This window comes from Undibacterium sp. Di24W (genome assembly GCF_049340325.1).
GTDB lineage: Bacteria > Pseudomonadota > Gammaproteobacteria > Burkholderiales > Burkholderiaceae_D > Undibacterium.
In genome coordinates this window covers 57,672-115,342 of record NZ_JBMPOP010000009.1, presented here as the reverse complement: position 1 = coordinate 115,342, position 57,671 = coordinate 57,672, and the positions used below count along the sequence as shown (strand labels likewise).

General features: G+C 46.8%; 44 protein-coding genes (2 of these 44 cut by a window edge). 30 read left to right on the top strand and 14 right to left on the bottom strand.

Features of this window, described 5'->3' with window-relative positions:
* A protein-coding gene (locus tag ACO0KZ_RS17985) for an amino acid permease (RefSeq protein WP_422997751.1) crosses the window boundary here: on the top strand, positions 1-42 show its final stretch. It extends 1,353 nt beyond the left edge of the window; 42 of the gene's 1,395 nt are visible here — the last part of the coding sequence; its start codon lies beyond the left edge, outside the window; its stop codon occupies positions 40-42.
* Positions 43-56: 14 nt separating this feature from the next.
* On the opposite strand, the gene ACO0KZ_RS17980 is transcribed toward ACO0KZ_RS17985, so the two are convergent.
* Positions 57-1,094 (bottom strand): oxidoreductase, encoded by a 1,038-nt coding sequence (locus ACO0KZ_RS17980; RefSeq protein ID WP_422997749.1) that lies wholly within the window; start codon positions 1,092-1,094, stop codon positions 57-59.
* Positions 1,095-1,536: 442 nt separating this feature from the next.
* On the opposite strand from ACO0KZ_RS17980, the gene ACO0KZ_RS17975 reads away from it, so the two are divergent.
* Positions 1,537-2,445, top strand: a complete 909-nt coding sequence (locus tag ACO0KZ_RS17975) for a C13 family peptidase (RefSeq protein WP_422997747.1) — start codon at positions 1,537-1,539, stop codon at positions 2,443-2,445.
* A gap of 78 nt (positions 2,446-2,523) precedes the next feature.
* Here the strand turns inward: ACO0KZ_RS17975 and ACO0KZ_RS17970 are convergent, their stop codons facing one another.
* From ACO0KZ_RS17970 to ACO0KZ_RS17960, 3 genes are all read right to left on the bottom strand, one after another.
* On the bottom strand, positions 2,524-3,324 hold the full coding sequence (locus tag ACO0KZ_RS17970) for a rhodanese-like domain-containing protein (protein WP_422997745.1): 801 nt from the start codon (positions 3,322-3,324) through the stop codon (positions 2,524-2,526).
* Positions 3,325-3,598: 274 nt separating this feature from the next.
* Complete coding sequence (locus ACO0KZ_RS17965) at positions 3,599-4,342, bottom strand: MBL fold metallo-hydrolase (RefSeq protein WP_422997743.1); 744 nt, start codon at positions 4,340-4,342, stop codon at positions 3,599-3,601.
* Positions 4,339-4,935, bottom strand: a complete 597-nt coding sequence (locus tag ACO0KZ_RS17960; RefSeq protein WP_422997741.1) for a methyl-accepting chemotaxis protein — start codon at positions 4,933-4,935, stop codon at positions 4,339-4,341. The genes ACO0KZ_RS17965 and ACO0KZ_RS17960 overlap by 4 nt, the downstream gene beginning before the upstream one ends.
* 481 nt (positions 4,936-5,416) lie before the next feature.
* Between ACO0KZ_RS17960 and ACO0KZ_RS17955 the strand changes: the two genes are divergently transcribed.
* Positions 5,417-5,806 (top strand): DUF2845 domain-containing protein, encoded by a 390-nt coding sequence (locus ACO0KZ_RS17955; RefSeq protein ID WP_422997739.1) that lies wholly within the window; start codon positions 5,417-5,419, stop codon positions 5,804-5,806.
* A gap of 53 nt (positions 5,807-5,859) precedes the next feature.
* On the opposite strand, the gene ACO0KZ_RS17950 is transcribed toward ACO0KZ_RS17955, so the two are convergent.
* The 3 genes from ACO0KZ_RS17950 to ACO0KZ_RS17940 form a co-directional block, all read right to left on the bottom strand.
* On the bottom strand, positions 5,860-7,752 hold the full coding sequence (locus ACO0KZ_RS17950; RefSeq protein WP_422997737.1) for a potassium transporter Kup: 1,893 nt from the start codon (positions 7,750-7,752) through the stop codon (positions 5,860-5,862).
* A gap of 86 nt (positions 7,753-7,838) precedes the next feature.
* A complete protein-coding gene (locus ACO0KZ_RS17945; protein ID WP_422997735.1) occupies positions 7,839-8,534 on the bottom strand; it encodes a response regulator in 696 nt (231 codons plus the stop codon).
* Positions 8,531-10,084, bottom strand: a complete 1,554-nt coding sequence (locus ACO0KZ_RS17940; protein ID WP_422997733.1) for an ATP-binding protein — start codon at positions 10,082-10,084, stop codon at positions 8,531-8,533. Before ACO0KZ_RS17940 ends, ACO0KZ_RS17945 begins: the two co-directional genes overlap by 4 nt.
* A gap of 134 nt (positions 10,085-10,218) precedes the next feature.
* Here ACO0KZ_RS17940 and ACO0KZ_RS17935 point away from each other — a divergent pair, with 134 nt between their 5' ends.
* The 9 genes from ACO0KZ_RS17935 to ACO0KZ_RS17895 all read left to right on the top strand — a co-directional run bounded on the left by ACO0KZ_RS17935 (position 10,219) and on the right by ACO0KZ_RS17895 (position 20,682).
* Positions 10,219-10,356: a hypothetical protein gene (locus ACO0KZ_RS17935; protein WP_422997731.1), complete on the top strand. Its 138-nt coding sequence runs from the start codon at positions 10,219-10,221 to the stop codon at positions 10,354-10,356.
* Positions 10,356-10,445 (top strand): K(+)-transporting ATPase subunit F, encoded by a 90-nt coding sequence (gene kdpF, locus ACO0KZ_RS17930; RefSeq protein ID WP_186922325.1) that lies wholly within the window; start codon positions 10,356-10,358, stop codon positions 10,443-10,445. The genes ACO0KZ_RS17935 and kdpF overlap by 1 nt, the downstream gene beginning before the upstream one ends.
* Positions 10,445-12,271, top strand: coding sequence for a potassium-transporting ATPase subunit KdpA (gene kdpA, locus ACO0KZ_RS17925; protein WP_422997729.1), 1,827 nt, complete (start codon positions 10,445-10,447; stop codon positions 12,269-12,271). The genes kdpF and kdpA overlap by 1 nt, the downstream gene beginning before the upstream one ends.
* A 9-nt stretch (positions 12,272-12,280) precedes the next feature.
* Entirely contained in the window at positions 12,281-14,440 is a 2,160-nt protein-coding gene (kdpB, locus tag ACO0KZ_RS17920; protein WP_422997727.1) for a potassium-transporting ATPase subunit KdpB, read from the top strand.
* A 31-nt stretch (positions 14,441-14,471) separates the two neighbouring features.
* The gene (gene kdpC, locus ACO0KZ_RS17915) at positions 14,472-15,062 is read left to right on the top strand and encodes a potassium-transporting ATPase subunit KdpC (protein WP_422997725.1); all 591 of its coding nucleotides are present in this window, start codon (positions 14,472-14,474) and stop codon (positions 15,060-15,062) included.
* Between the two features lie 30 nt (positions 15,063-15,092).
* Positions 15,093-17,858: a two-component system sensor histidine kinase KdpD gene (gene kdpD, locus ACO0KZ_RS17910; RefSeq protein ID WP_422997723.1), complete on the top strand. Its 2,766-nt coding sequence runs from the start codon at positions 15,093-15,095 to the stop codon at positions 17,856-17,858.
* Positions 17,855-18,583: a two-component system response regulator KdpE gene (gene kdpE, locus ACO0KZ_RS17905; protein ID WP_422997721.1), complete on the top strand. Its 729-nt coding sequence runs from the start codon at positions 17,855-17,857 to the stop codon at positions 18,581-18,583. The genes kdpD and kdpE overlap by 4 nt, the downstream gene beginning before the upstream one ends.
* Positions 18,584-18,908: 325 nt before the next feature.
* Positions 18,909-19,655: a TorF family putative porin gene (locus tag ACO0KZ_RS17900; protein ID WP_422997719.1), complete on the top strand. Its 747-nt coding sequence runs from the start codon at positions 18,909-18,911 to the stop codon at positions 19,653-19,655.
* A 310-nt stretch (positions 19,656-19,965) separates the two neighbouring features.
* Positions 19,966-20,682: an autotransporter outer membrane beta-barrel domain-containing protein gene (locus ACO0KZ_RS17895; RefSeq protein WP_422997717.1), complete on the top strand. Its 717-nt coding sequence runs from the start codon at positions 19,966-19,968 to the stop codon at positions 20,680-20,682.
* 32 nt (positions 20,683-20,714) lie between these two features.
* On the opposite strand, the gene corA is transcribed toward ACO0KZ_RS17895, so the two are convergent.
* Positions 20,715-21,680, bottom strand: a complete 966-nt coding sequence (corA, locus tag ACO0KZ_RS17890) for a magnesium/cobalt transporter CorA (RefSeq protein WP_422997715.1) — start codon at positions 21,678-21,680, stop codon at positions 20,715-20,717.
* Between the two features lie 644 nt (positions 21,681-22,324).
* Between corA and ACO0KZ_RS17885 the strand changes: the two genes are divergently transcribed.
* The 6 genes from ACO0KZ_RS17885 to ACO0KZ_RS17860 all read left to right on the top strand — a co-directional run bounded on the left by ACO0KZ_RS17885 (position 22,325) and on the right by ACO0KZ_RS17860 (position 33,303).
* On the top strand, positions 22,325-23,905 hold the full coding sequence (locus tag ACO0KZ_RS17885; protein WP_422997713.1) for an AbgT family transporter: 1,581 nt from the start codon (positions 22,325-22,327) through the stop codon (positions 23,903-23,905).
* A 189-nt stretch (positions 23,906-24,094) separates the two neighbouring features.
* On the top strand, positions 24,095-25,102 hold the full coding sequence (locus ACO0KZ_RS17880) for an extracellular solute-binding protein (RefSeq protein WP_422997711.1): 1,008 nt from the start codon (positions 24,095-24,097) through the stop codon (positions 25,100-25,102).
* Between the two features lie 134 nt (positions 25,103-25,236).
* Entirely contained in the window at positions 25,237-26,841 is a 1,605-nt protein-coding gene (locus tag ACO0KZ_RS17875; protein ID WP_422997709.1) for an ABC transporter permease, read from the top strand.
* On the top strand, positions 26,838-27,884 hold the full coding sequence (locus tag ACO0KZ_RS17870) for an ABC transporter ATP-binding protein (RefSeq protein ID WP_422997707.1): 1,047 nt from the start codon (positions 26,838-26,840) through the stop codon (positions 27,882-27,884). The genes ACO0KZ_RS17875 and ACO0KZ_RS17870 overlap by 4 nt, the downstream gene beginning before the upstream one ends.
* A 411-nt stretch (positions 27,885-28,295) precedes the next feature.
* Entirely contained in the window at positions 28,296-31,946 is a 3,651-nt protein-coding gene (locus tag ACO0KZ_RS17865) for a response regulator (protein ID WP_422997705.1), read from the top strand.
* A gap of 172 nt (positions 31,947-32,118) precedes the next feature.
* A complete protein-coding gene (locus ACO0KZ_RS17860; protein ID WP_422997703.1) occupies positions 32,119-33,303 on the top strand; it encodes a pyridoxal phosphate-dependent aminotransferase in 1,185 nt (394 codons plus the stop codon).
* A 59-nt stretch (positions 33,304-33,362) separates the two neighbouring features.
* Here ACO0KZ_RS17860 and ACO0KZ_RS17855 read toward each other — a convergent pair whose 3' ends face one another.
* Complete coding sequence (locus ACO0KZ_RS17855) at positions 33,363-34,661, bottom strand: dipeptidase (protein WP_422997701.1); 1,299 nt, start codon at positions 34,659-34,661, stop codon at positions 33,363-33,365.
* A 168-nt stretch (positions 34,662-34,829) separates the two neighbouring features.
* On the opposite strand from ACO0KZ_RS17855, the gene ACO0KZ_RS17850 reads away from it, so the two are divergent.
* Positions 34,830-35,804, top strand: coding sequence for an alpha/beta hydrolase (locus tag ACO0KZ_RS17850; protein ID WP_422997699.1), 975 nt, complete (start codon positions 34,830-34,832; stop codon positions 35,802-35,804).
* Positions 35,805-35,882: 78 nt separating this feature from the next.
* Here the strand turns inward: ACO0KZ_RS17850 and ACO0KZ_RS17845 are convergent, their stop codons facing one another.
* Complete coding sequence (locus tag ACO0KZ_RS17845) at positions 35,883-36,431, bottom strand: cytochrome b (protein WP_422997697.1); 549 nt, start codon at positions 36,429-36,431, stop codon at positions 35,883-35,885.
* 187 nt (positions 36,432-36,618) lie between these two features.
* On the opposite strand from ACO0KZ_RS17845, the gene ACO0KZ_RS17840 reads away from it, so the two are divergent.
* The 5 genes from ACO0KZ_RS17840 to ACO0KZ_RS17820 all read left to right on the top strand — a co-directional run bounded on the left by ACO0KZ_RS17840 (position 36,619) and on the right by ACO0KZ_RS17820 (position 40,573).
* Positions 36,619-37,350, top strand: coding sequence for a YceH family protein (locus ACO0KZ_RS17840; protein WP_422997695.1), 732 nt, complete (start codon positions 36,619-36,621; stop codon positions 37,348-37,350).
* A gap of 166 nt (positions 37,351-37,516) precedes the next feature.
* Complete coding sequence (locus tag ACO0KZ_RS17835) at positions 37,517-38,746, top strand: sensor histidine kinase (protein ID WP_422997693.1); 1,230 nt, start codon at positions 37,517-37,519, stop codon at positions 38,744-38,746.
* A gap of 19 nt (positions 38,747-38,765) precedes the next feature.
* On the top strand, positions 38,766-39,533 hold the full coding sequence (locus ACO0KZ_RS17830) for a LytR/AlgR family response regulator transcription factor (protein ID WP_422997691.1): 768 nt from the start codon (positions 38,766-38,768) through the stop codon (positions 39,531-39,533).
* Positions 39,534-39,742: 209 nt separating this feature from the next.
* Positions 39,743-40,084, top strand: a complete 342-nt coding sequence (locus ACO0KZ_RS17825; protein ID WP_422997689.1) for a hypothetical protein — start codon at positions 39,743-39,745, stop codon at positions 40,082-40,084.
* A gap of 12 nt (positions 40,085-40,096) precedes the next feature.
* Entirely contained in the window at positions 40,097-40,573 is a 477-nt protein-coding gene (locus tag ACO0KZ_RS17820; RefSeq protein ID WP_422997687.1) for a hypothetical protein, read from the top strand.
* Positions 40,574-41,335: 762 nt separating this feature from the next.
* Here the strand turns inward: ACO0KZ_RS17820 and ACO0KZ_RS17815 are convergent.
* On the bottom strand, positions 41,336-45,427 hold the full coding sequence (locus ACO0KZ_RS17815) for a DEAD/DEAH box helicase (RefSeq protein ID WP_422997685.1): 4,092 nt from the start codon (positions 45,425-45,427) through the stop codon (positions 41,336-41,338).
* 130 nt (positions 45,428-45,557) lie between these two features.
* Positions 45,558-49,637 (bottom strand): sensor histidine kinase, encoded by a 4,080-nt coding sequence (locus ACO0KZ_RS17810; protein WP_422997683.1) that lies wholly within the window; start codon positions 49,635-49,637, stop codon positions 45,558-45,560.
* Between the two features lie 321 nt (positions 49,638-49,958).
* Here ACO0KZ_RS17810 and ACO0KZ_RS17805 point away from each other — a divergent pair, with 321 nt between their 5' ends.
* From ACO0KZ_RS17805 to ACO0KZ_RS17780, 6 genes are all read left to right on the top strand, one after another.
* A complete protein-coding gene (locus tag ACO0KZ_RS17805) occupies positions 49,959-51,680 on the top strand; it encodes a response regulator (RefSeq protein ID WP_422997681.1) in 1,722 nt (573 codons plus the stop codon).
* A 141-nt stretch (positions 51,681-51,821) separates the two neighbouring features.
* Positions 51,822-52,262, top strand: coding sequence for a pyrophosphatase (locus tag ACO0KZ_RS17800; RefSeq protein ID WP_422997679.1), 441 nt, complete (start codon positions 51,822-51,824; stop codon positions 52,260-52,262).
* Between the two features lie 129 nt (positions 52,263-52,391).
* Positions 52,392-54,581 carry an ATP-binding protein gene (locus tag ACO0KZ_RS17795; protein WP_422997677.1) on the top strand — a complete coding sequence of 730 codons (2,190 nt, stop codon included), beginning with the start codon at positions 52,392-52,394 and terminating at the stop codon, positions 54,579-54,581.
* Between the two features lie 87 nt (positions 54,582-54,668).
* Positions 54,669-55,304: a LysE family translocator gene (locus tag ACO0KZ_RS17790; RefSeq protein ID WP_422997675.1), complete on the top strand. Its 636-nt coding sequence runs from the start codon at positions 54,669-54,671 to the stop codon at positions 55,302-55,304.
* 75 nt (positions 55,305-55,379) lie between these two features.
* Entirely contained in the window at positions 55,380-55,889 is a 510-nt protein-coding gene (locus tag ACO0KZ_RS17785) for a hypothetical protein (RefSeq protein WP_422997673.1), read from the top strand.
* Positions 55,890-55,934: 45 nt separating this feature from the next.
* On the top strand, positions 55,935-56,288 hold the full coding sequence (locus ACO0KZ_RS17780) for a hypothetical protein (protein ID WP_422997671.1): 354 nt from the start codon (positions 55,935-55,937) through the stop codon (positions 56,286-56,288).
* 76 nt (positions 56,289-56,364) lie between these two features.
* Here ACO0KZ_RS17780 and ACO0KZ_RS17775 read toward each other — a convergent pair whose 3' ends face one another.
* Positions 56,365-56,700, bottom strand: a complete 336-nt coding sequence (locus ACO0KZ_RS17775; protein ID WP_422997669.1) for a zinc ribbon domain-containing protein YjdM — start codon at positions 56,698-56,700, stop codon at positions 56,365-56,367.
* A gap of 192 nt (positions 56,701-56,892) precedes the next feature.
* Positions 56,893-57,671: the 3' portion of a pre-peptidase C-terminal domain-containing protein gene (locus tag ACO0KZ_RS17770; protein WP_422997667.1), read on the bottom strand. The gene runs 1,093 nt beyond the window's last position; the window shows 779 of its 1,872 coding nt (coding positions 1,094-1,872); its start codon lies off the right edge, out of view; its stop codon occupies positions 56,893-56,895.

Genomic DNA, 57,671 nt, shown 5'->3' with positions numbered 1-57,671 from the left:
GTGCTGAGTGCCTTGTACTTTGTTTGGTATCGCAAGCGTTGACACTTACTCCCTGTTTAGCATTTCACCATGCGGCCTTCGCGAGCACTGAGCATGCCAGCCTCTAACAATTGCATCACTTGCAGAGCCTCTGTCGCAGGAACTGGATTGGGGCCGCTGTGCAAAATCGCATCACGTACGGCTGCGTAATAACGTGTGTAGTCGCCACGTTCATTGACTACTTGTGAATGCTGCATCCATGTGCCGCGCATGACATCGAGTCTGCCCATGGTTTCATCGACACCCCAGTCTTTGTCACCTGGACGCAGGCCAGCTTTCAGCGCGTCTTCTTGTGGATCGATGCCTTCTTTGGTGTAGCTGCCTTTAGTTCCGTGAATAATAAAGCGGGGGCCTTCGTGCGCTACCAACATACTGGCATGCAGTATCACACGTAATTCGCCGTAACTGAGTACCGCATGAAACCAATCATCCGCTAATGCACCATCGCGTTGCAAGGCGCGGTCGAGGTAGATAGTCTGCGGCGTTCCAAACAAGCAGATTGCTTGATCGAGTAAATGTGGGCCTAAGTCATACCATAGACCACTACCAAGGCCGTTACCCTCGCGCCAACGTTGCCTGACTTCGGGACGGAAACGATCAAAGTGCGATTCAAAATGCGTGATACGCCCTAGCTGACCCGATGCCACTAGTTTCTTTACCGTCAAAAAATCCGCGACCCAACGCCGATTATGAAATACCGATAATAATTTTTGCGCCGCATCGGCACGCGCGATCAAATCACGCGCCTCCGCAGTGTCCAGCGTAAAGGGTTTATCCACTACCACATGTTTGCCAGCAGTCAAAGCTTGCGCAGCCAAAGTATGATGGGTGTCGTTAGGGGTAGGAATCACCACCAAATCAATATCGGCACGCGCGATGAGCTCTTCCGGCGTGTCAAATACCTGAAGTTGCGGCCAGTCAGCGTGCACTTTAGCGGGGTTGCTACTGGAGATAGCGACCAACTCCAATCCCGGCACCGCATCGATCAATGGCGCATGAAAGGTTGCCGTGGCGTAGCCATAACCGAGAATGCCGACTTTAAGCTTAGATGTCATGGTGTGAACTCGTGATGGTAAATGCGATTGATAAATTGCGTGATTGATTGTAGCAACTAAGTTTGGTAACTAAGTTTGGTAATTGAGCCTAATGCCGCTTCGCCCAAACCTGATCGCGCTCAACAAATCGAGATACTGAGGAATTAGCTTGAGCGAGCGTGTACTTGATGGGAGGCATTGACGTATTTCATTAAAAATTGCTTTCTTTTCCTGTCTTTGACATCACCGATTATGGGTTCATCAGAAAAATAGATTTCCGAGCGGAGAATCATAAACGGAAACGGTTTTATCTGTATCGTATATACAGCAAGATAAATGCAATATTTTCATTTAAGTTATAATATTGGAAATTTTAAGAGCCTAGATTAAATGCATTTATAAAAAGTTCGAATCACTCATATGAACTAAGCCATTGTCATCCAAATACTTTCAAATTCCTGCTATGCAATTTATTCGACCTTCTTTCATTTTTCCTTTGATTTGTTTGGTGTTCAGTGGCTGCCTCCAAACCGCGCCAGTGGCTAAGGCGCCAATAGGCTTAACTCCTGAAAACCCGATTGCGCAACAGAGCTCGATAGCCTTAGCGCAGGAGCAGCGAGAAAAAATACTGGCGCAGGCGGTAAGTATGACTGAACCTAGGCTTTGGTTTGCTGGGTTTGGTTTTCATTCTGGTTCTGAAGCGTTTCGTGGCGATGTTTTATTGACCGAGAGTCGCTTGCGTGAAAATTATCCGCAAACTCTATCCTTTGTATTTGACAATGCCTTGCAGACGGAGAAAATCAAAACGCCGTTCGCACATTTGGGTAGTTTGAATGACACGGTAAAGACCATTGCTAGCCAGGTTAAGAAAGGCGACATTGTGACCATTATGTTGTCGACTCACGGTTATACCAAATTGTTGGCAACACAGATTGGTGGACGTGACTACGCTAGTATTTTGGATTATCACTTGGCGACTGCGTTGGCGCCATTAAAAGATACTCCGACCATTTTGATTATCTCTGCTTGTTATTCTGGTTCATTGATCCCTGCTTTGCAGAATGAAAATCGGATCATTCTGACTGCAGCGGCGGAGAAAAAAGTCTCTTACGGTTGTCAGCCATTGGCGAAGAACACTTTCTTTGTCGATGCCTTGTATGGTATCAAACATGATGGAAAATTGTCTTTGGTCGCGGAGTTTGAATTGACTAAAAAGCGTATTGCAGCGCGTGAGATCGAAATGAAACTCCATCCTTCAGAGCCGCAAATTTTTATTGGTGAAAAAATGAAAGCACTGGCAGCGAAGCCACAAAATGCTTGGTTCGTGGCGGACAAGATAATTAATGCTAGTACCGCTGCCAGAACGGAATAGAAGTTTACTTTTCAGAGATAAAAAATGGGCACCTGTAACGCGTGCCCATTTCTATATCTACGCCAGGAACGGTATTGTTTATAAGCCTTGGAAAGTAACGAAAGGTACGGTATTTATCAAGGGTAATTTGGCGACAGCCCAAGCCTGTATTCCACCGCGATACCAATACAAATTGGTATAACCTAAAGTCTGAAGGCGCATTACTGTATTCACACTCAGCCAGCATTCTACTGATGTGCAAAATACCGCGATCGGTTGTGCCTTGTCGGGGGCGATTTTTTGCATCATCCTGTCGATTGCCTGCGAGATTTTTTTATCGCGAGCCTCATCGCTATAAGCGACGCCGGCGTAATCAAATAAATAGGCGTTTGGTAAACTGGGATCAGGAGTCTCGCTGATATAGCGCGCGTCAATCAGCAGCAAATTGCCGCTTTTAATTTTCTCAACCAGCGCATCAGTCTGTAGGGTGTTGATCCCATTCAAGTGCAAGGGGGTTGGGAAATGTACGCCGTCCTCTACCGAACGCAGTTGTGTAGGCGTGGGAATATGCCAATCCATGCTTTCTATGATTTTGTACTGATTACCTTCGGCCTTGAGCTTGGCTAGTGCATTGCGCGAGGCATTCGCATAGTTTTGGTATTGCGGGTTAAACATCTCATCATTTAGATGACTAATACGGCATGGCATAGCCGCCCGATTCTGACAGTTTTTCAGTGCAATGCGCAAAGCAGTATCGTTTGAACTTTGTTTGCCACTAAAGCCATAAGCGCCATTGCTAGAAACAGCGAATGCCTTTTTTCCTTCGGTCTTCTGGTATTGCTCAAATGCCTTTTTTGCAGTGTCACTGAATTCAATTTTTTCTACCGGAACTATCGGCATTTGCGAACAGGCACTAAGGAGGAACGCGGCCGGTAAAAATTTGAGAAGGAAATGAAGAGCATGTTTCATAGGGTAGACGGAAAGATGAGGAAAGCAAAGTTTATCATAAGTCATGTTTTTAATTTAATCTACTTCGCTTGCATTACTTATTTTCTTCTTCGGTCTTTTTTTGCAATCCTTAAATCTGCAGCCGTGTTTCGTGTTGCTGCCGCTGCGCGAGAACGTCTATCTCATTAAGGCAGCAGGAGTTGAACCCTACTTCGTCGGAGCTAAGCTAACGGCGTAACCCCGAGCCGACTTGTAATTCCGAAAACCAGTTGATAAAGCGCATAACATCTGCACCTTGATAAATCGCACCGTGTTGTGGACACAGCATGTCGATTTCCAGATCTTGGACTCGACGGCACCAATCTAGTTTGGCCTCATTCGAGCCCATCCAGCGACGATGAAATCCTTCGGCATGGCGGATGTGGCGATCAAAATCTTTGACGAATAAGTCGTCTTCGCCTGGTGGCAAAAGGGCGGCGCCAATATCGCCAGAGAACAAAATTTTTGCAGCCGGATCGTACAAATTGAAGTTGCCAGAAGAATGCAGATAATGCGCTGGCACGGCTCGCAAACGCAGACGTCCCAATTGAATATCCAAGCCCTCATCTGGTATGGACATAAAGGTCGTCGCATTGCCGCCAAAGTGGGGGATGAACGAGCGCCACAACCAACTCAGATAGCACTGTAAGTTGGGATTGAAATCTAACCATAAAGCGAGCGATGAAATGACGTCAGGGTCTTGATGCGAGGAGAACAAAGCTTGAATATTTCTCGCATCGAATTCGGTATTGATAGCAGAGAAAACCTCTGGAAATATCTCCATCCCACCAGGGTCGGTCAAGATGGCTTTATCACCTTGGATTACCAAATATTCATTGGTGTCGATTAGGTAATCTGGTTTTTCAGGATCGCGCGTGATGACAGCCCATTGATGATCGCCTTGTTCGAAAATGGTTTGATATTTTTTCATGAGGATCTGGTCGATTTGGTTAATTGTTTCAGATGAAAAATCGCTTGATTCATAATCTCTTCAATCCGCCCCGCGACTTGCTGCATATCCGCTAGCATACTGCCGCCATAAGCAGCCTCGATACGCGCATTGTGTGACAGCATGGCGCCTGAGCTGCATAGATTTAGTGAGCGACAAATTTCATTTTCTAAGGTTTGCCATTCATGGTCAGTGGCATCCTTTAGCGCTTGGTAGGCGCTTTGCTTGTGTGTGTAGGCATACTCAAACTGATGAGCGCCATTGGCATTTTTTTGCATGGCAGCGGTGATTGAGCGCAGGTTCTTTTCTAACTTACGTAAGTCGGCAATACGGCGAACCAGTTGAAAGATCATCAAACTGAGTTTGTCCATGCTCTCTTCCATTTTCTGGCTAAACATCCTGAGCTCCATGGCGACCACCTTAAAGCCCGCAGATTGAGCGCCTGCGCGCTTCGCTACCAAAATCGCATTCATTGCGACTAAGTTAATTTGATGGGAGGTATCGACCACTTGTTTCAAGCCTTGGTTAATCGCGACCGACTTACTCAGGTCTGAGCTTGCATGCATGTCGTTCATAGGCGCTGACTCCGGGAGCTGCAGTTAAAAGTGAATTTTCACAAACCTTTTACAATTATTGTGCACCAAAAGCATTGTCTTAAATCAAGTCTGAATGATGTGTTGCATTTAAGCATCGAAATTGCCGCGATCTGGTTCAACAAGGATAGCACTTGTATTGAGCAACATTACTTTGTCTAATGCAGAAATTGAGGATAGATTTTTTTAAGTATTTTTGTGATTGAAACTCTTTGACTTTCACTTTAAATGCAGCTCCTAAGGAAACTGAATTGAATATGTCTCGGGCACTTTTTCTAACTTTAAGGCCAACGAGAAATTTATTGGCATTGTTACCTTATCTTCTGCTTGTTTATATGAAGAAGCGACTTGTATGCTCATTAAAAAAACAGAGTGGTCAACCATATCAATTCTCATATCGTTAAAAAGCTCTTCCTGCGTGATTCTGTTTGTGTTAAGCCTTGCTTACTTTGATACCTTCCTTATGAAAAATTATTTATACGCTTTCGTTTGCACGCTAAGTATGGGCTTTTTCTGCATGCCAAATACGGCGCAGGCACTAGGCTTCCGTTGTAACTCCTATGTGATCGATGTCGGCATGCATAAAGCGGAGGTCATGAATAAGTGCGGTAACCCGGCGACGCGGGATCAACGGGTGGAGCGACGTCGAATTGGGGGGCGTCAATCGATTGGTAATCAAGCCCTGCCGCCAGTGACTATGCAAGGTAATCGCAATTCTGTTGAATCCGAGCGCGAGATTGAAATCCAAATTGAAGAGTGGGTGTATAACTTTGGTTCGCAACGCTTTATGCAGTTGCTGACATTTGAAGATGGGCGTTTAAAGCAAATTCAAGATTTGGGTTACGGCCAATAAAAAACGAGCACCCGGCTTTGCCAAGGTGCTCGTCGTTTTTTGTACGGACTTGATTAGATTTGTACTCGGGTCCCCAATTCAATCACACAATTATTCGGCAAGTGAAAAAAGTCCGCGACGCTACGTGAATTGCGCGACATCAAAGCAAACAAAAGTTCGCGCCAGTGCGCCATACCTGTACCTTTGGTCGGCACTACGATCTCGCGGCTCAAGAAATACGAGGTTTCGAACAGGTTGATAGGCAAACCATGTTGTTCGCAGCGCTCTAAAGCCTTCGGTAAGTCGGGTTCGTTTTTAAAGCCGTAATTGACTTTGACTTTCCAAAAACCAGGTACCAATGCCTCTACTTGTACTCGCTCGTTATCGGCGATCCAAGGTACATCATGAAATACGACGGTTAAGATCAGATTGCGTTCATGCAGTACCTGATTGTGTTTTAGATTGTGCATCAAGGCCTGTGGCACGGTGTCAGGATTGGCCACCGCATAGATTGCGGTGCGGGCGGCGCGATGCATACTGTCTTCTGAAAGAGCTGTGATGAACGGTAATAGCTCAGGATCATCTTGTTGGATATGCGTGATTAATAATTCGCGACCACGACGCCAAGTCGACATGATAGTGAAAATTAGAGCGCCTAACACGAGAGGGAACCAGCCACCTTCGACGATTTTGAATGAACATGACACTACTAATAAGGTATCTAAGGCCATGAATATGCCGGTCGCGCCGAGGGCGAGTGGCAAAGGATAATGCCAGCCGTGACGTACGACGAAAAAGGTAAGTAAGGTGGTGATAAACATGGTGACCGTGACCGCAATTCCATACGCACCCGCCATCGCGGACGAGCTGCCAAAGCCGACGACAGTCAACAGAACACCGGCCAATAAAATCCAATTCACACTAGGAATATAAATTTGGCCAATTTCTTTGACCGAAGTGAAATGCACTTGCATGCGAGGCAGCAAGCCAAGTTGCATCGCTTGTTTGGTCATCGAATACGCGCCAGAAATCACAGCTTGCGATGCAATCACCGTAGCAATCGTTGCCAGGATTACGGCGGGCATCAATAATTGATCGGGAAATAATTGAAAGAAAGGATTGTCGATTGCCGTTGCATCGCGCATCAATAGTGCGCCTTGGCCCATATAGTTCAAAGCCAAAGCAGGTAAGACTAAACCGGTCCAGGCAAGACGAATGGGCTTTTTGCCGAAGTGTCCCATATCCGCATACAAGGCCTCAGCACCGGTAAAAGCCAAGACTACCGCACCGACCACGATGAAGACATGTGCACCTTGTGCCCAGAGAAATTGAATTGCATACAATGGATTGAGCGCGGCAAGAATGGCGGGCTGCTGTACGATTTGCAGTATGCCAAAGACCGACAATGCTGCGAACCATAGCACAATCACGGGTCCAAATAGCTTACCGACGACTGAGGTGCCATAACGCTGCATCGCGAATAGGGCCATTAACACGCCTATCGAAATCGGTAAAATGTAGGGTTTGAAATTGGGTGAGATAACTTCTAAACCTTCGACCGCACTCAAGACAGATATGGCAGGTGTAATAACACTATCGCCATAGAACAAAGCTGCACCAAGCACACCGATCAAGAGTAAGCTGACTCGGCGCAAGTGCGTGCTGCCAGCGGCTTTGCTGGCTAACGCTGTTAATGCCATGATGCCACCTTCGCCGCGGTTATCGGCACGCAAAATCAGTGTCACGTATTTCAAAGTGACGACCGTCATGAGACCCCAAAAAATGACAGAGACCACGCCGATTATATGCAGTGTGTCTAGCGGCACGCCAGTATGGGCGCTGAAAATTTCTTTCATGGTGTACAGCGGACTGGTGCCGATGTCGCCATATACCACGCCTAATGCGCCCAAGGTGAGTGCGGCGACGCTATCGCGCTGCGTGTCTTGATTATCTGATACGTGACTCATAAAAACCTGACAAAAATTGAACAGGTTTCGATTGTCTTTGTTACTGTGTTAGGAAGGCATAAGGATACAAAATTGATGCTAATAGGCTAATTTTCATCGCTTATCGCCAATCGATAACCAACTCCGGTTTCCGTCAACAGATAACGTGGTTCGGCCGGGTGATCTTCTAACTTAGCGCGGAGTTGCGCCATGTACAGGCGCAGATAATGAGTATGTTCAATATATTCTGATCCCCAGACATCGTTGAGTAACTGTCTGTGTGTGACCAAATAGCCTGCGCTGCGTACCAGTCGCGCAAGTAAATTGAATTCTGTCGGTGTCAGGTGGATGATTTGTCCACGTAGAGTGACCATATGTTTGGCCAAATCGACGAATAAATCCAGATGCGTATATTCGGTGATCGCAGCCGCCAGGCGGGTGCCTCGATGGCGCAGTGCGACGCGCATGCGAGCTAAAAGCTCTGGTACGCTGAATGGTTTCACTAGAAAATCATCGGCGCCCGCATCGAGCAAGCGGATTTTTTGTTCTTCTTGATGACGCGCTGAGATAATCAAAATGGGTAAATTGTGCTGTGCTCGTAGCATGCGCACCAATTGTTCGCCGTCACCATCAGGCAGACCTAGGTCGAGTAAAAGTACGTCGGGCAAAGCATGTTGTAACATCGCGCTTGCTTCGCTGATCGACGTGGCGGTCTGCACCTCGAAGCCTTCTACGCTGAGACTTGCGCGTATCAGCGAGCGGATTTCTTTATCGTCTTCGACGATGAGGGCGCGTATCGTCATGGGATCGTTACTCTAAGTTCGGTGTTGAATGAAGGTACTGCGGGAATCGGTAAGGTGAGCAAAAAACAGCTGCCGCCTTGATCCCTATTGTTGACCACCAAGTTGCCGTCATGGGCCCTTGCTATCGCGCGACAAACGGCTAAACCTAAACCGGCACTACGTTGATTGGATTGATCATGTTGCGCTAAACGTGAGTAGGCGATAAAAATACTGTCATGCTCGGCATCAGGAATGCCGGGACCGCGATCTTTAATCGCTACTTGCATGAATGTAGCTTGCGTTTTATGTTGAACGGTCACGTCTAGCTCTACTAGTTCATCACTATATTTCAAAGCATTATCGAGTAAGTTGCTAAGCAACTGGGCGATGAGTACCGGGTCTAGACGTAATAGAGGTAAGTCTTTCGCTAATGTCGCTTGAATCCGTGATTCGTTATTTCCCTGTTTGATTCTCGCTAAGACCGCGCCGACGATCTCTTCTATCGACTCCCAATCACGTCGCAGACTGTTTTCTGCATGGGTAAGGCGCACTAACTGCAAAGTGTTTTCGGTGACACTGGTCAGATAGTTAGCTTCGTCAACGATATTTTTTAGTAAGCTATCTTGCTGATCAGGTGCCAGCTTGTCGCGCTGGCTTTGTAAAGCACTTGCCGCACCTACCATCACCGCCAAAGGCGTGCGTAAATCATGCGAGATTGCCGATAAAAAAGTACTCTGAAGTTGCTGTTTGTGAGCTTCGTTTTGGGCAGTTTGCAAATTCAGGTTTAGTTGTAAACGCTCGAATGCCTGCGTTAAAAGTGAACATAAGGCCTTGGCATGTTCTTGTCCATCTTCGTCATTCGGTAGTACCGTTTGTATCAATACCGCGCCCCTAATTTGACCAGCACTACCCAAAGGAACATACCAATCATCCAAATCGCCCCAGCGCAAACTACCCGCGCCGAGAAATTGCATCTCTTTCATACAGCATCGCAGTCCATCGATTTGTTGCCTGCTTAAATCAAGTCGAGTGTCCAGATTCAGGTTCTGATCCGCAACTACCAAGCATGCTCTACCTTGAAAGGCGCGCTCAAATGCCGCTTGTCCCAACTGCTGAATGGCTGTAGTGGTTTCTGTGATGGCGAGGCTTATCGCCAACTCTTGTAATTGCCGCGCACGTGTTTCGTTTAAGTGAGCCAGTACGGTTTCTTGTTTCAGACGTGTGGTCAATTGATTAATGACCAGCGCCAAGACGAGCATCGTACCTAGCGCAATTAAATGCTCAGATTGTTCGACGTGAAAAGTCCAAGTTGGCGGTACAAAGAAAAAATTCAGTAGTAAGACAGACGCCACAGCTCCGACGATGGATTGCAGTCTGTCCAACTGATAGGCCGCGATCGTCACGACCAGCACAAAGAGCATCGCCTGGCTGGTGAAGCTGACAAAAGTGCTTAGCAAGGACGAAAGCAGGGTCGCGATGGATAACAACAAGAGCAGGAAGAACCATGCCCGTAGTGCGTAAAGATGTCGCAAAAGTTTGCTCAAAATCGTAGTCATACGAAAGCCTAACATAGTGCTCATTAGAAAAGTGTTAGGAAACGCCGCAATTTTTACACTTTGTTTACACCACGCACCTGTCTTTTAACAAGATTCTTATACGGTTTTTACTATGCTTCTATCTGCAGAAAATGCTTATGGAGGATGGGATGGATAACTTGATTGAAAACTTGATCGATATTGTATATGTAGGAGGAATCTTGGGATTTTTTCTACTGGTGGTGGCCTTAGCGTCAGTGTGCCATCAGATGGATAACAAGCAGCAAAACAAGCAGGAGAGCAAATAATGAATAGCTTTTATGTTATCGGCAGCGTGGTCGCGGCGGCATTGCTAGTGTATTTGGTATATGCATTGTTAAATGCAGAGGAGCTGTGATGACTAATCAATCTTTACTCTTAATGTTGGTCTTTTTTGTGGTCTTGTTGGTCTTAGCTTATCCATTGGGTAAGTTAATTAGCCAAATCGCGGATGAAAAAGCCAAGGTCTCCGGTTTAAATTGGTTGGGCTTCTTAGAGCGAGGCCTATACAAACTGGCTGGTGTCAAGAGCGATCAGGAAATGGGCTGGAAGGGCTATGCCATCGCTTTATTGATGTTCAATGCTTTTGGTACCTTGATGGTCTATGCGGTGCAGCGCTTGCAATTCTGGTTGCCCTTGAATCCTCAGGGTATGCCGAATGTCAGTGCGGATTCTTCTTTTAATACCGCCGTAAGTTTTGTTAGCAATACTAATTGGCAAGCTTACGTCGGCGAAGCGACCATGAGCTATCTGACTCAGATGTTGGTGCTCGCCGGACAGAATTTCTTTTCCGCAGCGACTGGGATTGCGGTGGTGTTTGCTTTGATCCGCGGTTTCTCGCTTCATTCCTCTAAATCCATCGGTAATTTCTGGGTTGATATGACACGCTCGACGGTGTATTTATTATTGCCGCTGTCGGTGATTTTCGCGACTTTCCTAATTAGTCAGGGCGTGATTCAAAATTTCTCTTCGTACAAAGAAGTACAGTTGATAGAGCCTGTGACTTACAGTCAGCCTATTAACGGTCCTGATGGACAAGCATTGAAAGACGATAAAGGCGCACCGGTGATGGAAACTCTGACGACCAAGATGCAAACCTTGGCGATGGGACCTGTCGCATCGCAAGAAGCGATCAAAATGTTGGGTACCAATGGTGGTGGTTTCTTCAATATGAACTCCGCACATCCGTTTGAGAATCCAACGGGGTTAGCCAATTTCTTCCAGATGATTGCGATCTTTCTGATTCCGGCTGGTTTGTGTTTCGCTTTTGGGCGCATGGTCGGTGACCAACGTCAAGGCATCGCGGTGCTCGCTACGATGAGTATCTTATTCGTGGTGATGACCTTAGGTGTAATGGCAGCTGAACAGCAAGCCCATCCTGCCTACGCTGCTCTGAATATCGATCAAGCGCAGAGCGCCTTGCAAGCTGGCGGCAATATGGAAGGCAAAGAAAGTCGCTTCGGTATCAGTGCTTCGACCTTGTTTGTAGCGGTGACCACCGCTGCATCGTGTGGTGCAGTGAATTCTATGCATGATTCTTTGATGCCGCTCGGTGGCTTGGTGCCGCTGGCGTTCATGCAATTTGGTGAAGTGGTGTTTGGTGGCGTTGGCTCTGGTTTATATGGCATGTTGATCTTCGCGATTCTAGCGGTGTTTATCGCCGGTTTGATGATAGGTCGTACGCCAGAGTACTTGGGTAAAAAAATTCAGGCTTACGAAATGAAAATGACTTCCATCGCGATCTTGGTGACGCCGATTTTGGTGTTGGCTGGTACGGCAATCGCTGTTATGAGCGAAGCTGGACGTGCGGGTATCTTGAATCCCGGCGCGCATGGTTTTTCGGAAGTGTTGTATGCCTTTACTTCAGCTGCGAATAACAATGGTAGTGCCTTTGCAGGATTGTCTTCCAACACGCCGTTCTACAACATTATGTTGGCGATTGCGATGTGGTTTGGACGCTTTGCCGTCATCGTCCCTGTGCTCGCCATTGCTGGTTCATTAGCGGCGAAAAAACGTCTGGAAGTGAACGCCGGAACGATGCCTACCCATGGTCCTATGTTTATCGCTTTGTTGGCGGGCACCGTGGTTTTAATCAGTGTGTTGAACTATGTACCCGCTTTGGCTTTGGGGCCTGTGGTCGAACATTTACAAATGTTTAGTCCAGCAAGCCACGCTAAGCCCTAGGAGAATCTGATGTCTAAAACGAATTTACAAAAAAACCTAGCCGGTGCTAAAACCGAACAAGTCTCTAGTGTGGATACTGCCAGTACGAAAAATCGTCTGGCGCTGTTTGATGCGAAGTTGATCAAGCCCGCCATCATCGATGCTTTTCGGAAATTAACGCCACGTACGCAACTGCGTAGTCCTGTTATGTTTGTGGTGTACGTTGGCAGTATCATCACCACTATGTTGTATGTGCAAGCCTTGCTCGGTAAAGGTGAAGCTGATGCTGGATTTATTCTAGCGATCTCTATCTGGTTGTGGTTCACCGTCTTGTTTGCAAACTTTGCCGAAGCACTGGCCGAAGGTCGCAGCAAGGCACAAGCTGCTTCATTGAAAGGTTTGAAGCAATCCGTGATCGCCAAGAAGTTGGCAACGCCAAAACACGGCACCACTTGGTTGCCGGCGTATGTACAAGATCTGCGCAAAGGCGATGTGTTTTTGGTCGAAGCCAATGACGTGATCGCGATTGACGGTGAAGTCATAGAAGGTGTGGCAACCGTGGATGAGAGTGCTATTACCGGTGAATCTGCGCCAGTGATTCGTGAATCGGGGGGGGACTTTTCATCGGTCACTGGTGGTACCCGTGTACTGTCTGACTGGTTGGTAGTACGTGTGACTTCCAATCCGGGCGAAGCCTTTATTGATCGTATGATCGCCATGGTCGAAGGCGCTAAACGTCAAAAAACACCGAACGAAGTTGCATTGACGATCTTGCTGATCGCCTTGACGATTATTTTTTTAATCGTGACTGTCACGCTGTTACCGTTTTCATTGTTTAGCGTGAGTGCCGCGACGGCTTTAGGTTTGAGTTCTGCACCTGTGTCCATCACTGTCTTGATTGCTTTGTTAGTTTGTTTGATCCCAACCACCATCGGTGGCCTGTTGTCCGCGATTGGTGTCGCAGGGATGAGTCGTATGATGCAAGCGAATGTGATTGCGACTTCCGGTCGTGCAGTGGAAGCTGCTGGTGACGTGGATGTCTTGTTGCTGGATAAAACCGGTACTATCACTTTGGGTAATCGTCAGGCATCAGAATTTTTCCCAGCGCCCGGCGTGACAGCAGTGCAATTGGCCGATGTTGCGCAATTGGCTTCTCTCGCTGATGAAACCCCTGAAGGCCGCAGTATTGTGGTGTTAGCAAAACAGCGTTTCAATATACGTGAACGCGATATGGCCTCTTTGCAAGCACACTTTGTGCATTTCACAGCACAAACGCGTATGAGTGGTGTCGATATCGGTGCAGGTGTGGTTCGCGTGGTTCGTAAAGGCGCGGCTGACGCGGTGCGTAAGTTTCAGGAAGCAGCAGGACGCGCTTTCCCTGCCGAAGTCACTAAGACAGTGGATGACATTTCTCGTCGTGGTAGTACACCACTGGTGGTGGTAGATGACGGCAAGGTCATGGGTACGATAGAACTCAAAGATATCATCAAAGGTGGTATCAAAGAACGCTTTGCCGAGTTACGTCGCATGGGTATCAAAACTGTGATGATCACGGGTGACAATAAATTGACCGCCGCAGCCATTGCGGCCGAAGCTGGTGTTGATGATTTCTTAGCTGAAGCAACGCCTGAAGATAAATTGAAATTGATACGCAGCTATCAAGCTGAAGGTCGCTTAGTGGCAATGACCGGTGACGGCACCAATGACGCGCCTGCTTTGGCACAAGCTGACGTGGCAGTGGCGATGAATTCGGGTACTCAAGCCGCGAAGGAAGCCGGCAATATGGTGGATCTGGATTCGAATCCAACCAAGTTATTGGAGATTGTCGAAATCGGTAAGCAAATGTTGATGACGCGTGGTTCTTTGACTACCTTCTCGATTGCCAATGATATTGCTAAGTATTTTGCGATTATTCCAGCAGCATTTGTGGCGACTTATCCGCAGCTGAAATCGCTAGACATCATGCAATTGACCAGCCCGAATTCCGCAATCATGTCGGCGGTGATCTTTAATGCTTTGATTATTGTGTTCTTGATTCCTTTAGCATTAAAAGGCGTGAAGTATCGTGCCGTCGGTGCGTCTTTGTTACTGCGTCGCAATCTCTTGATCTATGGTCTGGGCGGTATTGTTTTGCCATTCGTTGGGATTAAATTGATCGATATGATTTTGACTTTCTTGAATTTGGCTTAACCAATTCATTTGCATAAATATAGGAAACATCATGAGTACAAATAATTCTATCCTGTCCACTTTGCGTCCAGCAGTGATGCTGTTTGTGGGACTGACGGTAGTAGTAGGAATTGCTTATCCACTAGCCATGACAGGTATCGCGAAGGTCGCTTTTAGCGATCAGGCAGAAGGTAGTTTGATCGTCAAAGATGGTAAAGTGGTCGGCTCTAGTTTAATCGGGCAGTCCTTTAGCTCACCGCAGTTTTTCTGGGGACGCCCTTCCGCGACAGGCCCGATGGCGAACAATGCTGTCAATTCTAGTGGTTCGAATTTAGGCCCGACCAATGCGGCGCAGTTGGATAATGTGAAAGCCCGCGTCGAGGCATTGAAAGCCACAGACCCTAGCAATACAGCGGCGATTCCGGTTGACTTGGTGACCGCCTCAGCCAGTGGCTTAGACCCAGAAATTAGCTTGGCAGCTGCGTATTATCAAGTCCCAAGAATTGCGCGTGAGCGTAAAATGACGGAAACTCAGGTACGCGCATTGATCGAACAATTCGCCCAGAAGCCTGTCATGGGCTTGTTTGGCGAACCTCGTGTGAATGTTTTGCAGTTGAATCTAGCACTCCCGCAAGCTAAGTAATTTAGTGTAATCGACAACACACATATTTTTATGGGAAACAACACCGACCAACGCCCCGATCCTGATGTCCTGCTCGCTCATGTGCAGGCACAGGAAAGGCGTGCAACACGTGGCAAATTACGCATCTATTTTGGCGCCTCCGCTGGGGTCGGCAAAACCTATGCGATGCTGTCTGCTGCGCATAAATTACTGAAAAATGGCGAACAGGTCTTGGTCGGTGTGGTCGAAACCCATGGGCGTGATGAGACTGCTGCACTGTTGGATGGACTAGAAGTCTTGCCTTTGAAAGCCATTAGCTATCGTGACAAGACTTTGCATGAATTTGATATCGATGCGGCTCTAGAACGCAAGCCTGTTTTGATCTTGATGGATGAACTCGCACATTCAAATGCGCCAGGTTCGCGTCACCCGAAGCGCTGGCAAGATGTGGATGAATTGTTAAATGCTGGCATTGACGTGTTTACGACGGTGAATGTTCAGCATCTGGAAAGCCTGAACGATGTGGTGGGTGGTATCACAGGCATTCGTGTTGCTGAGACTTTGCCAGATACTATATTCGATGAAGCTGATGAAGTGGTGTTGGTGGATATTCCGGCCGATGAATTACTCGCGCGCTTAAAATCGGGTCGTGTTTACAAAATCCAGCAAGCCGAGCGTGCCGCGAAAAATTTTTTCCGCAAAGGCAATTTAATCGCTTTACGCGAACTAGCTTTACGCCGTACTGCCGATAGAGTGGAAGATGATGTCCAAGCCTATCGCATAGAAAAATCGATTAATGCAGTGTGGAAAACCGATGCCGCTTTGTTGGTCTGTATAGGACCACAAGCCAACGCCGATCATGTGGTGCGTAGTGCGGCGCGTCTGTCCAAGCAAATGAACGCGGAATGGCAAGCCATCTATATTGAGACCCCCGGTCTACAAAAATTACCAGCGCCAGCACGCGAACGTATTTTAAAGAACTTGAAACTGGCGCAAGATTTAGGCGCCAAGACGGCCGTATTGACGGGCAATGATATCGCGCAAGCCATCGTCGATTATGCCAACCAGTATAATTTCTCACGCATCGTGATTGGCCGGCGTAAAGCGGTGTTCAACTGGCGTACCACGTTGGCGCAGCAGTTGGCGGCACGTGCCCATAATCTGGATTTGATCGAGATAGGTGGTGAATCGAATCAAGTTGAAGTCGATCAAGATACGCGCACTGCAGATGTCAAGCCAATACCGCTAGAAAACGGCAATCCAGGCAAACGACGCGCATTGCGCTATGCGTATGCGGCACTCGCCAGCGTCGTCACTGCGGTGGTGGCAACGCCTTTACTGGTGGTATTTAATCTCGTCAATATTGCGATGCTATTCCTACTGACGGTGGTATTGGTCGCAGTAAGATTCGGACGTGGTCCTTCAGTCCTGGCGACGGTGGTGGGTGTATTGGCGTTTGACTTTTTCTTTGTGCCACCGCGCTTTTCTTTTGCTGTTAGCGATCTGCAATATGTCATGACTTTTGGCGTCATGCTGGCGGTCGGGTTGATTACTGGGCATTTAACCGCCGGCCTCCGTTATCAAGCCAAAGTCGCCTCACATAGAGAAGCACGTTCGCTGGCTCTGTATGAATTTGCGCGTGATTTGTCAGGTTTTTTGCAAAGCGAGCAGATCACCGAGGCAACGCAAGCTGTAATACAAAGCGCTTTTCGTGCCAAAGCTACCTTGCTATTGCCCGATGATGAAGGACGCTTGCAATTGCCAGAATCCGCAGCGAGTGGTCTAGATATGGGTATTGCGCAGTGGGCGTTTGATAAAGTGGAAGCGGCCGGTATCAGCACTGATACTTTACCTTCGAGTCCGTACTTTTATTTACCTTTGGTTGCACCTATGCGTACGCGTGGATTGCTGGCGATTGAACCGGAAAGTCGCAGTTGGATCTTGATTCCCGAACAGCGTCAACAATTGGATACCTTTGCCGCATTGGCTGCGATCGCCTTAGAGCGTGTGCACTATATTGAGATCGCACAAGGCGCTTTATTGCACATGGAGTCGGAACGATTACGTAATTCTCTCTTGGCCGCTTTATCGCATGATTTACGTACGCCATTGACCTCGATTGTTGGCATTTCCGAAGCATTGAGCACATCGAAACCGGAACTCAGTCAAAAACAACAAGACATGACGCAAGCGCTCTATGCAGAAGCTTTACGCATGAGTGCCCTGGTTGCCAATTTACTCGATATGGCACGCATACAGAGTGGCGAAGTTAAGTTAGATTTACAGTGGCAGCCGTTCGAAGAAGTGGTGGGCAGTGCGATACGCATCAGTTCACCGCAGTTGAGAGCGCATCAGGTGCAAACGAAACTGGCTGATGATTTACCACTAGTGAATTTTGATGCGGTGTTGATTGAGCGTGTCCTCTGTAATTTGTTAGAAAATGCAGCGAAGTATACGCTAGAAGGTTCGCGCATCACACTGAGCGTGGATCTGTTGGATAGCAATTTACAAGTGATGGTCTATGATAATGGACCGGGTTTGCCAGTCGGCAAAGAAGAAGCGATTTTTGAAAAATTCACTCGTGGTGAGCGTGAATCATCCAAGCCAGGTGTAGGCTTAGGCTTAGCAATTTGCCGCGCGATAGTGGAAGCGCACCATGGCCACATACGGGCGGCGAAATCACCCGATGGTGGTGCCTGTATTTTATTTACTTTGCCATTAGGCGTGCCACCACAAATGCCTGACTTTGAATTGATGAATACTTTGCATACCGAGCGACCATTAGCCATGATCGTCGAAAAACAGGAACAACAATGAGTCATACTGCGAAAGATCCTAGCGTTGGTGCGGCGAGTGCGCCGAGTGCACTCTTGGTCGAAGATGAGCCCCAGATCCGTCGTTTTGTGCGCGCCGCCCTAGAGGAAGAAGGCTGGCAGGTGAATGAATCGAACACCTTGCAACGTGGATTGATTGATGCGGGCACCAGACAACCCGATCTGGTGATACTTGACTTGGGTTTGCCGGATGGCGATGGCATTGATTTCATTAAAGATGTACGACGCTGGTCTAGCGTGCCGATTATCGTCTTATCAGCACGAGTCAGTGAAGTTGAAAAAATCCGCGCACTCGATGCCGGTGCCGATGATTATCTGACCAAACCGTTCGGGATTGGCGAACTACAAGCCAGAGTCAGAGCAACCTTGAGACGGCAGCGTCAACCAGGCGTTGACCTGAGTGGCATCGTACAGTTTGGTGATGTGAAGATCGATATGAAAGCGAGATTGGTGACCAAAGCGGATGAAGTCGTGCATTTGACACCAACAGAATTCAGATTGCTGAAGGTATTGGTTAATAGCGCTGGGCGAGTGGTGACCAATCCTCAATTGCTCAAGGAGGTCTGGGGGCCATCTCATGGCGAAAGCGGTCATTATCTCAGGATTTATATGCGTTATCTGAGGCAAAAACTCGAAGATGATCCTACTCAGCCTAAGTACTTGTTAACTGAAACAGCGGTTGGATATCGCTTGATGCTTCCGCACTAGCTCGCAATAAATTAATAGCTTTATGAGTTGTAATCGACGATCAATTGATTTGTCGATAGGGGTTTTTTACGCCTGAATTTTTGTAGATACGCTCAGGAAAAAATATCGAATCTTTGAAGTACAACAAGGTATCGATGTACCGCAAATTTCGTCATTCCCGTGTGCTCTTAGCGGGAATCCAGTGACGGTACTTGGTCAATGAAAGACACTGGACTACTGCCTACGCAGGAGTGACGAAGTAAAAAGTATTCATGTCCTTGCTGAACGTTGGTTCAACAAGCACATTCACCAGAACGACATGGTCGTTAATTTGAAAGGAAGTAAAATGAAAAACGTATTGTTAGCCGCGGCAGTCGCAACTTTGTTTTGCAGTCAAGCTGCGCAAGCACAAGACGCAGCACCAACGGTGAAGCCAGAGGATGAAGTTAGCTTCAACGCGGCATTGGCCTCAGACTACCGTTATCGCGGTATTTCACAAACACGTCTGCAGCCAGCTCTGCAAGGAGGCGCGGATTATGTGAATAATCCATCAGGCTTGTACGCAGGTGCTTGGGCGTCCACTATCAAATGGACCAAAGATGCTGGCGGTGGTGGTAGTGTTGAAGTGGATTTGTATGCGGGTAAACGCGGCTCATTGACTAGCGATATCAGTTATGACGTTGGTGTCTTGACCTATGTGTATCCGTCGAATGGCTTGGCGGTGAGTGCAAATACGACAGAGATTTATGGACAGCTCAACTATGGTCCAGCCTATGTGAAATACTCGCACTCCACAACAAATTTGTTTGGTTTTGCGAACAGCAAAAACAGCGACTACCTGGACATCGGTGCGAATATTGAAATTGACACTGACTTGGTGTTGAACTTACATGCAGGTCATCAGCAAGTGAAGAACAACAGTATTTCAGCTTATACAGATTGGAAAATCGGTGTCACGAAAGATTTCGGTATTCTCAGTGCTTCCTTAGCTGTGATCGGCACCAATGCCGGTGAAATCGCTTATGCCTCACCAGCGAATGGAAAATTCCTTGGTAAGACTTCTGTTGTAGCGATGTTGAATAAGGCTTTTTAAGTAATAGAGAAGTGTTATCTTTCCGAAAGAAGTCACATTCTTTCTTGATTCTGACTTTTTTTGAACTTGAAGTGTGCGAGCAATGTCGCATTAAGTTGGTCACATCTTTTCATAATTTTGAGCCGGGATATGTCATCAATCAGAAAAAATAGGGGTTTACAATACGTGCGTCAATCTATAGGTATATCGAGCAAGTATTTTTTGGAAACTGCCTCGCGGATATCGATAAAAAAATCAAAAATGCAAATAGACTTTGAAAGTAAAGTAGCGTGTTCAAAAAAAGCTCACCCATCCAGTTTAGGCTAAGGTCGTGATAACAATTCAATCCAAGTCTCGTATTCCGCTAAAGCAGGTTTTTGTTTCACTCATCGCTTTTGCTTTCATCCCAAGCGCTATTGCAGGTCGTCCTATGATCGTTGACGATGCTGGTGTCGTCGCGAATAAAACATGTCAGGTCGAATCATGGCGACAAAAAAATCTCACCGGTGCGGAGTATTGGGCAGTACCGGCTTGCAATTTAACGGGAAATTTGGAGTTGGCAATGGGTGGCGCCAGACTCGTATCTAACCAGATGAGGTCAGTAAATCGATTTCAGATGCAAGGGAAAACCTTGTTTAAGACCATGGACAGCAATGGCTGGGGAGCCGGATTGGTGTTTGGAAATCAATTCGATCCTAGCCAAGGGATGGTCGGTGATCTTTATATCAGGGCGCCTGTCAGTTTTTCATTTCGTGAGGACCAAGTGATTGTGCACACGAATCTGGGTTGGTCGCACAACAAAAACACGAAAAGTGATGCGGCGACTTGGGGTGTGGGCACAGAGATTTCTCTAAACTCGAGAACTGCGTTGACCGCCGAGATCTATGGACAAACTCAGGTCAAACCTTCATTTCAACTGGGCATTCGCCATACCTTGATACCTGATCAACTTCAACTTAGCGTCAGTTATGGCGACCGCCTAAGCTCTCGCCAAGCGGATCGTTTTACCTCTGTCGGTCTGGTGTTTTCATCCATTTCTATTTTTTAGTAAATAGTTATACAAAGCTTGGCCGTTTGAACTCAAAGCCAGCCGGATTTTTTGAAACGATAATATAAGTAAGTACAGACAGTGATCATGGTTGCAAGCGCAGTGGGATAACCATATTGCCATTTGAGTTCGGGCATATGCTCAAAATTCATTCCCCAGATTCCCGCGAAAGCGGTCGCTACCGCAAAGATCGCGGCCCAGGCTGCGAGTCGTTTATTGACTTCACTTTCATCAATATTTACCAAGGATAGGCTGACTTGAATAGCGGTGCTGATGGTGTCGCGTATCGATTCTATGGACGTATTAATACGATACAGATGGTCATGTACATCTCTGAAATATTCTTGTGTTCCGACGCAGATTGGAGGTACTCGCCCACCGTCGAGTTTGCCAACCGCTTCCAGTAGTGGCGCCACCGCATGTTTGAGTGTCATGATTTTTCGTTTGAGTTGATACAATCGTTCGATATTTAAACGTTGTGAGCCTTTGGTAAAAATATGTTCTTCTATCGTTTCCAGTTCTGATTCCAACGCATCGATCACTGGAAAATAGCGATCCACCACCGCATCCATTAAGGCATACAGAACAAAAGCGGAACCCTTCATCAAATGATGTGGTTCGCGTTCACAACGCGCGCGTACACCGAGAAATCCTTGCTGGCTGCGGTTACGAGTTGAGAGCACATAATTTTCTCCAACAAAGACATCGACTTCACCTAAGGATAATTCACCATCAATGAGTTCGACGGTCTGCATCACTGCAAACAAGGAATTGCCGTATTCTTCAATTTTAGGACGTTGATGACCCTTCATCGCGTCTTCTAATGCCAATTCATGCAGGCCAAATTCGTCTTGCATCTGCGTCAGTTCTTCAGGTTCAGCATCCTTTAACGCAACCCAGACAAAGCAATCACTGCGTTTGACATATTCACTAATATCTTCTACCAAAATGTCGGCGAGTTTTTTGCCTTCCTGATAAGCAACGCAATTAATTAGCATGAATCAATTCCTCCGTTTTGTGATGCAGATTGAATATGAAATCTTACATGAGTTGCTTCTTATGAGTGAGGCAATTGATATTGGAAAAATGAGTATAAGCTTTTTGCAATTCCATGTAATGGATATCATTCTTACTGCACGCTGCTATCTTATTCTTTGAGATAGGATGAGAGGAATCGGAAACATCGGCTCCACCTGTAGCAGCAATCCTTATTGAATATCCAACCTTCGTGTTAAGGATGTGGCTGTGATGTCCACTGCGACTGAGGCGCACGTGCCAAGTTCAGTTGGTTCCCCTAGATAAGCTTCGATTAAGGTGCGCCAAGCGCATGGCTCTCGTGGACAAGTAGTAGAAAAGTAAAGTTCTGTGTTGTATCGAGCCTGTGATCCCGAACAAAATCTGTTTTGTCGCGCCTTAGCGCTCTCTGCGACAGCGGTGCAATGCAGTAGTAATGGAATGTTAATTTGCCATTAACTTCCCATCCATTTGATTCTTAATGCCGGTGCAAAAAACTAGTATAGAAAAATCTGCTAAATTAGCGCCGCGAAAGATGGAATCGCGCAGTAATTTTTTCTGTTTTATTTCTATTAGTGCAAAGTTTGGATCATTTATTTCAATTAGAGACATTAGAAAAAGGAAAACTATGACGGACGCAACGACAACTACAGCAGCGCCTTTGCGGCAAAGCTGGTTTAACCGAACTCTGAATGCGATTGAACGTGTCGGTAATAAATTACCTGACCCAGCGATTTTGTTTGCCTTGTTTATGTTCACCGTTTGGGGCATTTCTTGGGCTCTTTCTGGCGTGAGTTTCAATGAAATCGACCCTCGTAATGGCAAGCCAATACAGATAAATAACCTTTTAGATGGTGGCGCATTTACCGCGTTTATGGCGAAGTTGGTGAGTACCTTTGTTAGCTTCCCACCCTTGGGCGTGGTGCTAGTTGCGATGCTTGGGCTTGGCGTTGCGGAACATACGGGCTTTATCAATGCGGGTCTTCGGTCGATTTTGGCAGTGACACCTAAAATGTTATTGACCCCAGTACTGGTTGCCGTGGGTATTCTAAGCCACGTCGCCGTGGATGCTGGTTATGTCTTGGTGATCCCCTTGGGCGCGGTGATTTTTTATGCGGCTGGACGACATCCGCTGGCAGGTATCGCTGCTGCTTTTGCCGGTGTTTCTGGCGGCTTCTCAGCCTCTTTCTTTATTCCTAGTAGTCTCGATCCTTTATTGGCTGGGCTGACACAAGCCTCGGCGCGACTTTCGTCTAATCTGGCCGCGACGGATTTGATTATCAATCCTTTGAATAATTTTTACTTCACATCAGCTTCCGCGATTTTGATTATTTTTATTGGTTGGTTCTTAACCGATAAAGTGATCGAGCCGCGTTTGAAAAATACGGCGATTGATGGTGATCCGGCTGGCTTGCCGACTTTAGATCCTTTGACACCAGCGGAGCGACGCGGTTTGCGCTTTGCGGTGTTGGCGATGCTGGTGAGCGTAGGTTTATTGTTTATCTCAGCGTATCCAGCAACGTCAGCATGGCGTGGAACTGATACGAGTTTGACGCATTCCTCAGCACCACTGATGCAGTCGATTGTGTCTTTGATTTTGGTGTTGTTCTTGATTCCTGGTGTGGTATACGGCTATGCGGCTGGCACGGTCAAAAATCATCGCGATGTGATTCAGGGAATGAGTAAAGCAATGAGCGGTATGGGTTACTACATCGTGATGGCATTTTTCTGCGCGCAATTTATCTATGCTTTTGGCCAGTCTAATCTCGGTGCATTGCTCGCGATTAAAGGTGCGGGTGCTTTGAAAGAGATGGCGTTGCCCTTGGGTGTCACGTTAGTTGGAATCGTGATCCTGACAAGTCTGGTGAATTTATTGGTTGGCTCTGCTTCTGCCAAATGGGCTTTGATTGGTGCTGTGATGGTGCCAATGTTGATGGAGTTGGGCGTTTCGCCAGATTTAACCCAAGCCGCATATCGCGTTGGTGACTCTTCAACCAATATCATTACGCCGCTGATGCCATACTTCCCATTGATCGTGGTGTTTTGTCAGAAATACGTGAAATCGACCGGGATAGGAACTTTGATTGCCTTGATGCTGCCGTTCTCAATTTCTTTGCTGGTGCTTTGGACTGCATTTTTGCTGTGTTTTTGGATGTTTGGTATCCCGCTTGGCATAGGCGCGAGTTATAGCTTTCCTGCTGGCGTTTGATGTTGAGTAATTTGTAAAAATATGTTCCTTTGGATGCGGTCGGTTCGGCGTAATGTGCCGACCGCATCCATATCGTGTCAGGCTCGCCAGTGACCAACTTTTCGTCATGATTCCCCCTTGAATTTTATTGAGAATGATTATCATTCATGATAAAGTTCGAACATCGTTTTTTTCTCATTGGACATTCTCATGATGAAACATCTTTCGTTGACCGCTTTGGCGTGTCTATCCCTTGCTGGTGCGGCGCACGCGCAAACGCCAACACAGTCTGTCACTGTTTACAGTGCTCGTAACGAACAATTGATCAAGCCTCTGTTTGACGCCTACACCAAAGAGACTGGCGTAGAAGTTAAAGTCTTGACCGACAAAGAAGGACCGCTGATGGCGCGTCTGCAAGCTGAGGGGAGTAATACCGCTGCTGATTTGTTGATTACGGTGGATGCGGGGAATCTTTGGCAAGCCGCGAATGTTGGCTTGCTCAAACAAGTTAAATCGGAGATTTTGAACAAGAATGTGCCTAGTCATTTACGTGATGACAATGGCTTGTGGTACGGCCTTTCATTGCGTGCACGTACGATGTTCTTTAACCCCGATTTGGTGAAAGCAGAACAGCTTTCCACCTACGAGGATTTAGCGGATCCGAAGTGGAAAGGCAAATTGTGCCTGCGCACAAGCAAAAAGGTCTATAACCAATCCTTGGTCGCAATGATGATCGCTCAATACGGTGAAGCCAAGACAGAAAAAATTGTGCGCGGCTGGATTGCTAATTTGGCGACCGATGTGTTCCCAGACGACACCAAATTACTCGAAGCGATCGCAGCTGGACAATGTGGTGTTGGTATCGCCAATACCTATTACTACGGTCGTATCGTGGATAAAAATCCGCAATTTAAAACCAAGCTATTTTGGGCTAACCAAAAAGCCGAAGGTGTCCATGTGAATATTTCTGGTGCGGGTTTGACGCGCCATGCCAAAAATGAAGCTGGCGCGATCAAATTGATGGAGTGGCTGTCGTCTAGCAAAGCACAAAATATCTACGCGGATAAAGACATCGAGTTTCCAGTCAATCCGACGGTCAAGCCTGACCAACTGGTTGCTTCATGGGGGCCGTTTAAATCCAATCTGATTAATATGAGCAAAGCTGGTGAATTGCAAGCGCCAGCAGTTAAACTGATGGATCGCGCTGGATACAAATAAGACGCAAGCGACAAACAAGTTTTGCTATGAGTTTGGTCATGCATTCGACCACTTTGGTGAACCAGAGTTAACGTCAGTGAATACGATTGGGCAGCTCATTAATTGAGCCTGCCCATTTCCCTTTTTGGAAGTCTATGCGGTTTTTCTCTGCACGTGGTGCATTTATCCTGTTGCCAATTGCTTTGCTTACGATTACGCCCTTGCTAGTCGTCCTATCTGCTTTTTTTCAACCGCAAACCGAGGTCTGGCAACACCTGATTGAATTTGTATTGCCATCGGTGTTTAAAAACACGGCGATATTGTTAGCGGGAGTTGGGGTAGGGGTTCTGTTGCTTGGCGTGCTTCTGGCATGGCTGACGGCTGTTTGCCAATTTCCTGGACGCGGTTTTTTTGCCTGGGCTTTGATGTTGCCATTGGCAATGCCAGCGTATGTATTGGCTTTTGTGATGGTCGATCTCTTGGATTTTACAGGACCCTTACAAAGCTATGTGCGTGAGTTGACCGGATCGTCCGCTTGGTTTCCGCGTATTCGCAGCACGGGTGGTGTGATTCTCGTCATGTCCTTGACGTTTTACCCCTACGTTTATTTGTTAGCCCGCAATGCCTTTTTGACGCAGGGCAAACGCGCTCTCGAAGCGGCGCAGATGTTGGGCGTGTCGCGTCCTCGTGCGTTTTGGAAGGTGGCGTTGCCAATGGCACGACCTTGGTTGATTGGTGGCTTGACTTTAGCTTTGATGGAAACGCTCGCAGATTTTGGTACGGTATCGATTTTTAATTTTGATACCTTTACGACCGCCATTTATAAATCATGGTTCTCCTTATTTAATCTGCCTGCGGCATCCCAATTGGCGTCTTTACTGGTCTTGCTTGTTGTGCTCTTGCTCGCGATGGAGCGCTGGGCGCGTGGTGACCGTCGTTACCATGGTCGCATTGTCGCTGCAGAGCGTATCGTATTGAGTCGAGTGCAAGGATGGTGTGCGAGCCTCACTTGTAGTGCGGTACTCGCCATCAGTTTCGTGATCCCGATGCTGCAATTAGTCCGCTGGACCGCGCAAGTATGGCAGGAGGATTTTGATGCTCGTTACCTTGGCTTTATCGTGCGATCGATCGGCATCTCCCTGTTGGCTGGCATACTGGTCACGGGTTTGGCATTGCTTATCGTGTTTATTCAACGCCGCTATCCATCAAAGATCACCTCGGTCTTGGTACGTTTCGCCACGGTTGGCTATGCCGTGCCAGGTACGGTATTGGCGGTCGGTGTTTTTATTCCGATCGCTTGGATTGATAATCAATTATTGCCAATCGCACAGGCCTTGGGATGGGACACTTTGCAAATTCTGAAAGGTTCAGTGGCGGTGATGTTGTTAGCACTTGCGGCGCGGTTTATGGCAGTTGGATTTCAGCCGCTTGATGGCGCGATGCAGAGAATCAGTTATAACCAAGAAGATGCAGCACGCACGCTCGGTGTGAGTGAGTGTGGTTTGCTGCGACGCTTACATATTCCACTGATGCGCGGCGGTGTATTGACAGCGATTCTGATGGTCTTTGTCGACGTTATGAAAGAAATGCCCATCACGCTAATGACGCGGCCATTTGGTTGGGATACGTTAGCGGTGCGCGTGTTTGAAATGACATCCGAAGGCATGTGGCAAAAAGCAGCTTTGCCTAGCATGTTGATCGTAATTGCGGGCATTGTTCCCGTAATTTTGTTAGTGAACAAGTCGGAAAATAAATCATGAGTGCTTTAGTGAGGAACCCTTTACTCAAGGTTGATGGACTAGCCGTTTCCTATGCGGGACGCAAAGTCGTTGAACATTTATCCTTTGAACTGGAAGAGGGTGAGATCGGCTGTTTGCTAGGCGCATCAGGATGCGGAAAAACCACCGTGCTGCGTGCGATCGCGGGGTTTGAAGCGATCTCAGCGGGCACCATTGAGCTTGCAGATCGTCTCGTCGGCTCAGTGCAAAAACAAGTGCCTGTGCAAGAGCGCCAAGTTGGTATGGTGTTTCAAGATTACGCATTGTTCCCCCATCTGACGGTGGCAGAAAATGTCGCGTTTGGTCTGAAAGCCAAAGACAATCGCGCGAGCAACGAGCTACTCGATCTGGTTGGACTTGGTCATGTCGCGTCGCGTTATCCGCACGAGTTATCCGGCGGCCAGCAACAAAGGGTCGCTTTAGCACGTGCTCTAGCGCCACAGCCACGACTCTTACTTTTGGATGAACCCTTTTCTAATCTCGACGTTGAATTGCGCGAACGCTTGGGTCAAGAAGTGCGCAGCATTTTGAAAGAGCGCGGCACCACCGCCATCTTAGTCACGCACGATCAGCGAGAAGCGTTTGCCATGGCGGATCGTGTCGGCGTCATGACCGATGGCGCATTACGCCAATGGGCATCGCCCTACGACTTGTACCACGAGCCGGTTGATCGCTTCGTAGCTAATTTCATTGGCGAGGGCGTTTTGTTACCGGCCAAATTGACGGGCGCGAATTGTATTGAATTTGAATTAGGCGAAATGTGCCGTATCAAATCCATCGACTGCTGCTTAGGTTGTCCTATGGAAGTTTTGATTCGACCTGATGATATCGTGCATGTTGATAGTAGTCCGCTCAAAGCTGAAGTCGTCGCCAAGGTGTTTCGCGGCGCTCATTTTCTCTATACCTTGGCATTACCATCGGGGAATCGTATTTTATCCTTGGTGCCTAGTCATCACAATCATTCGATCGGTGAGGCTATCGGGATTGAACTTGAATGCGAGCATGTGATTGCTTTCAAAAAATAGGGCAGAATTGGCCTCGATCTTTTCTGATAGATACCTCACTCTCTATTGAGCTTTAATCCTTTGCTAAGCTTCGCGTAATACACGTTCTTGATCTTCTTTAGGCCAATGTTTAATTGATATCAACATCCTCTGCCAACTGAATCGCGGGAGCTACCCTTGCCATATTACTCGTGTTTAGTTCGCAAAATCACATCGTACAGATACCAGTTGCACCACAATCACAGTGTTTTATTACAATATTTCTGTAAAAACACCTAGAAATATGCGCTTCACATTTAGAATTGAGTTTCTCAAAATAAAGAGACAGCATTATTTTTTTGTAAGAGCTAGTGTAGCCTTGCTTAAGTCTCGCTTTGCTTGCTCTACGCTACTCTTGGCTTAACCTAATCTTGTTTAAAGTTAAAAGCAAAAATGAAGTCAGCACTACTCAGTAATACCCAATTTAAGACCCTGATGTTTAGCTTGGTCTTGATATTTGGCGTGCTGAATATTTGGGCAACCAGACAATGGGAGCGTGCCGCAGCACCGCAGGTTGCGGCTAACTTAGGCGTGGTGTTTGGTGCACCAGATAAAAGTTATCGCTTGCCGATCGATAAAATTATCCCTAGCTCACCTTTAGCGGCTATTGGCGCCAAAGTCGGTGATTATGTAATCTTTGAAAATCCTGGTGATGACGGGCGCTTGCTGGCACGGGAAGACCGTGTGGCATTGCGTCTTTACCGTGGATCATCAGATAAAGACGTTTTTGAAGCGGTATCTGTTCAGCCTGTTTTAAAAAATCTTGCCCATGCCACGGTTTGGCAGGCAATTACAGTCGTACAGTTTGCGACTACCTATATCGCCTTATTGATTATTGCCGTAATTTCCTGGCGTCATTTGGCAAGCAGCGCGATGCGTATATTGGCAATTGCCATGCTTGTGATTATCCCCGATACCTTTATTCCCTACTTACCCGGTGGCGAACTTCAAGATTTCTTAAGCGTTTATCTGTTTCCTATTGAGCTCTTTGTCGGCTATGTGTTCTTCACGTATTTTTGCCTGATTTTTCCTGAAGATCGACCTCATTGGCGTTTGCCCTGGGTACGTTACGGTTTTTATGTATATGCCGGTGTGTTTGCCAGTTATACCCTGTACCATATTTTTTTGAAGTTGGGGATGCTGCCGTGGGAAGTCCGTGAGTGGGTAAATTTACGGATGATGCGTCGCTGTCTGGCAATTGCATCTGTGGTTTTGTCCCTCGGTGCTTTAGTCATTTCATGGCGGGTCAGTAGCGGTGTTACGCGCCAACGATTGGCCTGGATAGGATTCTGCATGGGTAATATCTATGCGATTTACTTGTTCCATAATTTGTTTCGCATCATGGATGAAGAGCGGGCAGTCGCCTATTTTGAGTTCTTCAATTCGTCCATTATTTTCTTAGCCTATTGTGGTCTGGGCTATGCACTATTGCGTAACCGTTTGTTCGATTTTAGTTTTGCCATTAACCGTTTTAGTGTCTATGCCTTGGTCACTGGCGGCATCATTGCATGTCTCGTCTTCATGCAGTATTTGCTTGCGCCATTGTTAAACATACAAGTGCGGTGGCAAACTTTGTTGTTCGATACTGTATGTGGGCTTATCTTGATTGCCTTGTACAAGCCGTTTCTGGCTGTGGCAGAACAATTGGTCAGAACCTGGTTGTACCCTAAGTGGCGGGCGCAGGAGGAAGCATTGCAAGTTGCAGTAGCAAATGCGGCGAATGTCACAGGACAGGATGCTTTAGCTGCGCATTATCTGGATGCTCTACGCGCCTATGCAGGTGGTGCATACACCGCGATCTATAATTCTCATGAAGGTTTCTGTACCTTAATTACGGGTGATTTCCCACATGCCCCGAATCGTATCCATGCCTTAGGTGGCGATCTAGCGCGCATGCTTAGCTCGCGCTTGCCTCTATCTTTGCAAGGCCAGACGGGCGAAAATGCGCTACTGGTCCCGTTTACCCATCGTGGGCAATTGACCGGATTTCTCTTGATTGGTGGCAAACTCGATTTTAATCAATATCGCCCTGATGAAATCCGCTCTATCACGCGTACTGCGGCCTTGTTGGATCAGGATTTGCAAGCTGAAGCGCAGCGTGGACATCAGCAAATGTTGGCGGAGAAAATTGCGGCGGAAGAGCACGCACGTGAAATGGCAGAGCTGGCAAATGAAGCGAAGAGCGCATTTCTCGCCACCATGAGTCACGAAATTCGTACGCCCATGAATGCAATTATCGGTTTGGCTTACTTGTCTTTGCGTACTGATCTAACTGCTAAGCAACGTGATTATCTGAGTAAAATTCATGATGCCGGTAATGCCCTACTTGGCATTATCAATAATATTCTCGATTTTTCTAAAATCGAAGCAGGGAAGATGGAAGTTGATTTCAGTCCCTTTTCTTTAGATGATGTGATCTTGCATGTGCAGACGGTTACCGCACAAAAAGCCAGTGATAAAGGGCTGGAATTGCAGATACAAATTCCTGAGCATATACCGCGTTTTTTGGTCGGCGACGCGATGCGATTGGGACAGATCCTGATTAATTTAGTGAACAACGCAATCAAGTTCACTGAAACGGGGCGGGTTCGCATTGGACTTGATTTGCGTAGTGCCGACGATTTTGATATGACTAGTCCAGAAGAACAACATTTGGAACTGCATTTTTCCGTATGTGATACTGGTATTGGTATGAACGAGATTCAGATGCAAAGCTTATTTTCCGCTTTTCATCAGGCCGACAGCTCGACCAGCCGCAAGTTTGGTGGCACTGGTTTGGGCTTGTCCATTTCGCGCCAATTGGTTGAGCTATTGGGTGGCAGTATTCAAGTACAAAGTCGTTTAGGTGCGGGATCCAATTTTGAGTTTTTTCTACCGTTCCATACCTGTAGTGAAGCGGCATTGTTGCAGATAGGAAGAACCATCTCCAGCGCCCAGTATCAATATGCCGATACCAGAGTATTGCTGGTCGAAGACAACGAAATTAATCAACAGATTGCTGTGGAGTTGTTAGCGACGGTAGGGATTAAAGTTGAACTTGCTGGTGCTGGGCAAGAGGCTTTGGATAAATTGCAGGGACTTCCCTATGATTACTATGATTTGATTCTGATGGATCTGGAAATGCCCGGTATGGATGGACATCAGGCAACGCGGCAGATACGCCAAAATCCACATTTGAATCATGTGCCTATTATCGCGATGACTGCCCATGCAATGGCGGACGTGCGGCAGCGTTGTATGGACGAAGGCATGCAAGATTTTCTGGCGAAACCGGTGCAACCGAATGCCTTATTCACTACTTTAGCGCGCTGGTTAGAATATAAAGCGAGTACAGGCGAGCCCGCCCAGGTGGCACAAGAGTTGGTAGCATATGGCAATTCAGATAGTGATAAAAATCGTGAAGAAAACGGCGCCAAAGTAGGATTTGATTTTGCTTGCTTGAAGCAGATAGATAGCGCGCGCGGGCTTAGTCAAATGATGGGGAAACATGACCTCTATCTGAAAGTTTTGCGCCGCTTCCTTGAAGGGCAAATAAATACGGCAGCGCAATTACGTGATGCGATGGAACTCGGTCAATTGAGTCAGGCCACGATGCTGGTGCATACTTTAAAAGGCTTAGCCGGAAGTATAGGTGCGCAGCAAGTGCAACTAGATGCCATGCAATTGGAGTGCTCATTGAATAGCTGCACAGCGGAGAATGTGAACTCGGAAGAGGTTCGCGAGTTATGGCAAAGATTGGACAAATCTTTAAGTCTGGTACTGGTCGAGCTGCAACAGGGTTTGCCAGTGCAACAGGTCGCAGCATATCACCCCACGGCTAGTGAACTTGAGACTACTGCGGATATCAGTCACGACATTTTGGCTGATGTCTTGCAGCAGTTGCGCGAACTGCTTGCTAACTACAGCGGCGATTGCCCTCAGTATTTTGAAGAACATCGCGTAGCCTTAATGCGTTTATTCGATGGCACATTGTTAGAAAGACTGAATCAGCATATTGCACAATATGAATATGATGAAGCTTTGTCTTTATTGGAGAATACTTAGGCAAACAAGGATGCAATTTAGAAGCTAAATTTACTTAATATTTCTTCTATATCACTTCTCGTGATGGTGCAATTAGCTTTGCATATTTCCCAAATTAAGATTTAGTCACTACACTGTGCACCTGCGATCAGCTTCCATCGACCTATCTCGTTTTTCTAATTCAGACATTGATATGACAACTTCCGGTAAGACCTACAGTGCGCGCAGTCGGGCGATTGAACCTTTTCATGTGATGGCATTACTGGCACGTGCCAATGAGTTGCAGGCGGCGGGACATGATGTGATTCATTTGGAAATCGGTGAGCCTGATTTTGTGACCGCTGCACCTATCATTGCGGCGGGTCAGGCGGCATTGGCTGCAGGTAAAACCAGCTATACCGCAGCACGAGGCCTGCCGCAATTGCGTGAGACAATTAGTCATTTTTACCAGCAGCGTTATGGCTTGAATATCGACCCACGTCGTATCTTGGTTACGCCAGGAGGTTCAGGTGCTTTGCTGCTCGCCACCAGCTTGCTAGTAGACCCGGGTAAGCATTGGCTCATGGCTGATCCCGGTTATCCCTGCAATCGACACTTCTTGCGATTGATCGAGGCCTCGGCACAATTGGTTCCCGTCACGCCGCAACAGAACTATCAACTGACGCCAGAGTTAGTCACCCAGTATTGGAATGCAGATACGGTGGGTGCTTTACTTGCCTCACCGGCGAATCCCACCGGAACTTTACTTAGCCGTGAACAATTACAAGCATTGTCGCTAGCGATTCGTACGCAAGGCGGGCACATGGTGGTGGACGAGATTTATCATGGACTAACATACGGTGTTGATGCCAGTAGTGTATTGGAGGTCGACAATGAGGCCTTCGTCCTGAATAGTTTTTCCAAATATTTTGGCATGACAGGCTGGCGCCTTGGATGGTTGGTTGCACCGGACGATGCTGTTTCTCAGCTGGAAAAACTGGCTCAAAATTTATACATCAGTGCACCTAGTATTGCGCAATATGCGGCGCTTGCTTGTTTCGAAGAAAACACCATTGCGATATTTGAAGAGCGCCGTCACGAGTTCGAAAGACGCCGAGATTTTTTATTGCCCGCATTGCGAAATCTTGGATTTAAAATCGCTGTTGAGCCAGAAGGGGCATTCTATTTGTATGCTGACATCAGCGAATTGGGCGGGGACGCATACGCGTTCTGCCAGCATTTTTTAGAGACCGAATTTGTCGCCTTCACGCCTGGGCTAGATTTTGGTCAGCATCAATCACATCAACATGTGCGATTTGCTTATACCCAAAATCTGAGCCGTTTAGAGCAAGCGGTAGAACGTATTGCGCGCGGCTTAAAAACTTGGCGTTCTTGGTAAGCCACGTAGTTCAATCGAATGATCGGAGTTTACAAGTTTAGGCAGCTTGTTTAGGTAGCTCATTTAGGTAACTTACTGAGACTGCCATCGCCGCTGATAGAGCGGTGGCGTACATTCGCGACTTTTTCCGCCTGAGCGAAAGCACCTAAAAAGTTTTCGCCCAAGACTTTTTTTATCTCAGCTTCAGTGTAGCCACGACGCAGCATCTCAAAGGTGACTAAGGCCAGATCTTCCATCCCTTGCATGCCAGCAGGCAGCATAGGAATACCATCGTAGTCTGAACCTAGACCCACGTGATCTATGCCCGCAATTTTTTTGATGTAATCAATGTGGTCCACGATGCGAGTGTAACTGGCGATATAGATAGGATGCTGCGCCAATATCTGACGTTCGGCTTGTGGGTAAGCGTTGGGACTATCTTTAAGTTTTGCTTGCAAAGCGTTGAGTTCCGGCTTTAACTTCTCCTTACGTTGCTGCATTTCTTGATTGGTTCGGGCATCAAGGAAGGCTGGGAAAAAATTAATCATGACCACGCCGCCGTTTTTTGCTAAGCGTTTCAAAACAGCATCGGGTACATTGCGCGTGTGGTCGTTGACACCACGTGCTCCAGAGTGCGAAGCAATAATTGGCGCGCTGGAGATATCGAGCACATCCTGCATGACCTTTTCTGAGACATGCGAAATGTCTACCAGCATACCGAGACGGTTCATCTCTTTCACGACGTCTTTTCCAAAACTGCTTAAGCCATTGTTCTTCGGGACATCCGCATGCGCGTCAGCCCAATCATGCGAGACGTTGTGGGTCAGTGTCATATAACGTATGCCTAACCTATAAAAATTGCGCAGCGCATGCAGCGAATTTTCGATCGCGTAACCACCTTCTATGCCCATCAAGGCGCAGACTTTGTGTTGCTGTTTCGCTTGTCGAATATCGGCACTGCTGTTACAGGCGCTTAAAAGTTTCGCGTGTTTCTCAACTTCTCGATTGCGTGCATCTATCATGTCCATGGCTCTATGCATCGCACCGCCGGTTTTCAAGGTGTCTCCTGAGACATAGATGGAAAAAAATTCGCCAGTCACACCACTTGCTTTCAGTCGCGCCAAGTCGGTATGGAAAGGATCACCATCGAGATGAAATTGTCCAATTGTGTTGCGCGCCAGATTAAAGTCCTCATCGACCAAGGGTGTAGGAATATCATTGTGGCCGTCAACAATGATAGCGCTACGGTGTATTTTTAAGGCACGTGACCACAATTGCGGATCAGCATCTTTTGGCATAGTCTGGGCGTTTGCCAACGTGCTACAGGCAAACCAGCACACCATCGCTGGAACAAGTATTAGTTGCTTGAGTTTTTTCATTGTGAGGGCTTCCAAAAAGTCAGATCAAGTGGCGATGCCAAAGTGTTACAGCATAGGCGGCTTCGCATAAACGTACAACTGCTCAGTTCGTGATCTGGAATTTATGTACAAACTAGGGTACAGTTTTGTGATGTAAAAAAGTTAGACTCGACTTGAATGGTGAAGCCTATGAAACTTAAAAACGGTTTGTTCTTTTGCGCTTGGATGTTAGCGCTGTGCTTTGCAGCGCAGGCGCGTGCCGAGTTTATAACGTCAAGCATCACCTCGGGAGAAGGCGCCAACACGCTGTATGGCAGCTTGTTAATTCCGGGACATAAAGTCAAGCCACCGGTTATCTTATTGATTTCTGGTTCCGGTCCCACTGATAGAGATGGCAATAGTCCCGCATTGCAAGGCAAAAATGACGGTTTAAAGATGTTGGCGGAAGAATTGGCGATTGCGGGTTTTGCTAGTGTGCGTTACGACAAGCGTGGCGTTGGTGAAAGCTTCGCTGCAGGTAAATCTGAAGCAGAGTTACGATTTCAAACGTATGTCGCCGATGTGCAGTTATGGGTCAAGCAACTCAATGCCGATCCGCGTTTTTCTGGCGTGGCTATCATAGGACATAGCGAAGGCTCCAGTGTGGGTATGCTGGCCGCGCAAAGTAGCGATGTGGCTGCATACGTTTCTTTATCTGGCCCAGCACGATCTGCTTCAAAAATTCTGCGTACGCAATTGCAAGATAAACTTCCACCCGATTTATTGAAGTTAAATGAAACTATTTTGAGTAAATTAGAAAAAGGTGAATTGGTGCAAGAAATTCCTGCGCCTCTATTGGCTTTGTACCGACCTAGTGTGCAGCCGTACTTGATCTCTTGGTTTAACGTCACACCCGCCGATGTGATTAAAACACTTAAAATGCCCGTGGCGATTTTTCAGGGGGACACTGATATCCAAGTAACGGTCAGTGAGGCGCTGCTTTTGTCTAAGTCGCAACCTATGGCGCAATTGCATGTGATCAAAGGGATGAATCATATTTTGAAACAAGTACCCATGGATATAAAGCAGCAGGTTGCCTCGTATAGCGATCCCCATCTCTATTTAGATCCAAGCTTTGTTAATCCCTTGATTAATTTTTTGAAGAAGAGTTTTACGCCGAAATGAATTCGGATTATTGAGTAAAAAAGCCGGTAAGCTTAGCTGTTTACCGGCTTTTTTTGTTTTACGATGATGCCTGCAAATTCAGGGCAACATGCGACGTAAAGTATTATCTTTGACGACATAATGGTGATATAAACCGGCCATTGCATGCAGCCCAATCAAGAAATAGCCCGCTTTCCCAAAGCTCACATGTAGCTCCTCGATTTGATGTGCCAGATCTTTGTTTGGCGCAATTAAGGCCGGCAATTCAAACCCAAAGAAAGGTATAACTTGCGCCTCGCCGCTTAAAATTAGCCAGCCAGCGATTGGCATACCTATCATTAAACCATATAACGCGATATGTATAATATTCGCGATCATGGTTTGCCATTTAGGTGGGGTGGGGACTATCGGTGGAGTCTGATTGGTGACGCGCACAAACAGACGAACCAAGGCAAATGTTAAGACGGATAAGCCCAACATAAAATGCCACATTTTCATTGCTTTGCGCGGATCACTGCCTTTGGGGAAAAACTCACGTAATTCTATGGTGGCATATACGGCGATTAAAAGTAGCAACATCAACCAATGCAGACTTATCGTCAATTTATGATAGCGAGTATTCGTCGTGAGTATGGTGGTGGAGTTCATGGCTTTCCTCGTTTTTGTTACTGAAGACTATGCTGCATTTTAATGGAGTCACAATTTGTTGGACTTAAGCCAGTATAGAGATGCATCAAATACGATGCGCGACATGAGCTGTGCCGACAGAATGTACTGAGTAAACCCTTATACTAGTAAAATTCAATGAATATTAAAAACTTGCGGTGGGATTGACATGAATCAAGAACTTTCGAATGTAGCAATAGATGTGAGCACGGCGCATCAGCCTGTCGCAGAGAATGATGCGTCACTGTTGGACGATGTTGAAGTGCGTGTGCTTGCGTCTCTTGCTGAAAAAGAGGCCGCCACACCAGACAATTATCCTATGTCACTCAATGCGTTGGTGAATGCATGCAATCAACTTAGCAGTCGCGACCCCGTCATGAATTTGACGGAAGACGACGTAGTGCAAGCAATCGATCGTTTGGTATTGAAAAAACTGGCAGGCGTGATACATCAGGCCGGTGCTCGCGTCGCGAAGTATGAGCATAGACTCAGAATCAAATACTTATTCGATCAGGATAAGTTAGCGGTGCTCGCTACTTTGATGTTGCGTGGTGAGCAAACGGCGGGTGAAATTCGTAGTCGTTGTGGTCGTTTGCATGATTTTTCTTCGGTCGAGCAAGTAGAGAAGACTCTGAACTATCTGATGGATAAATACCCGCCTTTGGTCACGCGTTTAGCGAAAGCACCTGGCAGCAAAGAAGCGCGTTATGTGCATCTCTTGAGTAGCACCGAAGAAGATGCACAGTCTATCGCCGCTCGACCGATAGGGTCGCATAGAAGTGAGGTCGGTGGCAGCAACGCGGATCGTATAGCTAGCTTAGAAAATGAAGTGCAAGCTTTGCGCCTGCAAGTCAAGCAACTGACTGAGCAATTCTCCCAATTTGCTAAGCAGTTTGATTAAACCGATTTGACGAAGTTAGATTGGTGTCGCCAGTTTGTAACAGACTGTTCGTTTAATCAAATCGTATTTGAACCCTGTGTTTTCGTCCTTGATCGTATCTGTCTGGAAAATCTCTGTGCTAGGTATTAGCATGATCTCACTTTGATGGAATGCGGAGAAAATGAAGATGTGGAGACGACTCACTGAATGGCATCGCAATTGGCAAGACGAATTGCTGGCCATTTTACTCACCCCCGAAGTAGCGCAAGGTTCATTGAACCAAAAGATTGCACGTAGCATCGAACGTTTAACTGCGATAGAGCGTAGGCAGTTGCATCAATTTTGTGAGAAATATAATGGCTGGCGTCTATGGCGAGTTCTTTTTGCGTGCGCGCTCTTTTTTTGTGGCGTGGGTCTGACGATCACTCTTTGGAAAGAGAACATTACTAAAATTAGCGCGATGTTGATTGCTAATGTTGTTGGCTTCAGTTTGCTATTAGCATTGACTTCAATTTGGTTCAATTATCGTCGCGTCGTCGAGAAAAAATATACGATATTTTTCTTCACGCAGATCAGTGTTTTTGGTGGTGCTTTTATTGCTAGTGCTGTCATTGCGTTAATGACGAATAAGCCTATATTGCCATTGCTCCTAGAGCGCGCACCAACAATCTTAACGATATCTGCCGTGATCAGTGCGGTGTATGGCATTTTGGTTGGCATAGTGGCAGCGTGGCGTAATGTAGGCTATGAGCGCATTGCGACTCAACTGCAATGGGAAGCAGAGCGCGATAAAGTCGCACGTGAATTGAGTGAATCTCAATTGCGTTTGTTGCGTGCTCAGATCGAACCCCATTTTTTATTTAATACCTTAGGAGCGGTACAGCAACTAGCAGAACAAGGTGCAAAGGGGCTTGATGGAGAATCGAAAGCAGCACAATTAACCGCAAATTTGATAGTTTTTTTACGTGCGAGTATGAGTGAGATGCGCTCCGAGCAGATCAGTTTGGAAGAAGAGTTCGCGATGGTGCAAGCTTATCTGCAAGTGATGCAAGTGCGTATGGCACATCGTTTAACATTTAGCATGCATTTACCGGAACAACTCCGGGCGTATAAAATTCCAAGTATGGTTTTATTAACCTTGGCAGAAAATGCGATTAAGCATGGGCTAGAGCCATCAATTCGAGGCGGCAGTATTCATATTAACGCTGAGGTTTCAGGCAACGATTTATGCATTACGGTACAAGATACAGGTGTAGGTTTGAGTGACAAGCCAAGCAACGGTATCGGTTTGCAAAATATTCGTGATCGCTTGCGTCTTGCCTATTCGGATAAAGCTGGACTCGACATAAGTGAAGCGGAAGAGGGCGGCGTTATCGCTGAGATTTCCTTACCGCTTGTGCAAAGCGCAGCACTTTAATTCAAATTTGGATAAACCAATGACGATAAAAATTTTAGTCGCCGAAGACGAACCTTTGATGCGTGACCGCTTGCTCGGGCAATTGGCACGTGTTTGGCCACAGGCGGAGATTGTAAAAGTGGCGGAGAATGGAAACGATGCGTGGGATGGGTTTTTAGAGCATGAGCCCAAACTTGTTTTTCTAGATATTCGTATGCCTGGTATGTCCGGTATTGAGGTCGCGAAAAAAATCGGCAAAGCAGCACATATCGTTTTTATCACGGCATATGATCAATACGCAATTGAGGCTTTTGATGCGGGAGCCGTCGACTATTTGCTTAAGCCGGTACAAGAGCAGCGTTTGGAAAAAACGATAGAACGTATTAAAGAGAAATTAAATGTGGTTCCAAGCGACCTATCAAGTTTGTTGAGCGGTTTGCAGCAAACTCTGCAAAACTCTGCGCCTGGCACTATGCCTAAGCAAGAAAAGATGAAATGGATCAAGGCGACCGTCGGTAAGCAGATTAAACTAATTGATGTTGATGAGGTTTTGTTTTTTCAATCGGATACGAAGTACACACGGGTGGTACTCGCAGATTACGAAGCCTTAATCCGCACCGCGTTGAAGGATTTAATTGATGGTTTAGATAGTGAAAAATTTTGGCAAGTACATCGATCCACCGTCGTTAACACCAAAGCGATTTTGGCGGCAGAACGATTGGATGCAGAGCGTATGCAGATATTGATCAAAGGTTGTAGTGAAAAACTCTTGGTAAGTCGAAATTTTACGCATTTGTTTAGGGAATGAGTTAGAGAATGAATTTGAGAGTGAATTGACAATAGCGAAAGTGTTTCTGCTCGGTGCCTGAGTCGGAAATCATTAATTTCACGTATACTCCGGCATCTTCTTCGCTGTTTTACATGGTTTACCTCAGTTTTCCTGTGTAAATCGAGTCTATGTACTTAAAGCAGTGTTCAATAGAAATATCACTTCAACACTATTCTCAAGGAATTTCCATGTCACAAGTTCAATCCTGGTCTGATATTTCAGACGTCAGCATCTCTGAAGTCGGCGTACGCCAACAGCACCGTCCTTCAGAAAACTATAAGTTTTACAGCAATACTTACGAAGCCAATCAAAGCATCACGATCAAAGCTTCACATGGTTTTCGTGTTTATGTGTTGACCGGTAGTTGTGCTTTGAACGTCAACGGACAAGTGCTCGAGTTGGAAGCGGAACAATTTATACAATTAAAAGATGGCGCTTACACCTGTGACACAGGTAGCGAAGGCGTCAGTATCGTCAAAGTCTTTAATGCTGCAAAACCGGCCGTGAAACCAGCAGCAGTGAAGAAATAAGAGATCGCGACGATGTCAGATCAAGATTTAGAACTAATACAAGAAGCCCGGGTGTGGCAAGCTAAAGCTTGGACCGCACGCGTGATTAAGAATGATGATGACGATGGTTGGGCGGTCGCCATGTACAAAGACGGTGAGGCAGAACCGGCCTTGATCGGACCGTGGACTATGGGACGCGATAAAAAAAATCCTAAGCCTTTAGATCACAATGCGTTTAACACGCTAGTGAAAACCGCCAGCGAATTCGTCCGTCGTCATGAGCAACAATTGTATGCGACTTTGAATAAGAATTTGATCGTGAGTGGCGCGGAGATGGATTACAAGATCTGCCTGCAGATCATTCCGGATGAGGATGATCCTTATGCTTATTTGAGTGCGTTTGATCCTGAAGGGGAGCAGATTGCAAAAATCAAAGTGCGACCGGATTTTAAGTTGAATCAGGCTTCTGCTTTGAAGTGGATGCAGCAGGATTTTGGTAGGATTGATTGAGGTAATGTGTAGGGTGGGTGCAACCCGCGCTGTGTTTTTGTTTGTATTTCGTTCTAACGTTTTGGATTGCTCGTTGGTCTGTAGGTCGGGTGTGGCCCGACAGCTAGTTACCTTTTTTGCTTCGCCAAAAAAGGTAACCCAAAAAAGGCGACCACGCTGCCACTGGCCTTCGGCTTCCCAATTGTGCAAGACAAAAAATGGGAAAGCTTCGAAACTCGCTACGCTCAAACAACGAAGCTTTCTTTGTCCATTTTCTGTCCTGCACAATTGGCAGTGTCAGAAGTGGATGAAGGTCAAAGTCAAAAACAACCCCAACATCAAAACAATCAGTCTCGACAAACATACATTTTTCTAATGGCAGCTGTAGGTCGTTGCTTTTGAATTCGCTATTGACTTTGCTGTTGACCTACCCCCGTTCGAGACGATGTAATTTGTGCATCACAGAAAATGGATAAGAAAGTGTTGTTGTTTGAGCCGCAGGCGAGTTTCAACACTTTCCCATTTTTTGTGACGCACAAATTATGCTGAAGCGCAGCGTAAGCACCCGAAGGGCGAGTCTACGGTCGCCTTTTTTGGATTACCTTTTTTGGCGAAGCAAAAAAGGTAATTGGCTGTCGAGCCACACCCGACCTGCAAACGATGAGTACTTACAAAAATCAATTGCGCGAAAAAAACACAGCGCGGGTTTCACCCGCCCTAAAAATTTAATCCATGCTCAAACATTAAAGCTCGAATCATATAAGTAAACCAAAAAACCAAAACCTATCCCACCCCATTATCCTGAATCAACCTCAACAAAGCCGCACTATCCAAACGTGCCGCCCCATCCCCACCATCCAACAAACTATCTGCCAAATCACGTTTTTCAGCATGTAAGGCGAGGATTTTTTCTTCTATCGTGTCTTGTGTCACCAGGCGATAAATGGTGACGGGACGTTGTTGCCCCATACGATGGGCACGGTCGGAGGCTTGGTCTTCTACTGCCGGATTCCACCAAGGGTCGAGATGGATGACGTAGTCAGCGGCGGTCAGGTTCAGGCCGGTGCCGCCGGCTTTTAAGCTGATTAAGAAAATATCCCCTTGTCCCGCTTGGAAGGCATCGACGCGTTTTTTTCTTTCTAGAGCGGGCGTGCTGCCGTCCAGATATTGATAGGCGATGCCTTGTTCGTCTAGCCACTCGCGTACTAAAGCTAAGTGATCGACGAATTGGCTGAACACCAGTGCCTTGTGGCGGTTCTCTAATAATTCTTCTACCGTGCTTTGCAATACACTTAATTTACTGCCGCTGATTTTGGCGTTTTTCATGACCAGTTTTGGGTGGCAACAGAAGCGACGCAGTTTGGTAATCTCGGCCAGTACTTGCATGGCTTGCCCTTTGCTAGGATCGGCCTGACTTATTTTGTCTAGCGCTTCTTGACGTAATGCTTCGTATAAATGCCGCTCTTCATCGCTCAGCTCGACTTGTAGATTGATCTCGGTACGAGCCGGTAATTCGCTGAGCACTTGAGTCTTGGTACGACGCAGTATGAAGGCTTGAATCAATTTTTTGAGATTGGCGCGCGCGACCTTGTCGCCTTTTTCTATCGGTAAGGCAAAGCGTTCAGCGAAGCTTTCTTTTGATCCTAATAGCCCAGGATTAATAAAGCGGAATAGATTCCATAATTCACCTAAATGATTTTCTATCGGCGTGCCGCTGGCGATCATTTTGAAATCGGCTTGTAATGCCATGGCGGCCTGACTGCGTTTAGTAGCAGCGTTTTTGATGACCTGCGCCTCATCTAAGACCACGCTGTGCCAATGCACATTGGCGAAGGCGCTGGCATCTTGTTGCAACATGCCATAGCTGGCGATGACAATATCGAAAGCACCTAAGTCTTCTAATGAGCGTTGCTGCTGATAGGCGCGTACGCGCAAGGTCGGTGCAAAACGGGCGACCTCGGATTGCCAGTTCATTGCGACCGAGATAGGCGCAATCACCAAGGCTGGGCCTTGCGGTGCGCGGTCAATCAAGAGCGCCAAAGTTTGTACTGTCTTGCCCAGGCCCATATCATCGGCGAGACAGGCACCCACGCCCCAATGCGCTAAGCGTGCCAACCACTGAAAACCTTCTAATTGATAATCGCGCAGTTGCGCCTGTGAAGTTGATGGTACTTGCGGTGTAAATTGCGCCAGTGCGTCGAGTTTGCTCACTTGCTCGCGCCACGCTTTATCGGCATTTAATTCACCGGCTTCCGCTGCTAGTTCTGCCATCGCGGCGGCGGCTAAAGGATTGAGTCGTATCCCATCTTTACCATTCAATTCGCCAAATAGGCGCAGTTCGTCCAGACGTTTGCGGAAGGAGTCGGTCAGGGCGAGAAATTCATTGTCGCCTAATTTTAAGAATCGACCTTTGCTGGTCGCCGCCATCTGCAGTAATTCACGTAGGGCCAAAATCCTACCGTCATCTAGACTGATTTCACCACCAGCGATAAACCATTCACCTTGCTTCTTGATCGAGAGGCGCAGATTGCCCAGACCACGCTGACCTTGGAGGCGGAAGCGTTCGCCTTTAGGCCAGACTAATTGCAATTGCGCCTCAGGTAGCGCTTTTAGTTGCGTTAATAACTCAAGGCATTGTTCTGGTTCCTGCCATTGCCATTCATTATTGTTTTCTTCTGCTTCAGAGAAAGCGGGGCAAGTTTTCAGTAAGCCTTGTAAAGCGTTTTTTTCTTGTGCGAGATCGCGGCTGGCTTGCACAGGTTTGCCTTCGTGTTCGCCCAGTACGTGGGCAGCCCCTTTACCCGGCGTGAACCAGCCAGATTCAACTAAAGGACGCACTAGAATTTGCACCCGCAAGCCTTGTTTCAAGGGAAGTAGATGCGCAAATAAAGTTGAGTCAGCTGCTACCGTGTGCATATGCTGCGCCAACTCAGGCAGATCAGAATGGATGGAAAGATGCGGCGCGATCGCAGCGATCACATCAACCAGTTGCGCTTTGGCGGCACTCGGTACGGTTAAGCCTGTGCCTAAAATGCCCGCGATTTGTTTGATCTCTGGACTAGAGCTAAATAGCTGCAGTCGGGTCGGCGTTTCTTTGCGTATCAGATAGGCTTGGTCTTGTTGCAGAGCGGGTTCTAATTGCAGACTGATTTGTTGATTCTTTTCTTTCAGTAGTAAGCTTATTTCGCCTTTGGTGATTTCTACGCGAGTGTCTGGCGCATCGTTCCAATAGATATGCGGATGATTCAGTAAAAGCGGCAAGGCGCGTTCAACATCCAGCATATATTCGCTGCCGCCATAATAGCCACCGTAAGTTTTGCGTATGCAGCTCGCGATTTTTTTATCTTGCTCGCTCAAATAGGACAGCGCTTCGTCTTCTTCTAATAAGCGTTTTAATGCCACAGGACGGCCTTTGCCCCAGACGCCTTTGGCGCTGGCTTTTTGCTCGCGCGGCTCTAACTGTGCGTCGTCGCGTAGTAGCGTGAGCATCCAAGCCAAACGCGTATCAGCGGTGGTTTTCTTATGGTCGCCGGGTTCCGCTACGTTTAAATTCGACAAGGCTTGCAAGGCTCGTTGCCAGCTTTCTTCTTTTTTGAATGCAGCAAACAGAGGTTGCAATTGCCGTTCTTGATGCCAACCCGCTAATTGTGGACTGTCGTTAAATTGCTTAATCAGCAGGGCATCTGTTTCCGCCGCCAGCCAATGGTAACCGCGCTGTTGATATTGTTGACATGCGGCTTGCAAACGGCTGTGTACATCTTCGCGTTGCGTTTGATCTTCCCAGAACAGCGCCAATCCTTCGAACAGGGTTTCCACGCTGAGCTGACGTTGTAGTACGTAGCGCTTGGCTTGCAGCGCGATACCTTGGTTTAGATGATTGCTCAGCGCTTCCAATAGATAGTAGGTGAAGCCATCGTTTTGTTTGATGCCTTCATCGACGTGTTCTTTCAGTTTTTTTCTATGCTCCGGTGCATCACTGGCGAGCAAGCTCACGGTGTACAGCAGCCCTGCTAGATCGCTCAAGTGTATTTTGCGCTTACCTGTTTTTACCTTGATTTGTTTGACGATGTGTTCGCTCAGAAGCAAGGCTTTTGGGTAGTCATTTTCTTTGATGGCGAGTATGAATTGATAGGTCGCTTGATCTGATTCGGGACATAAATCTGCGATTGCATCCAGTACCTCAAATTCACCGCGCAGCAGGCATTGCCAGGCAAATTGTTCAAATAGAAATTCTATTCCCAGCCCAAATTCGGCCAGATGCTGGCGGGCATAGTTAAATGCTCGTTGCACATCATTAATATGCCAATTTGCATCAAAGAAGAGGTCAGATAGCAAGGAGGCTTGCGCAATTTTGTCAAAGCCAGAGAAGACTTTTTCCCCTGGCGCACTGCGGAACAGAATTTCACCCAGTGTTGTTCTATCCTCGCTTTTTGCAGAAAAAAACTCATCTCGCCAATAGACGGTACCTTTGGCATCATTAATGAATAAAGAAAACAGTAACTCACGCCGACAGAAGGCGGCATTCTTTGCTTTCCAGTTATCGTATTCTTTTCTATTTGCGAGCAGCTGCCGGATGCTGTTGATCCAATTTCCCAGATCCGTATGCTGCTTCAAATGTAGCAAAACCGGCATCTGTAAATCCTCTGCCAAGGCATAGCCTTTACCGCTAATCGGCACGACCAACTGCTGTTCATGCAAGCGCGCCAGGTAATCGCGCACGGTCAAAATGCTAGGGATTTCTCCCGCCTTGCCGATTGATTCTCGACGCATTAGCAAAAGCTCCAGCATCGCAGCCTGACTTAAAGGCGCGTCGAATAGCGCAAGTGCGTACAGAAACGGAAAATCTTCAGGAGCTAGATGGTCGAATTGAGACATGAGGTGCTGTGCAGGTGAGAGCGTGTGCGCGCTAAAAGCAAATAGACAACATTTTAACTTATGCCCAGAGTATCCACATCGGTTTTCCTAGATTGCACATGTTAAGGGAATAACTCTTAAGGTTTTTCATCTACACATTAGTTTCATACGGCAAACTAACAATAAACGTCGTACCCTTATCAGTCTCACTCTCAAAACTGATACTGCCTCTATGCTTGTTGATGATTTTCTTGACGATATCTAAGCCGAGGCCGCTGCCTTCGCCGACTGGCTTGGTGGTGAAAAATACGTCAAAAATTTTCGAACGTATTGCCTCGGGTATGCCGGCGCCGGTATCGCTGATGCTGACGACAGCGTTGTCGTCGATTTTTTGTAGGTGTATCGTCAATCGTCCTTGATAATTCATGGCTTGTAGCGCGTTATGGATTAGATTAACCCAGACTTGTACCAGCTCATCCGGCCAACATAGCAGCGCTGGTATTTCTTCGAATTGGCAGATCAGTTCAGTGCCTTGGTTGATTTTGTTTTGATAAAGCGTAAGCACGGTTTCCATGCCGTCGCGCAGATTGGCCAGTGTCTTTTCGTTGTGATTGCCGATGCGGCTGAACGACTTAAATGCGAACACAATTTTTGCGACGCGGTCCACTGCGACTTGAATATTTTCTGCACTGTGTACGATGGCGGCGATGGAGCTGGCGGCTTGTAGTATGCGATCTGACTCTGGGTGCTGGAGTAATGGCAAGAATTGTTCTAACTGATGTTGCGTGCGTAATTGCACCATGACTTTGGCTTTGCGACGGGTGTCGTTTAATCCTAATTGGTTTAGTGCTTCGGCGGTGCTGGCGATCAGTTGTCGTTCTTCACGGGTATTGAACAGATGCTGTTGTGCTTTGACTTGCGCGATTAATGCCATGAATAATTCTCGTGCGTCCTTATCGAGCATAGCCATCAACTCAGCTAGCTCGTGCATCGCCATGTCGAGCGCGGTAGAAATATTATTGCCGCTCGATTTTATCGCCCCTATAGGCGTATTAATTTCGTGCGCCACATTCGCGACTAATTGCCCTAGTGAGGCCATTTTTTCTTGCTGTGCTAATTGTCTTTGCGCGTCCAATAAATGGCGGTGCGATTGAGAATTGGCTACGGCGATCGCAACATAACTTGCTAAGGCGCGTAAGAATTCTAATTGATCCTGACTATAGGCGTGCTGGCGTGGACTTTGCACCGTCATGCAACCGATGACTTTGGCTTCGACAAACAGCGGCAGGTAGATGATCGATTCCATAGCCTGCCCATATTTGGGGCGAGGAATACTGTCTATGAACTGTAATAATTCTTCAAGCTTAGCTGTAACCAGCTCACGCTTTTGACGCACACACCAAACCGCAGGGGTATGTTGTTCATTGAGCGTGTATTGAATTGCGGGCTGACGGGCACCGTCTTCGACGAGATAATCCAATTCTATCAACGCGTCGGCTTGATCGCTGTTTTCGCAAAAGGCGATCCCAAATACATGCGCGTCCAAGCGCGCTGAAACTTGCTTATGAATTTTTTCAAAAGTTTGTTCTGTGTCCAGGCTCGCGGTTAATCCTTGACCTGCTTCTGCTAATTGCAAAATATCTTCAGTTCTTGCCGAGACCAATTTTTGTAAATTACGTTTCTCTTCTTTGACACGTGCTAAGCGCCAGCGATACAGGGTATAAATCAAACTCCCCGTCAGCAATAAGCAGAGTGCAATAAACCAAGTCGATTGCCAGAAAGCAGGGAGTACTTTCACTGCCACCGACAATTCAAATGGACTCCAATCGCCTTGCCGATTGCTGCCTTTAACTTGCAAAGTGTAGTCACCCGGCCATAGATTGCCATAGCTAATGCTTCTATGCGAGGCATCAGTTTCTATCCATTCATTTTGGTAGCCTAGCAGACGATACGCGTAACGATTTTTTTGCGGCGACAGATAGTCGAGGGCGGACACCTCGATTTCAAAATGACGTTGTTCGGGATGTAGCTGCAAACCATGCTGGAGTATGCCCATCGCCTGATCGATACCATTGATTTTAAGGCCAGTCGCCACGACCGGTGGTTGATATGACCAGGCCTGAAATAATTCCGGTCGTATGATTGCGACACCTTGCGTACCGCCATACATAAATATGCCATCGCGCGTTCGAAGGTAAGAGCCTACCCACGCTGTTCCTATATCAACTCCATTCGATTTGGATAAATCGTGTAGACGCTTGGTTTTGGGGTCATACACATACCATTGTGTCCAGATTCGGCCGAGTTTGTCTTCTAATAAATTGGCGCCAAAATAGAGACCGGGACGACCGAGTTGATCGCTGATATGTTCGAACTTGGCGGTCTTGCCATCCCAGCTCAATAGTCTGTCGAAACCCTGTGCGGTATCGACCCATAATTGCCCCTGACTATCGATCAATAATCCGTTGACCTCGTTCGAGCTTAAGCTATCTCGCAACATAGGATCGTGTAGTATTTGTTGTAAGTGCTTACTGCCTGGTTGGTACAGCCACAATCCCGATTCGCTACCTATCCAAATACGTGCTTGCTGGTCTTCGGTGAATGAGGTCACATAACTATTCATCGGCACACCAGAAAATTCCGTGAAACTGGTAAACCCTTGTTGACCTGCTTTCCTTAGCGCGACCCCCAAGGTCGTGCCTACCCATAAGTCATCATTCTTGCTGGTGTAAAGACTGCGAATCTGATTGCTCGGCAGACCATGTTCCATCGAATAAGTTTGCCAATCCTTTTTACCCATTGTGAGCTTTTGTAAGCCGGATAGTCGCGTACCAGCCCAAATGCTTTGATCGGCTGTTTGCGCTAACGCTAGTACCGCTGTGGCGATGGTTTTGTCTGGTCTATCCGTGTCTGTTCGGTGACCACCGATTAAGCCTAATTTACGATCAAAAATATCGATGCCATTGCCGTCTGAGCCAATTAAGATTTTGCCGTCACTGGTTTCCAGCATGCTACGAATATTGGAGCGTGTCAGACCACTACTTCGATTGGGGCTCTGACGCAGCATGCGCACAGCTTCTTGATGATTGCTATAGCGTTGCAGCCCGCCACCCCATGAGCCCACCCAAAGCATGCCGGAGCGATCAAATAACATGGCGCCAATCTGATCGAATGCCAAACTGCCGGCCACGGCCGCATCGTTGCGTATCCTGTGTATAAGTTCACCGCTACTCGCGTCCAATACATAAATGCCGTAGCCGTAGCGATTAAGCCAGATTTCTTCGGGCCGCACTTGGGTGATGATGTCGATGACATTATCACCTAGGCTATTTAAACCAAAATTGTCTAGTTTTACTCGATGCAATTGCTTACTATTGGGATCTATCCAGGCGACACCGTTTTTCACAAAGCCTAGCCAGATCTTGCCATCTTGTGCCTGAAAGATACTGCGGATTTCATGACCGATCAAGGAATCTGCTTGTTTGGGATCAGTTGCGACCAGTTCAAAATTGGGGCTATTCTTTTTGAGACGCTGCAAACCATTGCTCATGCCTATCCACAGCGTTTCTTGCTGATCTAGATAGATACTGCGCACCTTGTCGTCAAGTAAGCTCAGTGGATCGTCGGCACTATGTCGATATGAAGTTATTTTTTTACGGTCTGGACTTAAATACAAGAGACCTTGGTCTGAACCAACAATCCAGACGCCACCACGGGCATCGCCTTTAATGCTTTGTATGGCACCTATGTCCAATGTTTTGTCAGCTTGTTCGCCATAACGTAAGGCTGAAAACTTTCCGGTGGCCGGATCGAAAATGGAGATGCCACTGCTCAGGCTGCCAACCCAGACGTGCCCATCAGGCGCCGCCCACAAACTCTTAATGTAATCGCCAGAAATTGAATTGGGGTTACGTGGGTTGTGTACAAATTTTTCAAAATGATAGCCATCATAACGTACTAGGCCGCCTTGCGTACCTATCCAAATCAGACCCTGAGCATCTTGCGCCAGCGCGGTCACGATATTCATAGGCAGAGAGTCTTCATTACCTATACGCTCGAAATAATGTTGGGCGTAGGAAAAGTCTTTATTGGTCAATAAGGTTTTGTCGGCACTCTTAAATTCAATGTTGGCGCCTGCTGTCGCAGTTGCAGCATGAGCAAATGACATACTTTGACTTAACACCAAGAGTGCCGCACTGATGACGACAGTGAGTGCTGGAATAATAGGCATCGCTGGTTTGCTCAAGGCTGGAAGAAATGTGTTTGTATAGTAGCATTGCAGCACAATGCTGCGTGAGGAGTGTGGTCAATTAGCAATGGCTATCCGTGTCATTCTTGATGTGATGGGCGATTCTGATTAGATTTGCACACAATGTGTGTCTGTCTGCTTGCGATCATTAGAAAATTCAGGAATACTTGAACCGTGGTATTCCGGTTTCCCATGCTTTAAGCAGCATCTCAGAGTCACATAGCAATATGTTAAATCGATAGGGCGGCGCATTCACCGTCTTCATGTTTTTGTGTTTTTTCTAGATTACACTTAGCGCAGCTTATGATCGATAGCGGAATCATTTTATGTGTCGATGATGACACCACAGTCTTAGTCGCCTTGCGCACTTTATTGACGCATGCAATGGGTAATGACTTGCTGATAGAAATCGCTGAGAGTGGTGCCGAAGCCTTAGAATTGTTGGAGGATCTGGAACAACAAGGGCAGCATCTGAGCATTGTTATCTCGGATTTCATCATGCCGGGAATGCGGGGCGATGAGTTGTTAATTCAATTGCACCACCGTAGCCCCAAAACCATCACTATTATGTTGACTGGTCAAAGCGATTTTGACAGTGTCAAAAAAGTGATTAATCAGGCGAACCTTTATCGGTTTTTAGAAAAGCCATTTAATCACGATGACATTATTCTTACGGTGAAGTCAGCCTTCTTAGCCTACGAACATGAACGAACCTTGTGTGAGCAAAACCAGCAACTCCGGATATTGAATAATGAGTTCGGCGTGATGCTGAGTAAGGTGCAGGAATCTGAGCGTCTATTGGAACAACGGGTGGCGCAGAGAACCCATGAGTTAGATGAAAAAAATCAGGCATTGCAACTAGCGTTGCGAACGTTAGAAGACGTAGAGAGAATCGCTCGGCATGATCTGAAAACACCCTTGGTCAGCATCGCCGCAGCTCCTTCATTATTTCGAGCAGGACGCACTTTGTCAGCGCAAGAAGAAGAAATTCTCGGCATGATAGAGAATGCCTCGAATCGCGCAATCAGCATGGTGAATTTGTCCTTAGATTTGTTCCGTATGGAGAGCGGTAGTTATGTATTCCGTCCGGTCGCGGTAGATTTAATAGCAATCGCTAAGCTTGTTGCAGTCGGATTGCGAGCGCAGGCAAAGTCTAAATTCGTCAACATACAATTGCCTGAAAATGCTGCGACTGTGTATGTCGAAGGGGATGAGTCTTTATGTTATTCCATCCTAGGTAATTTGATCAAAAACGCCGTGGAGGCTGCACCTGAGCATACTGCCGTCGATATCACACTGGTCGATGATGTGCTGGTGCAGTTACGTATCCATAACCAGGGCACCGTGCCAGTCGCACTCCGCGAACAATTTTTTGCTAAGTATTCGACTTCTGGCAAAAGTGGCGGTACAGGGTTAGGCACTTACTCCTCACATTTGCTAGCGACCGTGCAGGGCGGTAGTTTAACGATGCAGACATCAGAGATTGAAGGTACCAGCTTGTGTTTGTCTTTGAATCGTAGTCAGGCACCACAAACAGCACGTCATAGCGAGGCGTTAGCGTCGCCAAGCCAGCATGTGAATGGTTTGATAGTTACTGCGCCAAATTCGAAGTATTCCCTTCTGTTGGTGGACGACGATGATTTTAATCAAATGGTGATGGCCGAATATATTCCTAAAGAGCGTTATACGCTGGATTCTGCAATCAACGGCCGCATGGCGCTGGAAAAAGTGATGCTGCAACGTCCAGATATCATTATCATGGATCTCGATATGCCGATTATGGGTGGCATTGAATCCTTACAAGGTATCCGCCAATATCAGGCGCAATATGCACAAACACCTAGTTTTGTTATCGCCTACTCAGGTAATGACGATGCACAAAGTTGTGCCACGTATTTGCAGTCAGGTTTTGATGCCTGTTTAAGCAAACCGAGCAATCGCGAAGAAGTTGCCACTATGTTGAGAATGGCTAGCCTTGCTTTGTCTGGCTTGACAACAAGTTCGGAGCAACTGGATAACGCCTGATTGGCATCAAAGCTTGATTGAATTTCGTGTGAAAAGTGGGACACCTCGTCCTAACCGAAAATGAATCTGCCAAAAGCGAATTAATAAGATCTAAAATTTCATGAAAAAACTAAATGAAAGAAATCGAATGGAGAAAATACAATGAGTGAATTTGCGCACGATATCAAAAAATTTAATGGCATTTATAAACTGCCTGTGAACGCAAGTCCTAGTCTGGATGTCGGTGTACCCGCTGCAGATCGTATGGCGGCATTTAAAGATATTTTGATGGAGGAAGTAAATGAGATTGATGAAATTATCGCCGCGCAAATCGCGGGTGAAGATCCGCTCAAAGTCTTAACGATGCTTGCGGATTTACTCGGTGATATTCAGGTGTATTGTGCCTCGGAGATGGCAAAATTTGGTTTGCCTTTGGATCAGGTTTTATCGATCATTATGCAATCGAATTTTTCTAAGCTTGGCGCGGACGGATTGCCTATTTATGACGAACGCGGCAAAGTTATGAAAGGACCTGGTTATTGGAAGCCCGAACCTAAGATTCAAGAACTGTTGGCATCATTAAAACAGTTTGACGGTCGGTGAAATTGAGTTCATCCGTTGATCGTTTTGGTTAATCGCTTTGAGTAATCGCTCGGAACCAGTGATGCTGGCCTGTTTCTGAGCCAATATTAACAATGGTTTACACAATCTCCAGATGGAGCTCCGCTTAGCATGAATCTTGACCCAAGGACGATAGTCTTTTTCATCACTTTTGGTAGCTTGTTGATTGGTATCGCTTTGTTCGCAGCATCACGCGCTTCATTAGGACAAGTAAACGGATTATCGCGCTGGGCAAAAGCAACCTTGTTGCAAGCGTTTGCTTGGGCAATATTGGGCATATTCCGAGGTGTGATCCCAGATGTTGTGTCTATTGTGGTCGGTCAGGCACTGTTGCTGTCTTCTTATGTTTGGTACCTTTTCATACTGGTAGAGTTCAACGGACAAACAATTAAGCCTTGGTTCTATTTGAGTTTGCCTTTGATTGAGGCCTGTTTCACAACTTACTACACGGTTTTTCAATTAGATTTTTCTGCGCGCAATGTGTGGATTTCCTTATTGGTGTCTATTGTCATCTTAAAGAGCGCGCAATTATTATTCAGCAGTGTGTATAAGCATTTATTTAGCGTCCGTTTTTTAGCGACTATCTATTCTTGCTGTGGTTGCTTTTTGCTGTTTCGTAGTTTCTATTATGCGGTACTGGATACCAATCCGGCGACCGCACCTTTTGGCGCGAACCCCATAAATGACTTCGCCTATTTGGTCTTCTATGTATTCGCTGTTTTCCTTAGTTTTGGTTTTGTTTTGATTTGTATTGATCGTTTTTCGTTACAGCAAAAGCAAACGGAAGCACAATTGAACAACGCGATTGCTTTGTTTGCTCGTTTGTCTGAACAAGTACCTGGCGCTATCTATCAGTTTCAATTGGCTCCCGATGGCAATGCTTGCTTTCCTTATGCCAGTGAAGGGATAAAGCAGATTTATGAAGTCACTCCAGAACAAGTGATGCAAAATGCTTCACTAGTTTTCTCCCGCTTGCACCCAGATGATCAAGCTAAGGTGGAAGAGTCAATACAAAAATCCGCAACGAGTCTGGAACCCTGGCGCTGTCAGTATCGAGTAATTTTGCCGGAGCAAGGGCTTCGCTGGCGGCAAGGTCAAGCCCAGCCAGAAAAATTAAGTGATGGCAGCATACTATGGCACGGCTTTATTACCGACATCACCGAGCAGGCGTTAGCGGCAGAAAAGAATAAGCAATTGGAGGATGAAATACTGAGGAACTACCAGGCATTGCAGGTCAACGAAATGCGACTGCGACGTCTGATGAATTCTAGTTTGATAGGCATGATGGAGTGCGATAAAACGGGTCGCGTGATAGACGCGAATGATGTGTTATTGCAGATGCTGGATTTAGGGCGCGATGCTTTGGGCGCCACGCCTATGAAGGGCAATGGTGTGAACTGGTTTTCGCTCAGTACGCAAATTGAAAGTAGCAAGCAACGTTTTGCGGTTGCGAGTCTGGCGCAGAGCGAGACAGTAGCGCCATTCGAAACGGAAATCATTGCAGGTGACGCCAAACCGATACCGGTCATGCTAGGTGTTTCGCGCTTGGAACAAAGTGAAGATGAATGGGTAGGCTTTATACTTGATTTACGTGAGCAAAAACGAGTGGACCATTTGAAATCCGAGTTTATTTCTATCGTCAGTCACGAGCTACGCACCCCCTTGACATCTATTCGCGGTTCTATGGTATTGTTGGAAGCGGGTGTGGCGGGCGAGTTGCCAGACAAAGCATTGCATCTGGTGAAAATTGCTAATCGGAATAGTCAACGTTTGAGTATACTGGTCAACGATATCCTTGACCTCGAGAAATTGGCAAAAGGGCAGATGACTATGTCCTTTCAATCGCTGGATCTATGCCAGTTGGCACAACAAGCAATAGATGCAAATACTGCCTACGCACAAATGCATCAAGTCAGATTTGAACTGCACACCGATTTGAAAATTGCTATGGTGTGGGGAGATGTTGATCGATTGATGCAGATAATGGCGAATCTATTGTCGAATGCCGCAAAATTCTCGCCAGTAGGTGGGCTGGTAACGATCCGTATTTTGCCTGATCATGATTGTTATCAATTGCAAGTGGAAGATCATGGTGCTGGCATACCCGCTGCATTTCATTCGCGAATATTTGGAAAGTTCGCGCAGGCTAGTCATGCAGCGGTGCGTCAGAAAGAAGGGGCAGGTCTCGGGCTGCATATTTCTAAAGTCTTGATTGAGAAAATGCAGGGGCAAATTGGTTTTGTGTCGGAAGAAGGCGTACGTACGATGTTCTGGATCCGTTTGGCAAAACATTCCGTGTAGGTAAGGGTGAAAGCGATGCCAGAAGTATTAAGTTAGGCTAGTTTCCTTTCTGCGCCGAGGCTATTTTTTGTTTTTACTTGGTAAATAATGATTTCTAACCAGGCAATTTTGATCTTTGCGGGCGCCTCTCTTTTGATGGCAATCACGCCAGGTCCCAATATGATCTATTTGATTTCACGCTCGATTTGTCAGGGCACGCGCGCAGGCTTTATTTCATGGTTGGGCGTGGTGTGCGGCTTTGCGGTACATGTGTGTTCCGCTGCGATAGGATTAACAGCCTTGTTTATGGCGATTCCTTTGGGCTATGAAATTCTGAGATATTTCGGCGCACTGTATTTGTTGTGGCTGGCATGGCAGGCGGTGCGACCCGGCGCACGTTCACCACTAGATCCGCAAAGTATGCCCAATGAAACACCAAAGAAATTATTCATGATGGGCTTTTTAACTAACGCATTAAATCCTAAAGTCGCCGTGTTTTATATGTCGGTGTTACCGCAATTCATACAACCAGATGGCGGCTCTGTTTTGTTTCAGAGCTTTTTGTTGGGCGGCATACAAACTTTTATTGCGGGCAGTATGAATCTCATCATTATGTTTTCTGCGAGTAGCATGGCTGCGTGGTTTGCCGTCAATAAGCAATGGCTAGCAATACAGCGATATTTCATGGGCCTTGTGTTGGCCGCGCTTGCGCTACATTTGTTACGCCAACATCGGTCTTTGTAATGATCAATGTATAGTTAATAGATAAATTTAATTTAAAATATTTTCTTCCATCTTTTTTGAAATGAAAAAGGACGCATGATGCGACGAGCTCTTAAGCTTTGGCAAAGAATCTTATTACTGCAATTGTTGTTCTTAGTCGGCTGCGCGACGCAATTGGCGCCCGCTTACGATAAAAATGTGGTGGATAGTCTGAACAGCTGTAGTATCGACGCGATGACTTTATTCGCGGTTATGTCGTCGGGTACTAAAGCGCAGGATTTTGCCACACGTGCTGATCGCTATTCAAATTTGATTGGCAGATTAGATGCCTTGGCGCTCGCTGCGGGCGCGCGACCAATGCCGAAAAATAAGGTGACAGATAGTATTAATCGTTTTTTGGAAAAACGGGGTACGACTGTTTTGAGTGATGATGATGCGACACCGCCCAGCGCCCAAGCCATTAGACAGATTTCGGTGACACTAAGTAAGATGCGTGATACGGATCAGAAACAAGGTATTACGGCGTATGAGGTAATTGCGTTTAAAGGGCAAGCAAGTATTTATTTTGATCAGGCGATCACCTACGAGAATTTTTTACAGCGTTGATCTGTGTTCTAAAAATAGACTGGTATTTTTTGAGGGAGCAAGAAGATGGCATTCGATGTGAATCAACTGATGCAGGATATGAAAGCTGCTGCGACGGGTGTCTTGAATGCGGATGTCACTACTTTTCGTGGTTTCTCTGAGCGCCAGATAGAAGCCATTGCGAAGCAATCGGAGTTTGTGGCGGTTGGCATTAGCACTGGACAGATCACGCCCGACACCAAAGAATTTTTTCTAAATAGTATTGAAGACATGACCCTAAGTTTCGCCAAAACCTTACGTGGTCTGGTGTTGGTGACGATAGAAAAACTTTGGAATGCCGTGGTAGGTGTCATCTGGAAGGCGATTTCCAGCGCGACTGGCTTGGTATTGCCGGTGCCGGTTCCACCTACGGATAGTTAGTTTCTAAAAAAAGAAATAAAAAATTAGCGCTAATTGAGCGCTGATTTTTTTTACTTTCTCGGTGCACCTCAGAAACTTAAACCTTCTTCAGGTAACAGGCTTTCAGCATAAAGTTACCAGCATCCATTTTGCAATCTACTTCATGATCGCCACCGACTAATCGTATGCTCTTAACCTTGGTACCTTGTTTTAAGGTCGTGGATGAGCCTTTTACTTTTAAGTCTTTGATCAAGACCACTGCATCGCCATCCGCCAGCACGTTGCCGTTGGAGTCTTTCACAATGCGTTCATCGTTTTCTTCGGCAGCAGCTTGTATAGGCCATTCATGTCCGCAATCAGCACACATGTAATTTTCACCATCGGGGTAAGTGTTTTCTAAGCCGCAAACAGGGCAGGCAGGTACATTCGACATACATTCTTTCAGATAAAAGCAAGTAAAGTGGGCAAGTATAACCGACCGGTATTGAACTCTTGTTTGATCTGGCTCGTGTTTTGAGCGAATTTTTTATAATTGGATTTTTTTGAATTATTTTGCACTTGTGTCACTAAAAGGAACGGAGCCGAGGCTCCGTTCCTGGGTGTAGCTACAACATGCCAATTTTTTTTAATTAACCGTCGCTTTCACTGTCAAAGCTGAGTATGCGGCATAAGAATACACGCCTAGGTAGTAACGACCTGCTGCTGGCGCATTGACGGTGCAACTTTCTATCGATGTTGCGCCGTCTGATTTGCACTTATAGACCGTCGTCGTGGGTTTGCTGGTCAATTGCGTGAATAAATCAGCATCGCCATTTGCACCATTGATGGAGAATACGACACTGGTTTTTCCAGTGGGTACATCGATTGCGTAGTATTTCCAGGTGCCCGTGGCACTACTTTGACCTGCAAGTGCCACGCCGCTGGTCAAGATAACGTCAGGTGGTGGCGTTGAGCCGGTCAGACTACCTTGCATGGCGTAGTAGCCTAAAGATGAGTAATTGGAGAAACCATTTTGCGGCGTGCCCTCGGCACCGCCTGCGATCACCAGACGATAATCACCTGCACTCAAGTTTAGCGCAATAAATTCTGCGGAACGGTTGACTGGTTTATTGCTGCTAGCGACCAAAGTACCTGCTGCGGTATAAATTTTGGCGTCAACGTCCAGCATCCCAAAATACTCAATCGGATCTATTTTTAAGTCCAGCTTGCCAGTACCTGTCACGGTAAAAGTAAAGCTGTCGGTATCGCCAGTTCTTTCGATTTGGCCAAAATTGTTGGTCGGACTAATTGCTCCATTACTGCCCAAGTTTAGTGCTTTGCCGGATGGGTTATCGTCCACGACATAGGGCACAGATTCATTGACGTTCATAATCCGTAAATCGTCTTCGAAATTTGTGGCAGTGC

Bases quoted from the DNA above. Each gene is read 5' to 3' on its own strand.
- ACO0KZ_RS17980 (WP_422997749.1), bottom strand. From the start codon at position 1,094: ATGACATCTAAGCTTAAAGTCGGCATTCTCGGTTATGGCTACGCCACG.
- ACO0KZ_RS17975 (WP_422997747.1), top strand. From the start codon at position 1,537: ATGCAATTTATTCGACCTTCTTTCATTTTTCCTTTGATTTGTTTGGTG.
- ACO0KZ_RS17970 (WP_422997745.1), bottom strand. From the start codon at position 3,324: ATGCCGATAGTTCCGGTAGAAAAAATTGAATTCAGTGACACTGCAAAA.
- ACO0KZ_RS17965 (WP_422997743.1), bottom strand. From the start codon at position 4,342: ATGAAAAAATATCAAACCATTTTCGAACAAGGCGATCATCAATGGGCT.
- ACO0KZ_RS17960 (WP_422997741.1), bottom strand. From the start codon at position 4,935: ATGAACGACATGCATGCAAGCTCAGACCTGAGTAAGTCGGTCGCGATT.
- ACO0KZ_RS17955 (WP_422997739.1), top strand. From the start codon at position 5,417: ATGAAAAATTATTTATACGCTTTCGTTTGCACGCTAAGTATGGGCTTT.
- ACO0KZ_RS17950 (WP_422997737.1), bottom strand. From the start codon at position 7,752: ATGAGTCACGTATCAGATAATCAAGACACGCAGCGCGATAGCGTCGCC.
- ACO0KZ_RS17945 (WP_422997735.1), bottom strand. From the start codon at position 8,534: ATGACGATACGCGCCCTCATCGTCGAAGACGATAAAGAAATCCGCTCG.
- ACO0KZ_RS17940 (WP_422997733.1), bottom strand. From the start codon at position 10,084: ATGTTAGGCTTTCGTATGACTACGATTTTGAGCAAACTTTTGCGACAT.
- ACO0KZ_RS17935 (WP_422997731.1), top strand. From the start codon at position 10,219: ATGGATAACTTGATTGAAAACTTGATCGATATTGTATATGTAGGAGGA.
- kdpF (WP_186922325.1), top strand. From the start codon at position 10,356: ATGAATAGCTTTTATGTTATCGGCAGCGTGGTCGCGGCGGCATTGCTA.
- kdpA (WP_422997729.1), top strand. From the start codon at position 10,445: ATGACTAATCAATCTTTACTCTTAATGTTGGTCTTTTTTGTGGTCTTG.
- kdpB (WP_422997727.1), top strand. From the start codon at position 12,281: ATGTCTAAAACGAATTTACAAAAAAACCTAGCCGGTGCTAAAACCGAA.
- kdpC (WP_422997725.1), top strand. From the start codon at position 14,472: ATGAGTACAAATAATTCTATCCTGTCCACTTTGCGTCCAGCAGTGATG.
- kdpD (WP_422997723.1), top strand. From the start codon at position 15,093: ATGGGAAACAACACCGACCAACGCCCCGATCCTGATGTCCTGCTCGCT.
- kdpE (WP_422997721.1), top strand. From the start codon at position 17,855: ATGAGTCATACTGCGAAAGATCCTAGCGTTGGTGCGGCGAGTGCGCCG.
- ACO0KZ_RS17900 (WP_422997719.1), top strand. From the start codon at position 18,909: ATGAAAAACGTATTGTTAGCCGCGGCAGTCGCAACTTTGTTTTGCAGT.
- corA (WP_422997715.1), bottom strand. From the start codon at position 21,680: ATGCTAATTAATTGCGTTGCTTATCAGGAAGGCAAAAAACTCGCCGAC.
- ACO0KZ_RS17885 (WP_422997713.1), top strand. From the start codon at position 22,325: ATGACGGACGCAACGACAACTACAGCAGCGCCTTTGCGGCAAAGCTGG.
- ACO0KZ_RS17880 (WP_422997711.1), top strand. From the start codon at position 24,095: ATGATGAAACATCTTTCGTTGACCGCTTTGGCGTGTCTATCCCTTGCT.
- ACO0KZ_RS17875 (WP_422997709.1), top strand. From the start codon at position 25,237: ATGCGGTTTTTCTCTGCACGTGGTGCATTTATCCTGTTGCCAATTGCT.
- ACO0KZ_RS17870 (WP_422997707.1), top strand. From the start codon at position 26,838: ATGAGTGCTTTAGTGAGGAACCCTTTACTCAAGGTTGATGGACTAGCC.
- ACO0KZ_RS17865 (WP_422997705.1), top strand. From the start codon at position 28,296: ATGAAGTCAGCACTACTCAGTAATACCCAATTTAAGACCCTGATGTTT.
- ACO0KZ_RS17860 (WP_422997703.1), top strand. From the start codon at position 32,119: ATGACAACTTCCGGTAAGACCTACAGTGCGCGCAGTCGGGCGATTGAA.
- ACO0KZ_RS17855 (WP_422997701.1), bottom strand. From the start codon at position 34,661: ATGAAAAAACTCAAGCAACTAATACTTGTTCCAGCGATGGTGTGCTGG.
- ACO0KZ_RS17850 (WP_422997699.1), top strand. From the start codon at position 34,830: ATGAAACTTAAAAACGGTTTGTTCTTTTGCGCTTGGATGTTAGCGCTG.
- ACO0KZ_RS17845 (WP_422997697.1), bottom strand. From the start codon at position 36,431: ATGAACTCCACCACCATACTCACGACGAATACTCGCTATCATAAATTG.
- ACO0KZ_RS17840 (WP_422997695.1), top strand. From the start codon at position 36,619: ATGAATCAAGAACTTTCGAATGTAGCAATAGATGTGAGCACGGCGCAT.
- ACO0KZ_RS17835 (WP_422997693.1), top strand. From the start codon at position 37,517: ATGTGGAGACGACTCACTGAATGGCATCGCAATTGGCAAGACGAATTG.
- ACO0KZ_RS17830 (WP_422997691.1), top strand. From the start codon at position 38,766: ATGACGATAAAAATTTTAGTCGCCGAAGACGAACCTTTGATGCGTGAC.
- ACO0KZ_RS17825 (WP_422997689.1), top strand. From the start codon at position 39,743: ATGTCACAAGTTCAATCCTGGTCTGATATTTCAGACGTCAGCATCTCT.
- ACO0KZ_RS17820 (WP_422997687.1), top strand. From the start codon at position 40,097: ATGTCAGATCAAGATTTAGAACTAATACAAGAAGCCCGGGTGTGGCAA.
- ACO0KZ_RS17815 (WP_422997685.1), bottom strand. From the start codon at position 45,427: ATGTCTCAATTCGACCATCTAGCTCCTGAAGATTTTCCGTTTCTGTAC.
- ACO0KZ_RS17810 (WP_422997683.1), bottom strand. From the start codon at position 49,637: ATGCCTATTATTCCAGCACTCACTGTCGTCATCAGTGCGGCACTCTTG.
- ACO0KZ_RS17805 (WP_422997681.1), top strand. From the start codon at position 49,959: ATGATCGATAGCGGAATCATTTTATGTGTCGATGATGACACCACAGTC.
- ACO0KZ_RS17800 (WP_422997679.1), top strand. From the start codon at position 51,822: ATGAGTGAATTTGCGCACGATATCAAAAAATTTAATGGCATTTATAAA.
- ACO0KZ_RS17795 (WP_422997677.1), top strand. From the start codon at position 52,392: ATGAATCTTGACCCAAGGACGATAGTCTTTTTCATCACTTTTGGTAGC.
- ACO0KZ_RS17790 (WP_422997675.1), top strand. From the start codon at position 54,669: ATGATTTCTAACCAGGCAATTTTGATCTTTGCGGGCGCCTCTCTTTTG.
- ACO0KZ_RS17785 (WP_422997673.1), top strand. From the start codon at position 55,380: ATGATGCGACGAGCTCTTAAGCTTTGGCAAAGAATCTTATTACTGCAA.
- ACO0KZ_RS17780 (WP_422997671.1), top strand. From the start codon at position 55,935: ATGGCATTCGATGTGAATCAACTGATGCAGGATATGAAAGCTGCTGCG.
- ACO0KZ_RS17775 (WP_422997669.1), bottom strand. From the start codon at position 56,700: ATGTCGAATGTACCTGCCTGCCCTGTTTGCGGCTTAGAAAACACTTAC.